The following is a 57,671-nucleotide window of genomic DNA, read 5'->3' on the forward strand; positions in this document are numbered from 1 at the left end:
AGGGAGTCATGGTACAGCATCATCCTTGGCAGCGTGAGCTGCGCAGAATTGTAGAATCGGGTCGTTATGGTCGCTTATGCTCCATAGAGACGAGTCTGTGTATTCCGGCAAAAGAAGGTCATGCGGACAATTACCGATCCCGATCGGAGCAAGGCGGGGGCTGCTTTTGGGATCTGGGTGTGTACTGGCTCCAATTGCTTCAGGCCGTCGTTGGATTGGAGCAGGCGGAATTCCACAGTCAATCGGATTTCGATGGCCCCCATGGCTGTGACTGGACATTTCGTGCACAAGCCCGTTACCCAAGCGGACTAGAGGCATCTGCCCTCTTCTCATTTGAGCGACCTTATCGCTGTGCTCATGTACTGACCTTTGATTCGGCAGTAGTCACCTTAAAGGATTGCTTTCGGGCGAATTTAGGCTTTTATAAAATGACACTCAAGACGGAAATAAAGAAGGATATCGCGGTGAATATAACAGATACGGCAGCACAGTCCTTGTTATCACAGACATCCTCGCATAGCAAAACGGTTTTTGAGCCCATGAACTATTATGTCAATCAGTTGGATGCCTTCTGCAGCATCATCCGGGGTGAAACGGAGCCCATTCCATTTCATGAGGCTGCTGAACGCGTCAGACTGCTGGCAGCTATTCATCAAGCAGCACGCTCAGGCGAGGCGATCTATGCCATATGAGTATGATTGTGGTTTTCAATCGGTGAAATTCGAGTAATACCAAATACAGAGTATCCAAGCAAAGAAAGGAGGGATTCGGCAGATGGATCAAAAGGATCAAGTCTTACTGGAGCGATTCGGCGAGCATCCGACACCCTTTTATTATTATGATGGGGACGCGCTGCATGCTCACGTCAGCTCGTTGCTGGCTCGGTTACATCCGGCCGTGCGTGTACATTACGCGCTCAAGGCTAATGGTAACGTAGCCTTGGCTGGGTTGCTACGCTCGTTAGGTTGCGGTGTGGAGATTGCCTCGGCTGGAGAAATGTTCGTCGCCATGGAGGCCGGGTATGCTGCGGAGGATGTGCTGTACGCTGGGCCGGGGAAAACAGTAGCCGAGCTGCGCGAGGCGATAGCCTGTGGGATCGGCTGCATCCATGTTGAATCGGTGAGAGAGCTACGTCTACTGGAGGACATTGCTGCCCAAACAGGTGTGTTTGTCAGAGCTGCGGTTCGAATCAATCCCGATAATGACCTGTCGGGAGCAACGATTAAAATGGGCGGTGTTCCGCGCCCTTTTGGCGTCGATGAAGGGCAGCTGGATCACTTTTTTAAGGTGCTGGAAGATTGCCCGCACGTATATTTTCAAGGCATTCAAGTGTATACAGGTACGCAAATGCTGAAAGCGGATCAGATTTTAGCTTCATTTGCAAATACCTTGCAGTTGGCAGAACGGGTGCAGAATCAGTATGGTGTGGCGATGCATACGGTCAATTTGGGCGGTGGGTTTGGTGTACCTTATTTTGCTCATGAACAGCCGCTCGATATGGATCATGTCATTGACGGACTCAATGCACTCGCGGAACAGACTCGATCCAGTATGCCCGGGGTTAGGCTGATCATTGAAAGCGGCAGGTATTTGGTCGCTCAATCAGGCATGTATGTCTGCCGGGCGTTGTATACCAAGGAATCCAAGGGAGAGAAGTTTGTCGTGGCTGATGGCGGCATGAATCACTACGTCTCAGCTACCTTTCGGGGACGCCGCTTAAGGGACAATTACCCGGTGCGAATTATGCGCAGACAAGTGGGAGAAGAGGTTTCCACGGCGCTGGAGACGGTAAGCATTGTCGGTCCGCTTTGTACACCCGAGGATTGTATTGTGAAAAAAGCGGAGCTGCCCCCGATTCGCGAAGGCGATTATATTGCTTTTCCGAACGCAGGAGCCTATGGATTAAGCTACAGCCCATTATATTTTTTGGGACATGCTACTCCAGCGGAACTGCTCGATTATCGCGGGGAAGTGCATGTCATTCGTGAACACGGTGATCGCACGGACCTGCTGCACCATCAGCGTATGATTGCGTTGCCTGAGGATGTGATGTAAGTATGTAAAAACGCCAAAGTCATAGGAGCCGATATCCATCGGACCTGTGATTTGGCGTTTTTTACATTTTCAGCATTGTAGTATTGACTTAACGTGATTGGGAGCTGCGTATTTCCTGACGGACAAGCTGCCATACCATAAAGATCAGCACAAGGGCTTGTGGGACAAATGTTTCCCAAGTTGGATACATTCCCAACCAGCTAATAGAAGGAAGCGAGGACGCAGTGTGTCCCGGCAGCTTGCCTGCCACCTGAAGGGAATGAATACTTTCGCCCAGAAATCGGAATACGAGATAGTAGATCAGTATAGTGGCGGTCAGGAAAAAGGCGCGAATTGGCAACCTTACACTGAACTTGATGATCGCTAAAGCAAGGACGACCAGTATAACCGTTGCCGAGCCAATACCGATCAGCAATTGCGAGGTTTCAATGGCCGGAGCCATACCGATATAAAAAATAGCTGTCTCGGCCCCTTCACGTAGAATCGCGAGCGCAGAAACCGCAAAGAGCGACCATAGGCTGCCCCGTGCTAGCGCATTGCCCACGCTGTTTTCCACAAAGCGGTTCCACGCAGCAGCATTGGATTTGCTATGCAGCCAGTTACCGACCGTTAGCATCAGCACAACAGCCACCAGCCCGGTGACACCTTCCAACAGCTCACGCATGCTGCCCGATGCAGCAGCTGCCACCAGCGAGGTGAACAGCACCGCCAGTATTCCGCTTAGCACCAGTCCTGTACCAGCTCCTGCCCATATCCATCGTCCAGCCACGGCTTCGCCGCTTTTCTTGACATACGCGAGCAGAGCTGCGAGCACGAGAATGGCCTCCAGACCCTCGCGCAGCAAAATCAGTGCGGCGTCCCATGCAGTATAAGAACGTTCCTCGGTCAACGGACGGAGCCTGTCCAGCATCTGATCAAGAGTCTGCAAGGCTTTATCCGTATTCGGTGGGGAAGACAGCAGATATCCAGAAGTCTCGGTCATTTGATTTTCAATCGCAGTGTAAGACGCCGGATCGGAAATTTGTACATGTCCTTCGACAGAAGGCCATATAGCGATAAACTGACCTACCTTGTCTGCGGCCTGCTCTGGCTGATTAGCTACAACATCTTGGCGTGCGGATTCGAGCAGGGTGACTGCATCGCCGAGGGAAGCTGTTGAACCATTCGCTGCTCCGGCAGCGGCATTGCCTGCATCTGCCCCTTGATCTGTGTTCACAAGTTTGCCCTGACTATAATCAGACAGCAGCGTCGTTAACTCCTGCATTTCCTTGAGAGCCTGTGCTTGACGTATGGGCTCTGCTTGCATAGAGATGCGAATGAGGCTGATTTTCGTTTCAAGTGAACTGTATACCGAAAAATGATCCAGACGAATCGGTGTCTCTACCTGATACCAGGCTTTAACGATTCGGTCGTAATCCACCCGCGCAGCAGCCCAATCGCCTTTTTGCATGGCAGCCAGACTGCCCTTCGCCATAGGAAGCAGTTTTTCCGCTGCTTTAGCTCCGGCGGGAGCCGGTTGATCTCCTTCGGCAGCAGTCACGAACTCATTGACCGAGCGCGCCAGCACGGATAACGCAGCTTTCGCTGAATCCCCGCCGCCACGGGCAAGCGCCTCTTCCGCATCGGTCAGAGCTTGATCTACAGCCGCGATGTGAGCTGAATCCCCGCCATTTGCTTTGGCGGCTTCCCATAAACCACGGAATTCCTTTAGGTCCTTGGAGGCTTCCGTCCATTGGTCTTGTCCCGCCTCCACCAGTGCTCCGCCGACCACTGGCATCAGCTGATCATTAGATTCAGCTTTAGCATTTGATTGTGCGAAAGCAGCGGACCTGGAGCCGGATATGAAGGGAGTTACTGTCAGCAGCAGAGCCGCCACCAGCACAAACACCCACCCCAAGCTTTTATTGCGCCGATTCATATAAATCCCCTTCCTTGCCTGCTGCTAAAATAACGTATCCCCGATGTAGCCGCCTTGCGACACACCTGGGAAGCAGGCGAACACCGCGCTGCCTTTGTGTACAATGTATTCGTTCAGCTTGTCATTACGTGCAAGCTTCTCCTGAATGTGAACGAACTGCTTGAACAGATCACGCTGGTAGCTGATGAACAGCAGTCCGGCATCGAGCTGTCCTGTTTGTTTGTCTAATCCGCTTGAATAGGAATAAGATCTCCGCAAAATATTAATGCTCCCGTTCCCATGAGCCAATGCCACATGAGAGGTAGGGGGCGTAAGCGGCTTGCCTTCAGGGCTTGTAGCCGCCAGATCCAGCTTGTCAAACTCTTTGCTTTTGCCCAGTGGGGCACCGCTGCTGCGATGGCGTCCAAAGGTATCCTCCTGGTCACCTAATGTTGAACGATCCCACACCTCTACTCGCATACGAATACGGCGTACAGCCATATAGCTGCCGTCGCCCATCCATGCTGGTCCGTCATTGGTCTGTGTCCACACCAGCCGATTCATCTCGTCTGCCTTGGACGTGTCCGGGTTTCCCGTGCCATCTTTGAAGCCGAGCAAATTGCGCGGTGTGCTGCCCGCAGGATCAGCTTGTGCCGTCCGCTGGAAACCTTCCTGCGTCCAACGGAGTACCGCCGTTCCTCTGGCGATACGCGCCAAATTACGCAGGGCATGGAAAGCTACCTGCAAGTCATTGGCACATACCTGCACTCCGATATCACCGCCGCACCATTGCTCATCCAGGGCGTCTCCCTGAAAACGAGGCAACTCACGGAACCCGGCAGGCTTGAGCCCTGCCAGGCCATACCGTCCATCAAAAAAGGAGGGGCCCACCCCAAAAGTGATCGTCGTCCGGGACGGAGATAATCCCGCTGCCTCGCCCGTATCGGAAGGAGGGAGGTTGATATTTTCATTATCGGTGCCAAGCAGCACACCAGAAGTCATTGTAGCACTTGCTTCCGTCCAGGCCTTGAAGAGATTCCGCACCTGTTCCTTGTCGGGGGTTGTTAGATCGAAAGCGGCGAAACAGATAAAATCTTGTGCCGGAGTTACAATTCCCGCCTGATGTTTGCCGTAAAAAGGAACTACATCTTTGGTATCTGCCTCCGTCAACATGCTTTCGAGGCGTTGACTGGCTGACAGCACAGCGCCCACGCCACCGCCGCCAAGCAGTAGACCTAATCCGCCTACCCCGGCCAGCTTCAATAGATCACGGCGTGATACGGATTTACCTTTTCCTGATCGCTCATCATCCGCTGGCTGAGCATCCTTTTCTGTCAGATCAGACTGTTCATTACGGGATTCCGCATACTGCGACTTTTCTTGTCCTTTTTGCCGCTTAAAGCCTTTCATATCATTACACTCCTAACAATTTCCCCATTTGGGACAACGGTTCTGCCAAAGCATCAAGGTTCTGGCTTAGCTTTTTAATTTCTTCCGGTTTCAGTTTGGTATACGATACATAGCCTTCGCCGTCTTTGAAAGGAGCCAGCTCCTGCTGTAAGGCTGTAAAGCGCTCACCAATTTGTTTTTCCAACGCCGCGTCTTTTTGGTTCAGATCTGTTTTCAAAATGTCATAAATCTTTTGAGCACCTTCTACATTGGCCGCAAAGTCGTACAAGTCTGTGTGAGAATAACGCTCTTCTTCACCCGTTACCTTCGAGGTAGATACTTCATTCAGCAACTCGACTGCACCTGTTACCATCAAGCTGGCATCAATGTTAACTGTTTCTACTTTGGCACGCAGCAGTTTGGCATCACTCAGCAGGCGGTCGGAAAACTCGTCCAATCCTTTGGTGGTGTTTTCTTCCCATAATGTTTTCTCAATACGGTGAAATCCGCGCCAATCCGCTGCATCCACATCACCGTCACGAGCGTCAATATTCGGGTCCAGATCGCCTAGTGCTTCCGCAATCGGTTCAATTCGTTCATAGTACATACGCGCTGGAGCATACAAAGCCTTGGCTTTATCCAGCTCGCCAGCTTTGACTGCGTTCGTGAATTCTTCCGTCTTTTTTACAAACGTATCACATTGCTCGGTTGCATAGGTACGGTAAGCCGCAACCGCTTGATCAAAATTGGGAGCAGTCGCCGCAGGAGTCGTGGTCTGTGTTGTTGCTCCTGTATCTTTGGATGTTGCAGCGGGCTGCTGATCCGCAGTTCCGGCTTGTCCGCAACCTGCAAACAGAATAGAAGAGACTAGCACTCCGGCCGGTACGGCATAACGTAGTTTCATAATCAATGAACACCCTTTCTGGCCAAACTGGCCTTGAACCATAGTCTGTAGCGCGATCTCTATAACGAATTATCATTTTTGATAATGATTATCAGTCGCATTTTTTCTTATCATAAGGCTGGCCTATATGCCTGTCAATACATATTTTAGACACAAAGTTCAACTCGTCATTAAAGCTACAAGTAAGGTGCCTATGCCCATTTTTATCCGCACATTGAACCATACCTGAGCACATGACATAAAATGTGTTGACTGTATCCCTTAACCTTGTTACACCACACAAAACCCGAGCAAGGAGGGGTGAAATTGACGAAGGGTAACGACCAGAAAAACAAGTTTTTGTTAACTCACCGTGAACGTGAAGTATTTGAACTGCTCGTGCAGGACAAAACAACGCGTGACATCGCCGGACAACTATTTATTAGTGAGAAGACGGTGCGTAACCATATTTCCAACGTAATGCAGAAACTGAACGTAAAAGGTCGTTCACAGGCGGTCGTAGAATTAATCAGGCTTGGCGAATTAAAAATCTGACCTCTCGTTCCTTGCGGGGTACAAAGTCTTCTCGATGATCCTTCAACAATGAAGGGTGGTCGGGAAGGCTTTTGTTTTGATCATGCTGAGGATATGATGAAAAAAACGATTAAACCGCTGAAATATGTGGGAATTTGTGTATAAGTGGTGTACTATATAGATAAGGAAGAAAATACCATGCGTTTTCCAATAAGTTATATGAATAATTGAGGTGGAAGCTGTACCACAAAGTTGTATTTAGATAGAAATGCATCTGGTGATAGTCTAAGAATGAAATACAAATTAGCATGACGACAGGATGGAAGTTGAATCGGGTTTTTGCTTAGGACTACCTGTGGTATATTCTTGATCGGAGGTGAACGATAAGACATATGACACCCAACCAACACTCAATGACTTACACGCTGAACAGCGGTATAAAGGGAACAGTCGACCTATCCAGTAAACAGGTGCAGGAATGGATTAAAGCATATCGAATTGGCAGTAAATTTGTAACAGTTGTGGGCAAACAATATTTTGGTTTAAACCCTGAGTTGGTAGCAGATTTCAAGGTACATAATGAATACTCGGAGCAGAGAGAACACATATCCATGATACAGCCTGTAATGGAACGTAAAGCTGTAGATCTGGACCCACTGGTAGAAGCGTATAGTCAGTATAAAACATTAATTCAGGTAGAATGTAAATGTGGTGCTTCCTACATAGAAGAATCACCTCATAAGAGAACCAAGTGGTCATGCAAGGAATGCAACAATATTGTGTTCCTGGATCGTAAAAAGGGCATGGTGGATACGAATACAGGCAAGGCCTGGTACATGACCAACAAATACTATGTAGAAAGACAAAGCAACTGACAGATTGTCAGTTGCTTTTCTAACAGACTCGCACGCGTCTTTATATGCTTTTCACCATATATTAAATCCATACTTGGAAATGCTACTATATCTTTTGCCAAATAATAAAATTGATGTTTTGTACGCTTTGTAGTACATTATCAAGTGTATTATAAGGAGGCTTCTCATGTACGGACATAGACAAGATGATACTTTATACATCATGACTTACACATTAAATAGTGGTATCAAGGGCACGGTGCCTTTGTCTAATCAACAGATACAGGAATGGCTTGAGTGTTACAGAATCGGCAAGAAATTTGTAACCGAGATTGGCAAAGAGTACTTTGGACTGCATGCGGAACTGGTGGCTGACTTTAAAGTGCACAATCAGTATTCAAGCTATCAGGAGGTCATTATCCCGATTCAACAGCCGGATACTGGCTTAAGAGAGCTGTCTCAAGCTTACAAATCAACAGAAACCTTAATTAAAGTAGATTGCAAATGTGGTACATCGTATGTAACAGAATCCCCCTTCAAGCGGACCAAGTGGTACTGCACCAAATGCCGGGAGATTGTTTTTCTCGACAACAAAAAGGGAATGGTTGATACTTCTAGAGGCAAGGCTCATTATATGACCAATAAGTATTTTGTGGAACGGGAAACAACTGGCGTATAAGCCGGTTGTTTTTTTGTTCATAAGGTTTGTATACGTTCTGATTTTTTAAAACCGATTGCGCTACAGTGAAAAAGGGGAAAGATAAACCTTAAAATAAACGATAGTCAGGTGGTGAACGTCATCCGGGAAAATCGTACGAATGGTGCAAGAAACCGCATCAGCACGAACAATGTGTACATAAACGAAACGCTTCATTTGGAACAAATCATAAGTGACCTGCGTGTGATGGGCTATGTTGCCTTTCATCATCAGCCGCAAATTGCAGGTGAGCCTTATGAGCTGGATGAGTTAAAAAAGCAATTACTGTTGTTTTTTCAACAGCACCATGTATTGTGGATTGAGCTTGATCCGCTAACGCAATATGTGGTGGTGAATAACATGGGGAAGGCCACCGTGCTGAAACTCATTGGCCGGAAAATAAATCCGCTACGTGATCGGAGAGCGAACGCTGCTTTGGCGGGGCAGCCACTGCATGAGTTGGATCGGGAGATAGAACGACTAAATCGGCTGGTTCACCTGTTGCGCTACACTCGTTTTCCTTAAGCGACGGCATTAACGAAAAAAAGCATTCACGAGCATGCGTAATCACATGCTGTGAATGCTTTTTGGTATGTTATTTTTTACCGCATAAGATGAGTAAATCTACGGTGACATACGGTAAATCTATTTCCTGCATTCGCTGCCAGTCTGCTTCCGTAGCTCCCCACGATAAGGGAGTCATATGGAGCAAAGGCTCCACAAGGTCGGCATTTAGCATAAAGCGATAGGTTACTCGTTCGGCGGATAGAAGATTAAAGCTATCTTTAAACCGGCTTAATATATTGTCATTTGAATAAGTTGGCTTTTTCTGTTCATACAAGCATCTCAATTCCTGAAGATAATATGGTTCGGGAATGACCTTTAGAATGCAGCCATCCTCCGAAAGAATCCTTTTAAATTCAGCATAATTGGAAGGGGATAAAATATTGAGTATACCGTCAAATTGTTGATTTGCAAATGGGCAATGAGCGAGATCAGCAACACACCAGAGGGCATGAGGATATGCTTTGGCTGCGGCCACAATACCTTCTTTAGACAGGTCCATACCTACGCTTGTAAGCTCGGTGATTCCCTTCCAGGTAAGCTTATCCTGAATGTGGCTCGAAGGGGAACCTTCCCCGCAACCTGCATCCAGCAAGTACATATGTGATTTTTGATCGTACAGGGGTTTCATAAACTTCATCATCGTGCAGCTTATGGCTTCATTTAAAGGATCAAAAAATCCGCTATTGCACATCATTCTTCTGGAGTTAAATAGTTGTTTATCATATTTGGTTTTATGGGATCGGGCGGATAAATGTAAATACCCGTGTTTTGAAAGATCATAGCAATGCTGATTCGTACATAGGAAGCTTTTACCTTCCACTATACGCATGGGTTGAGAACATACAGGACAACTAAAAAGATGTTGATGCTTCCTGATAAGGCTAGCCTTCATCTCGTGTTTATTCCATTTGGACATAGAAAAGCACCTCGTTCATTCGTATTGGGTGAATGAAAAAAGGCACAGCCAAATAAACCCAACCCATTTTTTGAAAAAATGATTGAGTTTTCATGAACTGTACCTCACATTACCGTAAACGAATGAACTGAATAATCATGTTGTGCAGCACTCCTCTAAAAAAATAGAAAGGGCTTTCGCCCTCTCTATTGTAACTTAGCCATTAGAAGTTGTCATATGCTTACACAGATTTCAAAAACTCCACAATCGTCAGCAGACCCTTGTCGAAATTCTCCAAATTAAAATGTTCGTTTGGTGCATGCAGGTTTTCATCTGGCAAGCCGAAGCCCATCAATACAACTGGAGCACTCAGCACACGGGAGAAGGTTTCCACGATCGGAATGGAGCCTCCATCCTTGGTAAAGAGGGCACGTACACCGTATACCTTCTCAAAGGCATCCGCTGCTGCTTGTAAGAACGCATGTGACGGGTCGATGTTAAAGGCGTTCGCTTTCTCACCTTGTTGAATATCCAGGGTAGCTCCTGCTTGAACGTGTGCGCGTAAATGGCGCTCGATTTTGTCCAGAATATCTTGCGGATTCTGATTAGCTACCAAGCGGCAAGTGATCTTAGCGTGAGCTTCCTTCGGAATGACCGTTTTCGTACCTTCACCCTGGAAGCCGCCATATACGCCGTTCAGCTCCAGTGTAGGACGAGCCCCAACACGCTCGACGAAGCTAAACCCTTCTTCGCCATAGAGCGAATCAAGTGCAAGATCTTGTTGCAGCTTGCTCTCATTGAAGCCTTGCTTCGCAAATTCTTCTCTCATCTCTGCCGATAATGGAGCAACATCGTTGTAAAATCCTTCGACGCTAACGCGGCCTTTGTCATCATGCAGGGTTGCCAACAGGGACACCAAAGCATGCAGGGCATTCGGCACGCCGCCACCGAAGGAGCCGGAATGAAGATCCGTGTTCGCCGTGTGAATGGCGACTTCCAGTGAGCACAGTCCGCGCAAACCTGTGCAAATCGCAGGCTTCCCTTTTTCGATCAGAGAGGTGTCAGACACCAGTACAGCATCAGCTGCTAGGCGTTCAGCGCCGGTGTGCAAAAACTCAAGCAGGTTCGGACTGGACACTTCTTCCTCGCCTTCAATGCAAAACTTGATGTTCAGCGGCAATTTGCCTTCCTGCTTCAAAATGGCCTCAACCGCCTTAATGTGCAAGAAAACTTGCCCCTTATCGTCTGTCGCTCCGCGCGCATACAATTTTCCATCGCGAATGGATGGCTCAAACGGTGGCGTTTCCCACAGGTGAAGCGGGTCCACAGGTTGCACATCATAGTGTCCATACACAAGGATGGTTGGTTTGCCAGGTGCATGCAAATGGTCTGCGTACACTAACGGATGGCCTTTGGTTGGAATAATTTCAACGTTTTCCAAGCCTGCAGCAGTCAGTTTGGCCGCCAGCCATTCGGCTGCTTGATTAATGTCTTTTTTGTGCTCCGATAATGCGGAGATACTCGGAATGGACAGCCATTCCTGTAGTTCGCCCAGTTGTTGTTCTCTGGCTTTTTCAAAATATTCAGTATAACTCATAAACTATGTATCCTCCTTTTAAATGTAAATCGTGTTTATATTGCGCTATCCTCCGAACCGAGGTTGTGGACGATATGTCTAGTTTACTACGTTTTATGCTGAACGAAAAATAGGGAGAAAAAAAAACGATTCTGCCCGGGTCTGTACAGACCTGAGTAGAATCGCCTTTCATCATGAATAGGATGTACTTATGCTCGGATGTCCAGATGACCCCCAAGATGCGGTTGTACGCTTTTTTCCATCATCTGTACCAAAGCCTGTCCTTGTTCACTGGCCTGATCCTTAGCCATACCCAATACCTTCACACTTACGGCTTGAGCCAAGCTGGCCTGACTCATACCTGTGGATAATGCTGCGATATCCATGTTCCATCCTCCTTCATTTTGAAAATTCGCTTTCTCTGTATTTATCGGTAGGAATGGTTATTTTGTTTCATCCAATTGGAATTGTGTCAGTAAATCTTGAAGCTGCTCTGCCAGACGGGTCAAATCTGCGGCAGACGAACCGATCTCTTCCATGGAGGCGAGCTGTTCCTCTGCGGCTGCGGACACGGTCTCTGTATGAGATGCTGCTTCTTCAGCGATGCGTGTAATTTCCTCCATGCTGCTAACGACTGCATTCGTTCCATTGGCAACTCCCGCGGTAGAAGCGGCCACGTTATCGAGCTGCTTCGCTGATTTGGCTACTGCTCTACGGATGCGCGAGAAGGAGCGACCGGATAGATCAATGGAATTGATACCTTCCGTTACGCGTTCCTTGGCAGATTCCATAGCGACCAGGGCTTCAGATACACCGCTCTGTATCCCTTGAATCTGTTCACGAATTTGCTGTGCGGAATAAGCTGAGTTTTCAGCCAGCTTGCGGACCTCTGTTGCTACGACAGCAAAACCTTTGCCATGCTCCCCAGCTCGCGCTGCTTCAATAGAAGCGTTCAGTGCGAGCAGATTAGTCTGGCTAGCAATTTCCGTAATGACGGTGACAATCGTCCCGATTCGTCCGGAACGGTCACTCAAAGCGCTGACAATCGTATCGAGCTCTTCCACGGTAGTGCGAATTCCATCGATGGAGATGACACTATTGCCGATATGCTCACTGCCTGCATCCGACGCCTGAATAGCTTGTGCGGAATAAGTGGTCATTTCTGCCATGGTGTCGGTCATAGCTGTAATGTCAGCAGACATGCCGCTAACTCGTTTCTGATTATCTTTAGCACTGTCTACCTGACGTTCGCTGCCGGCAGCCACATCTTGAATGGCTATGGTCACATGCTCGATGGCACGGGTCGTTTGTTCTGCACCTGCGGCAAGCTCTTGCGAGGATGCTGACAAATTACCTGTCATTGCTTGAATTTCTCTAATCATGTTACGTAGGTTATCCACCATTTGTTGGAAATATCTTGATAACTCGCCAATTTCATCTGTGCTGTTCGTAGCCACGTTAATCGATAGATTACCTTGGCTGATAGCATCCATAGAATTACGCAATCTATGGATGGGTTTAAGGATACTGTTGATCAGCCACATTGCGAGCACACCAATGATGATGGCTGCAATAACCAACACTACGATTGTCGTGAGAAGAATAGGTTGGGCGGAGGCACGGGTTTCTGATTTGTCCATCGTTCCGGCAATTTTCCAGCCTGTCAACTCATTGGTTTTGAAAATCAGATGTTTAGCTACACCAGCGGCATTGTAATCGAAGCTACCCTCCTTGGAGTCAAACAATTGAGGCGTTTTTTCTCCCATTTCGGTACTCCCGCTGACTTCTGTCGGGTGAGTAACGATACGTTTGGTACTATCAAATATCACAATATAGCCATTTTGTCCGATTCTTAGCTTTGTGATTTCTTTTAAATTATTCAAATTCAGAGAAAGACCGAGAACACCGCTGTTGTCGGGAAGTGTACGTGAAATATACACAACGGGGACCTTGGCCGTATTGAGCCCGACAGGGCTGATTACGGTTTGACCGGGTTTCTCCATGGCCTGTTTATACCACGGACGCTCCCGTGGATCGTTTGTGGAGCCTACGGCTTTGCCGATAATGAGTTTACCTTCGGGAGTGCCTACAAACATATCAACAACTTCCGCATGCATTTTCAAATACACTTGTAATCTTTTTAGAATGGCATCATCTGCTTCAGCACTGTTATCACTAGCTGTCAATGTTGTGGAGTAATATTCGAGATCGGCGAGTTTGGCTTGAATCGTTTGAGTAACTGCGCGATCAGATGCAGTAACGCTAGATGTCGCACTGTCCTGTAATTGGCGATCTGTCTGGTTATATGCTGCCTGATAAGAGAAAGAGCCCACAATGATACTAGGAACAAGCATGACCAGCAGGAATGCCGCTGTCAATTTCTTGCGTAGTGTTAATGTTTTCAGTCGTTTCAGTTGTTTCATCAAACCCCTGCTTTCTATCTATATATTCATTCTAAAGCTTATACCATATGTATTTACTATCGGTTTTTTCGAGCTGAATTGATAGATTTATTACTAATTTGTCCAATACGCCAAAGAATTGCTTGCATAGCATGGAGTATCATGCAACTTGGAGGGATAAGGTATGGGTTTTTTTCTGGATATGAGAAGCTCCACCAGTTCATCAAAAACAGGGGAGGGTCCCGATATTCAATTGGGTCCAGTACCAGAGCGATTCGGTATGATTACGCTGCGAACCTTTCTTGTGCCGAGTCCGATTGTGACTTTTAGTGGTTCGATTGGCTTGATCGGTGAGCTTGGTGATACGTATACGGTGGAAATCGTACGTGGAGCCGACTATGATCCGAACGAGGTAGTCTACCGCGCCGAGGGGGTATTAGGCGTGACAGGATCTAATGAAACGCAAGCTTTTAATGCACAGGATCTGTCCGCTCCCTGGGCCATACAAACGGTATATTCTTCTTATATTTCCGGTGTTTCGACTACTGTCCGCAATGGTCCGGAAGTATTCACGGGTATCGCTTCAACTCCGTTTTTGTAAAATATATCAGACAAGTATTCTCCGGTTCAGAGCTCGCTGCCTGTTCATGGTTTTCCTATGATTAGGCAGCTGCGCTTTAAGCCTAGCAGCCACAGCCTGGGGTAGACATTTGCCGCAGGCTTGTGGCTGTCTGTACTCCTTACAACACCGAGAACATAAATGATATGGTTGTTGTGATTACTTCATGGTGTGTACAACAGAGTTGATTTGCTTTTACGGGCTGCTAATTCTTTAAAATTTCTTGCAAATACTGAGTCAACTCGTCTGCCGCTTTGGTATGGGCGAGGAGTCCGGGATGGCTGCGAGATCCTATCGTTTCTTCTGTCGTGTTGGGCAGTTGGAATACGGACACACTGCGATCCCTCGTTTTTTTCTTGTACGCATCGACCGCCCGATAGATCGCTGACATCATCGGAGTACCAAGCATCCCATAGGCCCATACAATATGGGCAGTAGGATTGCAATTCCGAAGCTTGACAAGAAAGCGTTCGGTAGCGTTTTCAAAAGCTTGTACGTCTTCTTCATTAAATGTGCCATCCTCATTCAAACGTTGCTTATACACTTTCCCACTTACTGGGTCTGTCCATGCTGGAGAATAAAAGGCTCCACCGTCATTAGTCCCTAAGTTCACTACGACCACGTCCGGTTGCCAAGAGGTAAAATCATGATCGGCAAATGCTCCTAATGCTTCATTTCTCTCTCCGATGAGCACACCGCATATTTGCTCATAATATGCCGGTATGTTCCCATGTGGATTGTTATCCCAGCTTGTTAGCACACCCCATCCGCTTTGTGAGAATACTCGGTAATCCGCATTCAGTGCCTCGGCTGTTATGGCTGTATAATTGCGTAGAGCCGTGAACAGCATAGGAACCCAGTCGGTCTCCTCCTTCGCTCCAATCGTTCCTTCTCCCGAAGTAATGCTGTCCCCGACAAACTCTACTTTGAGGGGCTTATTAGGGACCGGCAGCAATTCTCCGTCAACCTTTAGGGCATGAATTTGCAACAAGCAGCGCGGGTCCGAGCTCATAGGCTGGGCATCCTTGACGAGACGGACATTTTTGACCGTGTCAGAGTTCAATCCTCTCAAAAGACAGATCCAATGCCGACCAGCGGTCACCATCAGACGACTCATCGGGACACCATTGATGACAATACTGATCCAGGGCTCATACACCTGATAATCGGCTTCTATTTCAATCCATAGCTCTGAGCCTTTCATATTTAATTCAATGCCGCTGCCTGTCCAAAATAGAGTAAGAGGTGTAAGTGTTGGCGTAGTTCGGCCATGAACCTTTACATGCTTTGCTTTTGCAAGTGGAAATGTCTTCAATCTCTTGTTATGCGACATATTCAACATCCTCCTCATAATCTCGAATGAATGCTAGTTTCTGTAATATTGTAAAAGAAGTGACAGGTAATCTCAAATCTATTTTTAAGTAAGTTTAGAACAGCAATGGATAGCAAAAAGCACCAGCAGGTTTCATTTTGCTGATGCTTTTTTTGATATACGGAGCCCCAATAACGAAGTTGATTCTTTTCAGACTATTACCTTTATTCTTTAATTCGCTTTGCCGAACATGACAATGTTAACCGCTTTGCCGAAGTCTATACCTACTTTGCCAGTTAATTCTGCTGTTTTTTGCGCCAACACCACTGCATTGACACCACAAGAGAATAGCGCAATATCAAAGTCATCTTTGTGGGTTGCGATCCATTCGAGTGTTTCTGGCATCTGTTCATATTGATGGAATGCGAGCGTGTGCGCGATATGCAGCCCATATGGCTCGGCTTCAAGAACAGGCTTTACTTCAGCAGCTGTCCGGGTGACCAGCAGAATGCGTCGATTTTTCAGCAAGTTCCAGAATGCGGGTGTCTCTGCCAAATATCGATTCAGGCAGGCATGGCAAGTCAGCGCAGGGGAAAGAGCATAGTGAGCAAAGACCTGATCGGTCAGCTCCCGCTTCATATAGGATGGTGCCTTAATAGACTCGTCATCATATGGCAAAATGCCTGCGACGCTGGCTTTGTTCACTGCCTCTGCCACTGCGTCTCGTAGTTCCGTATTGGGCAGAAATAGTCCCTTTTGGCCGAGATTGGCTTTGACCGCCCAGCGTTCCTGTAACACCTTTTCCATCGGCCAGACGGTGTCTTGAGCCAATACCAAATTTTCGCCATCTCCAATACGTATGAGTGAGAAGGGATGGTGCTGATCGAGTGCCAGCTTCAAACGTTTCAATACCTCGTCAATCTCCAGATACTTTGGATCCGTCATATCCTGTTTCCTCCCTGTCAGTCCTGCTTGTTCAACTTTTCAAATAGAGCAAAAAACTTCGTATTCTATCATATGTCGAAAGTTAAAAGGTTTTTGTATGAACGGCTATTCTTTTTCGATTCTACCTATTTTTGCGAGAGTTGTTGCATCTGTACGTGCCGTTTCAGGAGCGTCTTCATAACTTGAGAGAAGACGGATGAAAGGGAGGAAGATCAATGAAGCGCAAGATTGTGATTGAAATTAATTTTAATAACTATGGGATGAATCCCAACCGCCTGACACGTGAGTGGATCAGCGAGCGACTGGATATATTCAGAACCTTTACGCTGCGTAGTCTGCTCAATCAGACAAATACGGATTTTTTATCTGTCGTCAAGCTGGCGGGTGGATGCAGCGACATTGTGGAAGAGGAACTGGCCCAACGGGAGCCCATTCCTGAGCACATCCGTTTTGGTACGAGCATCGAAAGTAAACGTCGTATCAATGCGTACATCGAAGGAGCGGACGAACTGCTTATTGCTCGAATAGATTCCGACGATTTGTATCACCAATCCTTTGTACAACAGTTGCATGATTACAAGTTTCAACCGGATACGGTTGCGCTGGTAAATCAAATGGGTTACTTGTGGGATGCGGTTGAGGGGCAGATGGCACCTGTGTTTCACCACTCGCCTTCCTTTTATGTGTTCCGCTATCAAGTAGAGGAATTTCTGAATGATTACCGTGTCGTTATTCCTGGGAAAGGCACACACGGATATGTAACGGAGCTGCCGCATGAGGTGATTCCGCTTCGCAACTATGTGAATGTCATTCATGCCGCCAATACATCGGTGAAAAAGGTGCCGGCAAAGGATCGACTCTCAGAAAATGAAATGAACGCGGTGCTGGCTGAATTTTTGGGCACAGGCATTGCCAATTCGTAACCGTCAGGAGGAGATTATATTGTTCAAAGGAAAAAAACTGCTGGTGACCGGAGGAACGGGATCTTGGGGGCAACGCCTGACGGCTGAATTGCTGAAGGAGGAGCCGACAGAAATTCGTATTTTCTCACGCGGTGAATTTGCACAGATTGCCATGGAGCGGCAATTTCAGTCTGATCCCCGGCTAAATTTCATGATTGGAGATATTCGGGACCTTCAGGCATTACGGGAGGCTTGTCGCGGGGTAGATTATGTGTTCCATTTGGCAGCATTAAAACATGTCCCTGTGTGTGAGAAACAGCCGGAAGAGGCTTTCAAGACGAACGTACATGGTACGGAAAATGTGATTCGGGCCAGCATAGAGCAGGGAGTCGCCAAGGTCATTGATGTCTCTACAGACAAGGCGGTAGACCCGGTGAATGTATATGGGATGACGAAGGCGATTGGCGAAAGATTGATGATCCGCGCCAACGCCTTAAGTGAACGTACTCGCTTTGTGTGTATTCGCGGCGGCAACGTGCTCGGAACGAGTGGAAGTGTCGTGCCTCTGTTCAAGCGCCAGATCGCGGAAGGACAGGATTTAACGCTGACGAGCCCAGATATGACACGTTTCTTCCTCACGCTCGGAGAGGCGATTGGCTTACTGCTGAAGGCTTCTGTTACGGCGATTGGTGGAGAGATACTAGTCATGAAAATGAAGGGTTGCAATATTGCGGATTTGGCAGAAGTGATGAAAGAACAGGCGGGGCAGCCTAAGTTAAAAGTGAAGGAAATTGGTATACGTGGTGGGGAAAAGCTACATGAGGTGCTGATTTCGCCCTATGAGGTGCCGCACACGTATCGCTATGATGATCGTTATTTTGTTATTCTTCCCCAGCAAGCAGACAAGCGTTTGTTGAGTCAATATGGTGGATTGGAGCGGGTGAACTTCGAACAATATCGCTCGGACGATGAGTTAATGGATCGCGCTGGAATTGCTGAGTTACTGCAAGGTATGGAGTAACGATGAAAGAGGTGGGTATTTTGCAGCTTATGGAAAGAATCACAAAAGGAACGGTAAAGGTGGCAGTGATCGGCCTCGGTTATGTAGGGCTGCCCATGGCAGTGGAAATGGCAAAGGCCGGTTATGATGTATATGGCGTGGATTCCGACCCCGTCAAAGTAGCCAAGCTACTTCAAGGAAAGTCGTACATCATAGACATTGGCGATGATGCATTGAAAGGTCTGATCGGGCAGCAATTGCATCCAGTTACGGATATCAAGGTGCTGGAGCATGCGGATATCGTCGTGATTTGTGTGCCTACGCCGCTAACGGACGGACATCAACCAGATACGTCCTATATTGAGACAGCCATTGATCAGGCCATACCTCATTTGCGTAGACAAACGCTGTTGATTTTGGAAAGTACCACCTATCCGGGAACGACCGAAGAACTGATTCGGCCAGTAATAGAGCAGCGCAGGGGATGGACAGTGGGTCAGGATTTTTATGTGTGCTTTTCACCGGAACGTGTCGACCCGGGCAGCGTCCATTTTAACATTCGCAACACCCCTAAGGTGATCGGCGGTTGCACACCGGATTGTCTGGCAGCAGGAGCAGGTTTTTACGGGTCTTTTTTGGATCAGATTGTTCCGGTTAGCTCGACAACTGTGGCTGAAGCCGCCAAGCTGTTTGAGAATACGTTTCGCAGTGTCAACATTGGAATGGTCAATGAGCTGACAGCAGCTTGTGAGAAAATTGGCATCAATATATGGGAGGTACTGGATGCAGCGGCAACCAAGCCGTTCGGCTACATGCCTTTCTATCCAGGACCAGGCATTGGGGGACACTGTATCCCGGTTGATCCGCTATATTTGTCGTGGAAATCGGAGCAGCATGGTTTTCCGCTGGAATTCGTAGATCTGGCAGACCGCATGAATCGGCGTATGCCGCTGTATATCGCGGAGCGAATCGAATCCATGCTCGCTCAGGAAGGGAAAGCCATAAACAAGGCCAATATTATTCTGGCAGGTGTGGCCTACAAAAAGGACATTGATGATGTTCGCGAATCCCCGGCGCTTGTCTTGTTCGAGCATCTAACTAAAATGGGCGCTTCGGTTAGCTTCACCGACCCGTATGTATCGAGTTTTAAGCTGAACGGTGAAGAAATTCCATCTCGGACGGCAAATGCCCAGCTGTGGGAAAGTGCAGATATCGTAGTCATCACGACAGACCATTCTGTGGTGAACTATCAACAGTTGGTTGACCATGCTCCGCTGGTCTTCGACACACGTAATGCGACTGCACACTGCACAGGTGGACATGTCGTGATCTTGGGGCAACCCGGTGACGGAGGGGGCGCCGCTGTTGGCTAACCGTGATCAGGTAAACGAACGTTATTACGGGCAGATCAATTCGGAGGAATCCCATGAAGCCACCCGCAATCGAATTCATTGGATTTGCCGCCATGTACAGGGACGTACCGTGCTAGATGTTGGATGCAGTCAGGGCATCACGTCCATTTTGCTCGCGCGGGAAGGCTTTGAGGTAACGGCCATTGATTTGGAAGAGGGCAGCATTTCGTATGCAAAAAAAGAGCTTCGACAGGAATCTGCACCCGTCAGGAGACGAGTCCACTTTCAGTTAAAGGACATTTCACAATTTGAACGTCCTCCCGGCGGATTTGACACTATTATTTTAGGAGAGATTTTGGAACATTTTGCGCATCCCGACACTCTGCTGGCTCATGCTTACCGCCTGTTGAATAAAAAGGGGACGCTCGTCCTGTCTGTACCTTATGGATATCATCCGTTTCACGATCACAAACGGACTTACTATGCCGGAAGTCTCTCCCGTGTGCTGTACCCTTACTTTATAGAACAAACGCTGGAGGTACACCATAAATATTTGTGCTTTGCAGGTCGCAAGAAGCCGAAAGAGCTGCGTGAGGCCAAGCCAGGGACAGAGCAACTGAATGAATGGATGAAGCTGGATGAGGAGCAGTTTCGACGGGTAGAGCAGCAGCATGTTCGCAAAATGAATCAGCGAAAGGCTGCACTCGACAAGGCGGTACAGCGAATCCGGTATATGGAGCAACAACTATTTCCATTGGAGAGGGTTATGCGTCCCGAACAGATAGACAAGACGCAGACTGAAAGGAGAGGTGCATATACTGATGGCAAGTCTACCGGAAAAACAACGGAAGAATCAGCCAACGGTAAAGGGGATGACGTGAAGTCATGACTGAGCATCTAATGACCATCAGCTTGTGTATGATTGTAAAAAATGAGGAGCAGACACTGGCCCGGTGTCTGGATTCGGTCGCAGACCTGATGGATGAAATTATCATCGTGGACACGGGATCGACGGATCAGACAAAGACGATAGCAGCGCGCTATACGGATCGGATATATACGTTTGAATGGATGGATGATTTTGCCGCCGCTCGTAATGAATCGTTTGACAAGGCAACGTGTTCCTATATCATGTGGCTGGATGCGGATGATGTGCTATTGGAACCCGATCGTGAACGTCTGCGTTCCTTAAAGCAGCGATTGTCTAAGCATATCGACGCGGTGGTGATGCCACTTCACTTGGCAGAGGGTGAGCAGGGTGAACTGTTGTTCACCTCACGCCGTATACGCCTTGTGAAGCGGGATCAACAATACCGCTGGGAAGGGCGCCTGCATGAGGATCTGGTGATACCTCAGGGGCAAATCGTGCATGCGGATGTGGCAGTGACACATCGCCGAATGCAAGACCATACGCTCCGTAACCAGCGTATTCTCGCCCGGTGGATCAGCGAAAGCGGCAAGCTGGAAGGGCGTCTGCTGTATTTTCACGCCAATGAATGCTTTGACCGTAAGGAATATGCCGAGGCCGCAGAGGGCTTCGACCATCTGCTGGAGGAGCCGAGCGGCTACCAGGAGGATCGCATTACTGCTTGTGCGCGAGCGGCTGAATGCTATCTCCATCTCGGGAAGCCCGAACAACAGCTGGATCGTTTGTTACGCTCTTTTCGATACGGGGTACCGCAAGCAGACCTGTGCTGCATGATCGGGGACTGGTTTTTCACAAGAAATGAATGGAGTACTGCCGCATACTGGTATGAAAGAGCATTGGAGCAACAGCATCACCTTCCTGGTATGAGACCTGTCCCACTGCCATGCTACTCTTGGTTACCTCATGTACGACTCAGTCATTGCTACGCCCATGTAGGTAAGCTGGAAGCTTCATATGAGCACAACCAAGTCGCTTTACGTTATTTGCCAGATGACCCGCATTTGCTGGATAACGAACGCAAGCTCAGAGAGGCTATGCCCAAACTTTCACCCACAGCCCGGCCGTCAAAATAGCTCAAGCTGTTCCGGTCCTTGATCCGCTTCAGGTGGCTTGCGAGGTGGAAAAGGTCTAGGCTCCATGCCCAGCATGGTCATGAGTTGCTTGGCATTGGCAGCGGCGTCTCCACCTGAGTTGTTGTTGAATATAACGCATACCTCACGGCTTTGCTGCTCCAGTTCCAGCAATCTGTCTTTCCATTCGGTCAATTCTTGTTCATTGTACCGATACAGATAACGAACCTCCCGCCAATTAGGTGCCGAGCTTTGATTCCAGCCTGATATGTTCCGTCCGTGGAGACGTACGATGGTCAGGTTGCTGTCTGTAGCCAGCGGTACAATGGGAACTGACCCGGGGCCTGCCTGCGGCTCGTCGCATACGCTATGTATCCAGCCTTCTTCACGCATAAATGCTAGCGTTTGCTTCCGAAATTCTGGTGTGAACCAGCTTTGATGTCTGAATTCAAGTACGGATGGGACCTCTCCCATCCTATTTTTCGTGTCTCGCAATATGGCGACATTCTCACGTGTACAGTCGAACCAGGGTGGGTACTGAAACAGCACAGCTTTGAGCTTGCCCGCTTCGCGAAGAGGCAGTATGGATGCATGCAACGCTTCATACATCGCATCAATGGTTTTGAAGTAAGGCTGTTTGCCGCGGGTATGGCCGGTCATGCCTTGATAGGCCTTGACGAGAAATGAAAAGGAGTCTGGAGTTTCCGTCGGCCAGCGTGCCATACGATCCGTAGGCTGTACCGCATAAAAAGAACTATCCATCTCTATTACGGGAAAATGGCTTCCATAGACACTTAGTTTTTGGTTAGCTTTAGTGCCCGTTGGATACAAGTCATCGTGATCGCCCCAACCCGTCAGTCCAATTTGAATCATACTTTGCCGCTCCTTTCCTGCATGAAACCTCTCTAAAGGCATTCCCATGATTCATTTTAATGATAAAATGGGATAAATCACATGAAGTGGGTATGAAGTTCCTATGATTATTTAAGCTCAAATACGGTTATTGTAACATGCTCTCATGTCAGGAAGCTTGGTGCTTTTGCAAAATGCTTATTCGTAATGTTTTTGAGTTTCCAGTTTGAAAAAGCTAATATAGTATGTAATAGAGCGAAATGAGTTCATGGAGGAGAAACGATATGGCAGAATGGTACGAGCAAAGCTTTGGGGAAGATTATTTATTGGTATACAAGCATCGCGACTTTCAGGGAGCCTATCAGGAAGTGCAAAAAATGATCTCCTGGCTCAAATTACCGCAAGGTTCCAGCGTATTGGATTTATGCTGCGGGATGGGACGTCATTCGCTTGCGCTCGCCGATGCAGGGTATAAGGTGACGGGTGTGGACCTGTCCAATGTATTGCTGAGAGAGGCGCATGCGGCGGATTCCGAAGGGCGGGTAAGCTGGCATCAAGGGGATATGAGAGCGGTGCCGCTGGATGAAAGCTTTGATGCGGTGGTCAATTTGTTTACCTCCTTTGGTTATTTTGAGAAGGATGAGGAGCAGCTTAAGGTATTAAAGGAAATTTATCGGCTGTTGAAACCGGGAGGTCGTTTTATTATAGATTATTTGAACCCTTCCTACGTAGCTGCACATTTGGTACCGCATTCGTCCCGGGAGGATGAGGGAAATTGGATTGAGGAGCATCGGGTCATTGAAGATGGATTTGTGAAAAAGCAAATTGCCATCCGGTCAGCCGCATCTGTGACGACCACAGAAGCAGCCTCTGAGCTGGATGCCACTCGTGCTGACGCACAACCTGCGCGTGTGTACTATGAGCGAGTAAAGCTATATCCGTATGAAAAGTTCCGTGGATTGCTAGAACAAGCCGGGCTATCCGTAGAGCAGGTGCACGGAAGTTATGATGAAGATCAATATATAGAAGATGCTTCGCCCCGAATGATTTTTGTCGGTGTGCGGGCTTGAAACAGAAGGCCGGAGGGGAAGCCATGAAATTGCCAGAGCTTACGCCGTGTGAGCGAATAGATGGAGGCATTCAGGTCAAAATATCCATGTCCTTTCCGCTGCGCTGGGTGAATAGCTATGTGCTCAAGGGACAGCACGGTTTTACAATTGTAGACCCAGGTCCGCGCAATCTGGATACAGAGGCGGAATGGGCATATGTGTTCCAACAGCTGGGAATGTCCTTTGAGGATATTTCAGACATTGTGGTGACTCATCATCACCCCGATCATTATGGACTGGCGGGGTGGATGCAGCAGCAAGGTCAGGCTCGCGTACATATGTCAGCTCGCAGCCATCAGGAAGCGATGATGATGTGGGACGCTCCAGAATTGACGACCGCTATGGAGAAGAGGCTGCCTAGCTTTTTTGTCCAGCATGGCTTTCCTTTGGAACAGGTATCAGCCTTGGAATTACATATGCAGCAGGCTTATTTGCAAGTGAATCCGCAGCCTGAGATTACCTTCATTCCTACCGGAATAGACGCTCGTCTGGAATTAGGCGGACGCAGCTGGATGCCCGTAGAGACTGGAGGGCATGCGCCTGGACACGTGTCCTTATATGAGCCGAATAGCGAAGTTATTCTGTGCGGTGACGCAGTGCTGCCGCAGATTTCCCCTAATATCAGCCTGCTGCCGGGCAGTGACGCCCAGCCGCTGAAGTCTTATATAGATGGCTTGCAGTGCCTAGGTGAGCTAGAGGTGGCATGGACATATCCCGGGCATCGCAATCCGTTTGGGTATTTTCGCGAACGGACGCAAGCATTGCTGGCGCATCATGAAGAACGGCTGGACAAATTCTTGCAGCTCGTTCAACCGGAAGGCAGCACAGCTTATGAGCTGTGCATTGCCGTGTTCGGCGACAAGCTGGGGATTCACCAGCTAAGGTTTGCCATGTCTGAGACACTGGCCCACCTGGTGGAGCTGGTGCGCCGTGAACGAGCCTCTATGAGCGAGACGAGTCCCATCACTCGCTTTTATCCTCTTTGCTATCAATAATGGCGTGGAGTTAACGAGCGAGTATAGTGATATGACAATGCAACATGACAGAACAACATGAACGGCATGTATGCCGGGGAAGAGGCTTTTATGAATTTGCTGCTGCTGGGAGCTACCGGACGTGTGGGCCGTTTTATATTAGAATATGCGTTAGCGGATGGTCATACCGTAACCGTCCTAGTTCGTTCACCGGACAAGTTGGAGGATTTCGCATCCCAATACGGGACACAGCTGCAAATTGTACAAGGTAATGCCACCAACGCGGAGGACGTAGCACAAGCGCTGAAAGGCGGGCCAACAGTTGTGATCAGTGCGCTGAATACAGATGGAACCACCACCTTATCCGTTAGTGCAGGTCTGCTGATCCGGCTGATGCAGGAGCAGTCCATTCACCGACTCATAACGGTAGGAACGGCAGGGATTTTGCAAAGCCGGACCGAACCGAGTCTGTATCGGTACGAGTCCTCCGATACCCGGCGACGCAGCACCCGCGCGGCCGAGGAGCATCGGCGAGTGTACGAATTGCTGCGTGAATCGGCACTAGATTGGACAGTCGTATGTCCAACCTATTTGCCAGATGGCGGACGTACAGGTGTATATCGCGTGGAAAAAGATTTTCTGCCTGAAGACGGCTCACAAATTTCCACTGCGGATACAGCTGATTTTACCTATCGTCAATGGACAAGTTGCGATTTTATCCGCACAAGGGTGGGCATTGCCTATTGATCGTGGAACGCAAAACATAGCTTCATTTTTAACATCCAACCAGAGCGCAGTAAGTGTATCTACTTATGTTGCGCTCTTTTTTATTTGACAAACATTTAGGGATGGAATACTATGATTCTATAAGGAAACAGTGTTTCTGAGATGAATAAAGGAAGTGCATTGAACGATGTCTGAGCCATCGCAACCTTATAAAACCTATTCTGAGGTGAAGCTACAGCAGCAACAATTGCTCCGTAAAAATGTGATTGATGCGGCATGCATCCTTCTTGCAGAAGAAGGGCCTGAGGCAGTGACTGTACGGCGAGTTGCACAGAAATTAAGCTGTTCCACCAAGATCATTTACAGTATTTTTGGCAGTAAGGACGGTCTTGCCAATGAAATGTATCTGGATGGATGCCGGCTATTGGCTGAAACCTTTGAACAAGTACCTGTTACGAAAAACGTACTCGCTGATCTGGAAGCTTTATGCTGGGCATATTGGAAATTTGCGCGGCTTCATTCAGCCTATTACAAAATGATGTTTGGCGGGGCATTATCTGATTTTAAGCCGGATGAACAGAGCTTGGAGGGTACCACAACGGCATTATCGCGAATCTTACAAACCGTCATACATGCTATGGAGCAGGGAGCACTGAAAGAACAGGACCCACTGCTGGTTGTCCGAATGCTGTGGTCAGCTTTACACGGGGTGATACATCTACAATTTGCAGGTCATTTTTTGACTGTGGACATGGCCCAAGAGGTGTATGCATTTACACTGAAGAATACGCTCGATGTATGTAAACCCTCTTCATCTCCAGCGTAAATATGAAGTGTACTGAGGTCGTCATCGTGATGGCTTCAGTTCATTATAGAGTAGTGGTAACAGTGTTTCTCAAATAAAACGACGATACTATGGAGGTCATCATCATGTTTAGGTATGCAAACAAAACAGCACTCATCACAGGGGCTTCATCCGGGATTGGTGAGGCATTTGCCTATTCGCTCGCGGCTAAGCAATGTAATCTCATTTTGGTAGCGCGCAATGAAAAAAAGCTAAAAGCACTGGCGAAAGAACTCTCCGCTAAATATAACGTAAAAGCTACGGTGATTGCGCTCGATCTATCCTCATCGGGAGCTCCCCAAACATTGCATCAGGAGGTTCAAAATCAACAACTCAAGGTAGATCTTCTGATTAACAACGCCGGTTTTGCCACCTACGGGTACTTTGAGCAGGTTTCAGGAGAAAGACAGCATGAGGAAGTGATGCTCAATGTGGCTGCTTTAGTCGATATCACACATGCATTTATGCCTGATTTGTTGCGTAACCGGGATGGGGGACTCATCAATGTTTCATCCACCGCTGCATTTCAGCCTGATCCCTATATGGCCGTATATGGAGCAACCAAAGCATTCGTACTTTCGTTTAGCGAGGCGCTGTGGGCCGAAAATCGAAAACGAGGACTCAAAGTGCTCGCCCTCTGTCCAGGTGCAACCGAAACCTCATTTTTTGATGTGGTAGGCTCCAGTGAAGCCTCTGTAGGTTCCAGAGAAACACCCCAGACTGTCGTCAATAATGCCTTGAGAGCATTTGAAAAAGGGCGCAGTCATATGATATCGGGTCGACAAAACTATTGGGTAGCCCAAGTATCCCGATTTTTCTCTCGTCAATCCACACTTAACATTGTGGAACGTACACTACGACCTCAAAATTGATTGCAATTTAAGAATCAAGATAGCCTATACTTTAATCAGGATTACCGCTCAATAAGCTGAAATTTTATACGCCGGGTCTGATTGCTTCCAGCTCAATTGAACTAGAAGAAATCAGGCCCGGCGTTCCTATTTACATAGATCAAGCGTTCAGATGCTATCCCAGATCTCGCGAATATAATAAAATCCCATCTCGCTTCTCCCAGCCGTTAGCTGACCAGAAGCGTTGACCTCCTATATTATGCTCCATCACAAACAGATGACATTTATCAATGCCTTCCTTGAGTAAAGCGGATAACGCTTTATCTACCAGTCTGGGCGCAATCCCATGACCACGATGTTCTGTGGCTACACCCAGATGATACAGAAATCCTCTGCGACTATCATGGCCTGCTAAAATCGTGCCTATGATGTTTCCAGCGTACTCACAGACAAAGCTAAGGCCTTCATTTCGCTGCAAAAATCGTGCAATCCGCTCCGGTGAGTCGGCCTCACTCAATCCTAACCCGTCTAAGCCATTCCATAGTGCAATAGCTTGATCATAATCGTCAGCCTGCATCGTACGGAATGTATATCCATCAGTTACGCTTGCCATGTCTCTAGTTCTCCTCTTACCCTTGTATATATCTATTGTACGCCAACGCATTGTTTGCAATTAGCGTGTCATTGTTTACCGTGTTGTATTCGGTGCGCTTTCTTCTCCAAGCTCCTGTTCGCGCTCTGCCTGCTTGCGATGGGCGATACGACTGCTGGCCGAGGCTGCGATTGCACCCACAATATCGTCCAGAAACGTATGAATCGGTCCAAGGCTTTTATCGTTCAGGCGTTCCAGCACACCCGGTTTGAGCTTATCGACATAACCGTAATTGGTAAATCCAATACTGCCGTACACATTAACGATGGAGAAGGCTAGAATTTCATCCACTCCGTATAATCCCTCGTCATGCTCAATCATATCCTGCAATGGGGGAAGAAGAGCACCCTGTTCCGCAAGAATATCTAGCTGGATGCCCGTAAGCACGGCATTTTGAACCTCGCGCTTCATCAACACCTTGTCCACATTCTCTAAACATTCTTCCATCGTTAGGTTCGGGTAATATTTTTTCTGTAGAAGCATAACCAGTTCTGCGATTTCAGTCATACTTACACCACGCTTGTGCAGCCACTCACGGGTGGCATCGGCTACCTTTTTACTATTCAGGCTGTAAGGTACTTTTTTCTTGTCCATAAAGTTGAAGTTACCCTCCTCGTGTAGATCCTAATTTTCTACTGCAATTATGACCAGTGTGTCCAGTCTGCTAAAAAAGTAGTTATTTTTTACGCAGGGCTCGTATACATATTAGTACAATCTGTACAAAATTGTTAGGGAGGAACTTCATTTATGAACATAAAACACCCATGGCGTATGACCTCTGTAGCCGGGCTGCTATCCCTGCCCCTGTTGTTGTCCGGATGCAGCCTTTTCGGCAACGAAGCGGCGTCCATTGACCCTCCGCCGTCCACGACAGAGCAGTCCATGATTAAGGCTGTAACCGGAAAAGCACCTGCCACTACCGGGCAGTTGAGGGCTGTTTTTTTGCAAGATCATAACGGCTTGCTGGCCCCTGTATCTTTACCGATTGCTTCAGGCGATGTACAGGCAGATGCCAAGTCGGCGCTGGAAACACTGGTTGAGGGCGGGCCTTATGCCGGATTATTACCAGAAGGATTTAAAGGTGTACTGCCTCAGGGTACAGAAGTGAAAAGTGTGACAGTGGACAAGGATAACAAGCTGGCTGTTGTCGAATTTAACAAATCTTTCGCCAACTATAAGCCACAGGAAGAACGCAAATTAATGGAAAGCTTGACTTGGACCTTGACCGACCGTCCCGATATTAAAAGCGTGCAGATTTGGGTGGATGGTAAAAAGCTGAACGAAATGCCTGTTGGCGGCACACCACTGGACCATCCGCTCACGCGCGCAGTAGGGATTAATTTGGAGGTCGGTCATGGTGTGACCCCTCTGGATTCCAGTCCAGTCACCGTATATTTCTCTTCATCTTCGCCTGCTGGAGTACAATATTATGTACCTGTAACACGACTGGTCAGTCCGGAAAAAGATCGTGTCCAGTCCGCTCTACATCAATTAATTCAAGGTCCACAGACCAAGGATGGATTGCAGGAAGTGATGACAGGGGAGACGGCGCTGAAATCGGTAGAACGCTCCAAAGATAACGTCATTACGGTATCACTCTCGGATGATATGTTTGCCAAAGGGGAGGCCGTACCTGCTGAATTTTTGGAATCGGTCGTACTGACAGCAGCGGACAATTCGGATGATGCGGTCAAAACGAAGATTCGCATTGAACTGAATGGTGAGAAAAGCGTGATTGGACAAAATAATCAAAATTATGGAGAGCCTGTAGCCAAGCCGCAGCACATTAACGAAATTCCTCTTTAAGGACAGGGAATCGTCATTGGGGTGCTTTTGCCTGCACACTTTGGTAAAATAAACATATAAGAACAGGTTGCATACGACGTAGGAGGAAAAAGCATGAGTAGATCTAACGGACGAAACGGTGATGAGCTGCGCCCGATGAAATTGACAGCAGGAGTAAATAAATACGCGGAGGGCTCTGTTTTTATAGAGGTTGGCGAGACGAAAGTCATCTGTACGGCTACAGTGGAAGAGCGCGTTCCTCCCTTTATGAAGGGTCAAGGAAAAGGCTGGGTGACCGCCGAATATTCCATGCTTCCGCGGGCGACACATAGCCGCAATCAGCGTGAAGCTGCGCGCGGCAAGCTGACAGGCCGTACTATGGAAATTCAGCGTCTGATCGGAAGAGCGTTGCGTTCGGTTGTCAATTTGCAGGCGCTTGGTGAACGGACGATTACGTTGGACTGTGACGTCATTCAGGCGGACGGCGGGACGCGTACAACCTCCATTACCGGTTCTTTCGTAGCGTTGGCGATTGCAGTAAATAAAATTGCGATCCAGCACAAGTTGCCTGTTTTCCCTATTACGGATTTTCTGGCTTCCGTCAGCGTAGGGGTTGTTGGTGACAAGGCGCTGCTGGATCTGAATTATGAAGAGGATTCCAAGGCTAAGGTGGACATGAATCTCGTCATGACTGGCAGTGGAAAATACGTCGAGCTGCAAGGTACGGGGGAAGAAAGCCCATTTGACCGTCATGAATTGGATCAGCTGCTTAGCTTGGGTGAACAAGGGATTTTGCAAATGATCGAGCGCCAAAAAGAAGTACTCGGACCGATTGCCGATAAGATCGGTGCTGGACGTACAGGAGCTGGGGCCTAATGCGACTGGATGGTCCGGTTGTCATTGTCGCTACGAAGAATAAAGGGAAGGTGCGGGAATTTGCACATGCTTTTGCGCCGTTTGGCAAGGAAGTCAGAAGTATGTACGATTATCCCGACATTCCTGATGTCGTTGAGGATGGCACAACCTTTGCCGAAAATGCGTTAAAAAAAGCCAAAGCGGTGGGAGATGTGCTCGGATTGCCTGTGCTGGCCGATGATTCCGGTCTGTGCGTGGACTTGCTGGATGGTGCGCCGGGCGTATATTCGGCTCGTTATGCTGGAGAAGGTGCCAGCGATCACGAAAACAATATCAAGCTACTCGACGTTCTGGAATCGAAGCAGCTTGGTGATGATACCGGACAGCCTTTGCTAAGCCCGGCTCAATTTGTCTGTACCTTGATTCTGTATAATCCACAGACTGGGGAGACGTTGGAATCGACGGGCTCCGTGGAGGGCTGGATTACGACTGAAACCGCGGGCAGCGGTGGGTTTGGGTATGATCCGCTGTTCTATTTGCCAGAGTTTGAAAAGACAATGGCGGAGCTGACGTTGGAACAAAAGCAGGCTATCAGTCATCGGGGCATAGCCCTGCGTAATTTGGCAACAAAGCTGGGAAATCCGCAGGCATAGTTTGGTAGCAGGGCGAATAATATACCTGTCATATACGAAAAAAAGGCTATCCGTCAGTCATAGGCTGCGGATAGCCTTTTTTGGTACTTTCTGTTCCACGTATCGTATGCATCAAGAAAGATGGGCGGTTGCCACCTCGTACTTTACGACTTAAGCAGTTAGCACATTTTATCGAATAGCCACCTTGTAGGTGCGCAGCCAATTATCCACTTGCGTCAAGTAAGCAAATAACTGCGGACCCGACATCAGCTGGCCAAACCAAGGTAGATTGGTGGATGCCTCCGGTGAGGCGGCAATATCCCGTACCTTTTTCGCATCGATCAGCTTGAGCAGTGGGGAAGAGGAATCGTCCAGCAGTTGCAGCGCCTGCTTTTTCACAGCGGCAAGATAGGAGGGATTATGCGTTTTGGGATACGGGCTTTTTTTGCGATACAGCACATCATCCGGCAATACACCCTCCAACGCCTTGCGTAAAATACCTTTTTCACGTCCGCCTGTCATTTTGATGCTCCACGGAATGTTCCATACATATTGCACCAGCCGATGATCGCAATACGGCACCCGTACTTCGAGTCCCACCCCCATACTCATCCGATCCTTGCGATCCAGTAGGGTAGGCATAAAGCGGGTGATGTTCAAATAAGACATGACGCGCATTTGCGCAGCTTTTCCTGTTTCACCCTGTAGCTTCGGTACTTCTCCGACTGCTTCTGAGTAGCGGTCGTTCAAATACTCCAGCGGTTTGATCCAGTCCCGCACTTCTGGGGATAGCAGACTCGCTCTCATATCGGGAGCAACTGCCCACGGAAATGTGCCTGAGTTCAGCATATCCTCCCGATGGAACCATGGATATCCGCCAAACACTTCATCTGCTGCTTCACCAGAAATAGCAACCGTAGCGCCCTTTTTAATCTCCCGGCAAAAGAGATACAGTGACGAATCCACGTCCGCCATTCCGGGTAAATCCCGCGTTAGCGTGGAGTTGTTCAGAGCTGCTACAACTTCTGGTGTATCGAATTCAATCCAGTGATGATTTGTCCCTAATTCATCGACCATTCGCTGTATCCAGGGGGCATCAGCTCCGGGCTGAAACGCATGGGCTTTAAAATGCTTGTCGTTGTCCACATAATCGACCGAATACGTATGAACTTGTCCCTGCCCGGTACGTTTGTAATAATCGACGGCTAATGCGGACAGGGCGCTTGAATCCAGCCCGCCAGACAATAAGGTACATACCGGTACATCCGAAATAAGCTGCCGCTCCACGGTATCCATCAATAGCTCTCGTACCTTGAGTGCCGTTTCTTCGGTGTTATCCTCATGTGCAATGCTTTCGAGCTTCCAGTAGGCTTGGATGCGTACGCCGTCACGGCTGTAGGTTAGGGTATGTCCGGGACGCAATTCCTTCATCGATGAATAGACGCCGTGTCCGGGGGTGCGTGCAGGCCCAATGATAAAAATTTCTGCCAATCCCTCGGCGTCTACGGCGGCCTCAACGGCTGGATGCTGGAGCAATGCTTTGGGTTCGGAGCCAAATACGAATACATCTTCGGTTTGGCTATAAAATAACGGCTTCACTCCCAGTCGGTCTCGTGCCAGAAATACCTGCTCCCGCTCACTATCCCAGACCGCAAACGCAAAAATGCCGTTCAACCGATCTACACAATCCGGGCCCCATTCGATATAGGATTCGAGCAGTACCTCTGTGTCGCATTGTGTACGGAAAAAATGTCCGCGTTGTTGCAGCTCTTTTTTCAGCTCAGGCGCGTTATATATTTCCCCGTTATATACAATCGTATAAGTGATATCCTCAAGCTGCCGGATCATGGGCTGAGCGCCGTTTTCCGGGTCCATTACGCTTAGTCTTCGGTGTCCGAAGGCACACGGGTTGGATATCCAGGTACCCGCAGCATCCGGTCCGCGATCGGAGAGCGTTTGCGTCATATTTAGCAGCAACTCAGATTGATGCATCAAGTCTCCGTTCCACTGTATGAAACCTGTAATTCCGCACATGTCTATTCATCCTCTCTTTGTCGTGTTCATCCAGTGTTGGAATGAATCAAAAACTAAATCCCCAGTTCATCAGTATATATGCCGAAAAGAAGCATAAAATGTCTGTCCGTTCCGAAAACTACAGATGGGGCAACCCGTTTACTCGTGAGGAAGGAGGGAGACAATGTACTACATCAAGGATGCCAAAATACGCCGCTTCACTGAACTTGACGGAGTGCGCTGCGCTGAGGTAGAAGTGCGTCCCGGTGCCGCAGATGACCCGGAGCTGCTGGTTTATATCACAGCCACGAATCAGAAGGATGGTCTGCCTGACTATGACATGGTAAGGATCATCCGCAATGATGCTGATCTGGAGCTGGATTGGTACGACAATAATCTGCATTCGGCATTTGAGGAAGTGACCGACAAGGCTTTTACTGACTCTACGCACATTACCGCTGGTGAGGAACGGGAAAAATTCAAAAGGGAATTGCTTTCCTATGGGCAGCTTAGTACAGAGTTTGCCAAGGAGTTCGGGACATGAGGATATGGTGTACTATACCTCGGCTTTTGTTGATTTGGGCACCGGCGCCATCACCGGATCAGCGTGAAAGGAGGGGGAAATCATAGACGGCAAAGCGAAGTATAAGAAAAACAAAGGCAGCAGTTATATTCATAACAATGAGTTCGCGGAAGAAGTGCTGGAGAAAAACGTAAGACATGAAGTACGCAGAAGTCCTAAACGCTTTGGGAATAAATAAGCTACCAGTGAACTAAAGCAACTCATCAAAGTTGATCCCAAAGAAGCCTCCGTATTCGTCAAATTTGCGAATATGGGAGGCTTCTTTTAGAATTAGGCCGCTTCACGCAGCGTCATGATCCCTTTGTAGATGTTATAAACAAAAACGCCGAGATAGACCACTACAAATAGCAGTACAAATCCGATAACTGAACCTGCATGATTGGCAGTGATAATAAAATACACTAGCGGAATCGCCGCAATAATGGGGAAAATGTGCGATAAAATGGCTTTTTTCGCGTGTCCCTGAACATATTCATCCCGGACTGCGATCCACACAATGACCGGCACCAGAAAAGGTGCGAAAAAAATGCTGAAATAACAAAGTGAAGACAAAAGGCCTCTCACGGATCACCCCTCCTTTTTGGCATCGTTCTTTGTACATAATACCCCGTTAGCGTCCAAATGATTCCTTTTGCAGCCTGCTTTCCTGTATAATGAAAAAATGCTTTTGACAGTTGGTCAAAATGTGATATAATAATTAATGCACTGAATACATAAGGTTTTATTGATTGTCATCTTGTCCCAGTAGCTCAGCTGGATAGAGCAACGGCCTTCTAAGCCGTCGGTCGGGGGTTCGAATCCCTCCTGGGACGTATAGCAAAAGCTTCCTAATTCAATATTAGGAAGCTTTTTTGTGTTCCAGTGGGATGAGAACCCCTTGGGGGACGTCGGAGCTAAGCATCGTTAGCATAAACTTCGCAGTCTCGACCGTAGGGAGAGTATCCCTCCTGGGACGATAGCAAAAGCTTCCTACATGTAGGAAGCTTTTTTGTATCCCGGCAGTATGATTGATTCTGGTTCTATACTGTCGCCTTTTCCTTATGAGCAAAGAATTGCGGCAAATGTTCTTTGTGTTCTTCCAGCAATTCATCCAGCACGGTTTGGGCGATATCCCCGCTTGGAACGAGCGGATTCAGGGTGAAGGCTTGCAGTGCTGTCGCATAGTCACCAGTGACCGCCGCTTCAATGGTCAGCTCTTCCATCGACTTCATGACTTGCAGCAGGCCCCGTTGTGCTGGTGGGAATTTGCCAAAGTTTACAGGCTCTGCACCATGCGCGCGAATGACACTGGTTACTTCGATGGCGCTATCATAAGGGACATCATCAATCGCACCATTGTTACGTGTACTAACCACCATCAATGTGCCTTTGTTGTTATAAATGGAATTAATGATTTCACAGGCAGCATCGCTGTAATGTGCACCGCCGCGTTTGGATAATTCCTCTGGCTTGTAATCCAGATTCGGGTCTTTGTACAATTCAAACAAACTTTCTTCCAGACGTTTGACGACTTGGCCCCGAGTTCCTTCGTTTTTGGCCTCCTCTAATTCTTCCTTGAGCATGTTGTCGGTCATGTAGTAATACCGATGGTAAGGACAAGGCAGCATTTTCAATTGACGAACCTGATCATACAGGAAGCGCATGTTCTTAATATTTTCAACAACCTTCTCCGGTTTTGCACCAGGTGCGTACAATCCTTCGATGACTTGCTCTGTTAATTCTTCTCCGGTTTTGTCATAAACTTTGTGCCAATGAAGGTGGTTAATTCCTGCAAATTTAAAGAACAGCTCTTCTTCCGATTTGTCCAGTACAGCCGATGCACTCTTGATCGCGCCGATGGGAACATTACATAATCCGATGACTTTATCCCACTTACCATAACGAAGTACCGCTTCGGTGACCATACCCGCAGGGTTGGTGAAGTTAATCAACCATGCATTCGGACACAGTTCTTTCATATCTTCAACGATACTGAGGATAACGGGTATGGTACGAAAAGCTTTGAACATCCCGCCAGCCCCATTAGTTTCTTGACCGATCATGCCGTGTTTTAACGGAATACTTTCGTCCTTAATCCGGGCTTCCAGCAAGCCTACCCGAAATTGTGTTGTGACAAAATCGGCATCCTTCAAGGCTTCCCGACGATCCAGTGTCAAATGTACTTCACAATCAATGCCTGCGGCCTTCACCATCCGTTGGGCCATGGCCCCCACGATCTCCAGCTTTTCGCGTCCTGCCTCAATATCTACCAGCCATAATTCCCGGATGGGAAGCTCTGCATAACGTTTGATAAAACCTTCTACTAATTCTGGTGTATAGCTGGAGCCTCCGCCAATAGTTGCGATCTTTATGCCTTTTTTCATGGTTAGTGCCTCCTGAGTATGTTTTTTAAAACCGCTTTCTTAAGCTCAAATTCACTGTAATCCCTGTAATGCATTACAGGTCAAGCGCTTTTAAAAAACTTATTTGGGGAAGGTGACAATTATAGGGCGGGGCCACGAAACATGCTAAACACGAACATGCTAAAATAGAAAGAACGAGGTGAGAAATGTGGCAAATATTCATGAAATTGCAAAGCTGGCGGGTGTATCCTCGGCAACGGTGTCTCGTGTCATTAATAACCATCCGTACGTAAGTGAACCGACAAGGCAGCGTGTACAGGAGGTCATAGACCGACTGGATTATGTACCTAATTTGAATGCGGTTTCATTAAAAAAGGGCATGACCAAGCTCATAGGAATTATTTCAATTTCTTTTAATGATTCATTGGGTTCATTTGTGCGTGGATTTACAACCTATGCCCAGGAGCATGGTTTTAATATGGCACTATTTATTACGAATGGAGAGAAGGAGCGGGAGCTTGAAGCACTGGAAATGTTGCGGAGAAAGCAACTGGACGCCTTGGTCTGTATGATTCGCGTCAATGAGTGGAGTGTGATTGAGCACTACACCAAATATGGTCCAATTGTGACATGGCAGCGTGTAAACATTGAGGCCATCCCGTCTGTATTTATGGACCAGTATCAGGGGTACATGCTTGCGCTGGAGCATCTGTATGCCAGAGGCTATCGCAGCATTGTGAATGTATATGGGAATATGAGGGGATTGAATACGAAGGAGCGCATACGGGCTTATCATGATTTTTGCAAAAAACATGATTTGAACGCTGATGCTTTCTCGCATTTTTATGGCTTAAATTCAATAGAAGCGGGTGAACAAATTGCTCACTGGTGGGGCGAACAATCCAACAAGCCGGATGCCTTCGCTTGTTCTACCGATTATTTGGCTGCAGGGCTGTTGACCGAAGCACGTAGGCTCGGTGTTTCTATCCCGAGTAATGTTGCAGTGGTGGGCTTTGATAACACCGAAATTTCGCATTTGCTTGATTTAACCACCATTCATTACCCGATTGACAAGCAAGCGGAAAATGCATTCATTATGATTCGAAATGCCCTAGAGGGGCTTCATGAAGAATTACATCCCTTGGAATTCAAGTTAGTAGAGCGAGCGACCACCTAATATCCTGGTTATTCTTTTTTATCCGGTGCTGAGCTATTCAAGTCACATAATTGAGGTGATATTTTATGCAATATAGGTTAACTGATACTCACTTTGGCACGCTCTATCATATTTCGGTACCAGAAGATTTCGAATCTTTTGATCATAATAAAGCACTAACTCCGGGTGAGGGAGGCGACTTCTTTTTTGAAGAGTTCCTTAATCCAGTACTAAAATTAATAAATGAAAATAAAAAGTAAAAAATAAAAAAGGACTCCATAACAGCATAAATCCCCAGGAGTCCCTTCTTTACACAATACTCTAATTCAAACGAATTTCTAATAATTCCATTTCGAAAATTAAGTCAAAAAAACATGTATAGATCGTAAGTAGAATTAATGATTTAAAATAGGTATTTCTCCAAGCAGATTCTTCAAGTTAATGGAATCCCACGGCATATGTTCGGTTATACCTAACCCAACTACATCAGTTTCTTCAGATAGTTCTTTAATCAGATGAAGTAGTTGAGGTATTTGCATTGTTCCCGCAGGAGAAAGATTATAGGGAGCTTCAGGGTTGGCGAATAATAAAGAACGAAATGCTTTTGGATCAAGTACATCTAAATCAAGGTGAATCGCCAGGTGCTTGATGCCGCTTTCTTTAATCCACTCTTTTATTGATTCGGTACTGGTCGTTAACTCTTGGGTCCCAGCAGTTCGAATCCCTAATCTTTGAATTACTTCAGTATCTGTTTCTGTAGTGGTAACACCTAACCTTTGAAATGTCTCTGAAAATGCTTTTGTTTCTTCTTCTGTAGGAGCTGCTAATCCAGCGATAAAGACATTTTCAGGTTTAAGAGGAATTTTCACATGTTTTGCGAACTCCTCATCTCCTTCTCCCAAAAGGTTCCCAAGCGGTAATGTATGTCCGTTATCATAGCCTACATATCTAACTAAATCACTGTGAGCATCAATCCAAATTAATCCTAATTCTCCGCCGTATCGTTCGTTTAAATAGGCAAATGGGGCTTGCTCGACTAAGCAGTCACCACCAAACATTACTATGCGATCTGGCTTATGAGCGTCAATGATATGTTGAGCAGCCTCTAATTGTTCAAGTAGCTGTTTTCTCCCATACATACCGTTCTCGTTGGCAAGCGGAGTTCCATCATAAGCTTGAACTGGAACATGAATAAGGGGTTGATCATTGTCTGGGGCTAGCCAAGCCAGCAGTTCAGCTCCAAAAGAGTAGTTAGGATTGTTTCCTCCTTGCCATTGCGGCATTAACAGGCGTATTGTTTTAGTCATATTTTCTCTCCTTTACTTCAAATTACGGTTAGTATAAACTGAACGCAAATAAAAACGTAGTACGCACTAATTTGATAGGTACTACCCGAAAGGATAGTGTGAATATGAGTATGGCTGAATTTAAAGGTAAAGTTAAAAACATTCAAGATACACCTTTTGGTTATACAGTGTCAGTTATTGGTGGTAAATGGAAAATGGTTATTATTTATCTTCTGGCCGAAAACCAAGTGGTTCGCTTTAATGATCTGAAAAGACAAATCGGAGCTATTACATATAAAACATTGAGTTCACAGCTAAAAGAATTGGAAGCGGATGGTCTGGTGAATCGGAAAGAGTACCCCCAAGTTCCACCTAAAGTTGAGTACAGTCTTACAGAAAAAGCGGAAACACTATTGCCTGTTTTGGAAGGGTTATGTGAATGGGGAACCAAAAATCAATATAATTAAGTTTCGTTTTTTAATTGCTTTCGAATGTTATAGGAATATTAGAAAAGACGATTGACATATATTTATAGTTAATCAGGTATTCAACGAGCTCAAGTGCACTGGGGATAGGAAGCTTAAAAATCAGTATCTTTTGGGGGGGATATTTTTGACTATGGCGATTATTTTATTTATAGCGTACAACACAGAGCCTCATCTCTACTTTATTAGTGTAAATGAGGCTCTTGCGTGAACTATTAAAGGCACTTTATAGCTTTTGGGACATCCCCGGATGTTTGATGCTTAGCACTACCTTTTTCTTTAGTTCCTCTGCAGCAGCTCGAATCTGTTTTGCCTGCGTCACAGCCGAAATCACCGCTACACCATCGGCACCCGCACCTACCACTTCCTCCACACGGTCTATCGTAATGCCACCGATCCCGACGATGGGCAGATCAATTCCCGCTTTGCGCATCTCATGCAAAATGGCTGGACCCTGCACCGCATGAGCATCATCCTTTGAGATGGTGGGATAGATGGGGCCGACGCCGAGGTAGTCCGCACCTTGCAGAATGGCTCGACGAGCTTCCTCAATCGTATGGGCGGAGACGCCAAGGATTCGGTTTCCGATCCGCGTACGCACAGAATCAGCCGATTCATCGTCCTGACCGATGTGAACACCGTCGGCGTTGAGCTCAAGAGCCAGCTCCACATCGTCATTGACGATAAAGGGGATACCAGCGTGGTGGCACAGATCTTGTAGCTGACGCGCAAGTTCAAACATAGGAACCCCTGTTAACGCGCTACGGCCCTTTTCCCGGAACTGGATCATGGTTGTGCCGCCAGCAAGAGCCTCCTGCACGACCCGACTTGGTTCCGCGAGGCAGTTCACGCTTCCAACAACCAGATACATCTGTAAATGCCGCCGCATGATCTCAGGTAATATTCGACCGCTCATTGGAGTATCTCCTGACGACGGCGGTAGGCCCAATGATTGGTTGGACCGTGTCCCTGGCCCAGATACAATGTATCCTCAATCGCCGCCTGAATGAAGGCTCTTCCATTGACAATAGCTTCCGGTACAGACACGCCTTTCCCTAATTCAGCGGTAATCGCTGCTGAGAACGTACATCCTGTTCCGTGTGTGTGGACAGTTCGCACCCGCTTGCCGCCCAGCTCTGTGAAGGCTGTTCCGTCAAAGAGCAGGTCAATGACCTGACCGCTGTTTTCGCTCTCCTCATCGTGGCCGCCCTTGATCACAACGAATTTGGGACCCCGGCTGCTAATATGTCTCGCAGCTTCGCGGCGTCCTTCCATCGTACGAATGCTTATCCCGGTTAAGGCCTCCGCTTCCGGGATATTTGGTGTGACGACCAGTGCCAAGGGGAGCAGGTCGTCGTTCAAAGCTTGCACCGCTTCTGGTTGCAGCAGCTTTGCACCCCCTTTGGCAATCATTACAGGATCGACGACAACCTTTTCCCAGCCGAACTTTCGGATCTGCTCGGCCACAAGACGGATGATGCCTGCATCAAATAGCATGCCAGTCTTTAGGGCGTCGACTCCAAGATCTGATCCTACAGCTTCGATCTGTTGCGCTGTTGCTTCCTGTGGCAGCGGATATACACCGTGAACTCCCAAAGTATTTTGTACCGTTATGGCCGTAATAGCTGACATGCCGTATACGCCAAGCTCCTGAAAGGTTTTGAGATCGGCTTGAATTCCAGCCCCGCCGCCACTGTCTGAACCGGCAATCGTCAGCGCTCTCGGTACATGCACGTCTCTCATCGCGCACCACCTGTTGTAGTTGTTCCAGCTTCACGGATCGTGACATGCCCCTCTAGCGAACCAGTATGTAGTTTGGCAAGCTCGTCGAGAAAGGCAATCTGGAAGCTGCCCGGCCCCAGCTTTGCGGTATGCGCTGCGGCTCGAGAAGCTGCTGCACCGTAAAATGCCAAACCTGTTGTGCCTGCGAGCAGCAGGTTGGGTTCAACTGCTGCAAACGCACCCAACACAGAGGTCAGCAGGCAGCCTGTTCCGGTTACCTTCGTAAGCAGCGCGTCTCCGCCCCTAATCAATCGTACTTCAACCCCATCGGTGATGACGTCCTCTTTTCCAGTGATGACAACCATGGTATGGAGCGTTTGCGCAGCCCGAACTGCCAGATCGACATTACTGCTGTCAGCACTGTCGCCTGCATCTACCCCCTTAATCTTTCGGGCTTCTCCGATAAGATTGCCGATTTCGGCTGCATTACCCCGTACTAGTGAGATGTTAACCTCGTTTAGAATTCGCAGTGCTGACTCGGTTCTAAAACTAGTTGCTCCCGCACCGACTGGATCTAACAGAACTGGAATACCGTGAGCATTCGCCGATTGTCCAGCAAGGATCATGGCATCCACTAGCTCACGGTTTAGCGTACCGATATTTAACACGACGGCGCCCGCTATTTTGGCCATATCTGCTACTTCCTCGGGTGCATAAGCCATCACCGGGGAAGCCCCTAGTGCATATAGGCCGTTGGCTGTAAAGTTGGTGACCACCACATTGGTTATATTATGAACGAGGGGGTTGCTGTTTTGTACCTTTGTCAGGAGCGCCGAATAACTTTGTTCCCATATATTCATCATGTTTATCCTCTCTCATCTATACTGATTATTCCAAGACCGTAGCGTGCATTTGGACGGGCCATTGCTCCTGCTTATAAGCCATATCCCAGAACATATATTCCAGCTGGCAGCTTAGCATAAAATGCTCAATCATCCGCTCTCGCTCGGCAGCCGTGGCGACTTTCGCCCAAGCATCCACACGCTCTCGATATTTGAAGGTTACATCTTCAATCTGGTTGCCATAGAAGCAAATCCACTCATAGAACGGATGAGACTCGTCCGGTCTTACCTCATCCATTAGCCTGCGTCCAATTTCAAGATATGTCCATGGACATGGTAGCAGCACGGCCATGATTTCCCCAAGACTACCCTCATGTGCGACGGTCAGCATATGGCGGATATAATGATGAGCGGACGGAGCGAGTGGATATCCCTGCATCTCTTCATAGGTGACACCTGCGATAGCACAAAAATTTTGATGCGGATGAACCTCGCTGTTGAGAATAAAAGAGATCTGTTCGTTAAATACAGCCATATCCTCCCGGCTCGTGCTTTTGGAGATCGCGATGCCGTAAATCCGCATGTAGGCGTTCAAATATTCAAAGTCTTGTTTTACATAGTGAATCAGCTGTTCCCTTGTTAAATTTCCTTCAGCAATACCTCTCACAAAGGGATGCTCATAAATGGCTTGAAAAATGCCATCCGCCTGCTGACGGAGCTCTTGCGAAAAACTCATTTCCCCACCTCCAACAAAAATGGAGAACAAGAAGTCCCGTAAGATACAATTCTCGGAACAATGCCAAAAAGCCGCCCCGAAAACTGGAGCGGCTTCAACATAGGTTCAATGCGCAAAAACGCCTGAAACCCTATATGGAAGGCTCCACTTTCCTACGCTAGTACGAACTAGATCAGGTTCAAAGGGTCCAAGATTCATTCTTGTCTCAGCCATAATGGCTCCCCTAGTGGACTTTCCTATTCTTTTGACTAATACTGTACATTCGTTCCTATGTTATGTCAAACTGCTTATGCCTAGTGAAGGATTAGTGAGGGTGTTGGATTACACTTTCCACGGCTTTGACCCTCACATATTCCGGTTTCCACATTGCATCCCGAATGGCTTGCTCAATATCTGGAAGGTGTGCCTGAGCTACCTGATCCTGAATTGCGGCCTTTGCTACCGCAACCGCAACCGCAAACGAAACATCACGTAATTTTCGAATATGGGGCAGCAGTGCGCCGCCAAGTTCATTCGAATCTACGGCGTTGGCAACGGCATCAGCTGCTGCGGTAAACATGGAAGGGGTGATTCGTTTGGCCTTGACCACAATTGCGCCTAGACCCAGTCCCGGGAAAACAAAGGCATTGTTCGCCTGACCAATTTCAAATTTCGTACCGTTATAGGTGACGGGCTCAAAGGGACTTCCCGTAGCAATCAATGCTTTGCCATCAGTCCATCGTATCAAATCCTCGGGTACCGCTTCAGCCAGATTGGTAGGATTGGACATGGGCATAATGATCGGGCGTTCCACATGCTTTGCCATTTCCTTGATAATCTCTTCAGAAAAGGCACCCGCCACACCGGAAGTACCAATCAAGATTGTAGGTTTTACCTGACGGATGACCTCCAGCAACGGTATTTTGCCGTCTTCCGATCGGGCCCATGAGCTGATTTCTTCCTTTTTACGCACATATGGTTTCTGATAATCGAGTACATCTTCCATATCGTCCGTTAATAGCCCGCGATAATCAAAGGCCCAAAACGACCTGAAAGAATCTTCTGCAGGAAGCCCGTCCTCGATCATAGCGCTCTGTATTTGGTCGGCGTTACCGATTCCTGCTGCCCCTGGACCAAAGACAAGTATTTTTTGTTCACGTAGCGGAATTTTGGTGACACCTACCGCCGAAACAATCGCAGCTAATGTGACTGCTCCTGTGCCCTGGATGTCATCATTGAAGGTGAGAATGTTTTGACCGTATTTCCCTATAATGTGGCGTGCGTTCACGCTGCCCACATCCTCCCAATGCAAAAGCGCTTTCGGGAATTGTGTTAACGTTTTGCTGATAAAGGTATCAATAAATTGATGATAGGCTTCTCCGCGAACTCGTTTATGGCGGTTTCCGATGTATAGCGGATCATTCAGCAGCTTCTCGTTATTCGTGCCGACATCCAGTACAATGGGCAGCACCCGCCCGGGATGAATACCTGCCGCAGCTGTATATACAGCAAGTTTGCCAATAGCAATGTTAATTCCCCCGACCCCCCAGTCACCAATTCCCAAAATACTTTCTGAATCCGTCACGACGATCAGGTCAACATCCTCACTACGCAAGCCGGAATTATAGAACGCCTGTCCGATACCGTTCGGATGATCTATCGATAAATATACGCCCCCGGGACGGTTGTACTCATGGCTGTATTCTTGAATGGCGGTTCCTACAGTCGGTGTGTAGACTACGGGCAGCATTTCACTCAAATGGTCGGTTAGCAGCCGATAGTAAAGCACGACATTCCGGTTATGAAGATCGTTAAGTGAAGCATTTTTACGCAGCATGGTGGGTTGTGCCAGGAATTGCTGATATGCCCGAACGCTCTGTTTTTCCAATGAAAGGACAGTGGGAGGAAGAATTCCTTCCAAGCCCAGTTCTTTGCGTTCTTCTTCTGTAAATGCCACCCCTTTGTTCAAAAGAGGGTTTGCTAGGACGTCCTTTCCTCGTAAGGGAGTAGATAATGACCCATCACGATTGACATGAAATGCTTCCATAAAAATACCTTCTTTCCCTATATTTTGATAATTATTCATGATGAAAATGACATGTTGTCCATAGTATGGACGTACAAATTGGTTTTATTCGCCTATCAATCTATGACAAAATGACCATATGTGTATCTTTTTATTAATCCTATAGAACTAATTTTGTTTTCGGATTCACCTTGTAATTCGTATAGTAATAGTCCTAATGAATCGGGTCTAAATGCTCTGTTTTTATCAAATATGAAAATTAGTTTTTCTTCTCTTGAATGCTTATATATCAAGGTATGTGAGCTATTATGTTAAGAAAATATGAAGTATTTGGACATTAATTTAATCTTACTAAGCAAACATTTTTAATTCTTTTTCAACAAAATAGAATTATTCGGAGGAAAAGGAGAGGTTTGTGTGCAGGGACCTATAGCCATTTTTAGCGATAACAACAGGGCTATTGATTATCCCAATGTGATTTGTTTTTACCAATATATACAGTGCGAGGACACGGAGGAAGCTTCAGTCTACGAGGGCGCAAGTTGCTGCCTGATAGATTATAGGGAGCCGGGGCAAGCCGTGCGGAAAGCTAATCAGATCCGTAGCCAATTTCCGCAAATGCCATTGCTATTGGTGACGGATGTAACCTTTCCGTTCAGTGATCAGCATATGGTGCAGATTATCGGAGTAGGCCGATTGCGTCTGCTATTTTGGCAAGCCAATGATACCGAAGAAATACTTTCTGAAATACAAAGCTTGCTCTATCCCGAGTATTCGACTAAAAGCCAACATGTTGCATTCATCTTGTCTGTGTATAACGAAGAGAAACGTTTTGTTCATGTCAAAACCTTTGCTGAGCGACTGCAAGCCTTTATCCGCAGCCATATTATAGAGGGTTCGATTTATCTCATTGATGATGGTAGCCACGATGGCACGAATGCCTTGATTAAAGCGCTGGAGGCAGCAACGGACTTGTCCGTGAACCGGATTAACCAGAACTTGAGTCCACTGCTTCAAACAAGGGAATTGGGACGCAATACGCGCAAGGCAGGGACGTATCTGGAAGGAATGCGGACCATCGGTGCGGATTACTACGTATTTGTGGACGCGGACGATTCCTTTTTTATTGAGGATATTGCCAGAATGATCAATGTTGTTCAACAGGGCTACTATGATGTTGTGATTGGAACCAAAGATATGACCGCCGAGAATCGTTCTTTATTGCGATCTATCGTCAGCTTTGGCAAACGGGTCGTCTCTCGCCCCTTTTTACCAACCGGTGTAGTAGATTCCCAGACGGGTCTTAAAGTGATGAGCTCGGTTGCCGTGAAGCGGATGTTTCCACATTTGAAGGAACAACTCGGACTAGCGCTGGATCTGGAGATGATGTTCATTGCCAAGCGACTTCAGCTCCGTGTGCTGCAACTACCCGTCAAATGTATTGACCGAGATGGCTCGCACATTCATGTCTGGAAGGATTCCATTCGTTTTTTGCGCTCTATCATTGAGATTTGGCGACTGGATCGGCGGGTGAGATAACCACGTGAACAACCGATTGCGTTCGTTGATGTTTCCCCTCTTTAATGTGCTGCTTAACGGATTCAATTTTTTCTTCCACATTGCAGCGAGCTGGTACCTTACCGGACAAGCCTATGGTCAGGCGAACGCGCTGTTGGCCCTCTTTGCACTGTTGTCCGTATTGGGCTTATCCATCCAGCTGTTAACCGCCAAGCTGGTGTCCAAGGCTGACAAGAAGCTTCCGCTACGCAGCTTACCGCTCGGTTCTCTGTTACTAAAAGCACCTCTAGTGCTAACTTTGCTTGCCATGATCTTTTCACTTTCCTTTCATCCGTTGCTGCGTTCGCTATTGGGCGTTGAGTCCGGCCCGCTGTTCATGCTGTATGCCTTGATCGGATTGCATATTCTGGTGAGTTCGTGCCGTGGAGATTTACAGGGGAGGGAACGCATGCTGGCGCTCAATGTGAACTATTACATTGAGGTATTAGGGAAGCTATGCCTGTTTTTTGTCCTGGCTGCCCTGGGGTTAAGGTTGGAAGCCTTACTATTAGCGAGCTGTGGGGGAATGCTGCTGTCGTTGCTTCACGGCTGGATCGTTTCGGCCCGAGGCTTGTCCCTATTGACATATAGAGGAGAACATATCCCTGCTGGGTTATGGAAGTCACTAGGTCAGGATTTCACCGACAGCCTTATGACGAATTTATTCATTCTGTTTTGTATATCCATCGACATGTTGTATGTACAGCACTACTTTCCTGAGCAGGCCAGCAGCTATGCCATTGCGCTGAAGTACAGCCAGTTGGTCTATTACGTTTCGTACAGCTTGATTTCTGCCTTTATTCCAAAGATCGGTGCGCAGGGGCATGACCGCCAGGCTTTGGGCAAGTTAATTGTAATCTATGCTGGATTAATGGCTGTAGCGGCGCTGTGTGTATATGTGGGCACAACTTATATATTCCCACCCTCTATTCCCATATTATTTGGAGCCTCTTACCAGGCGGCTGAGGCCTATATTCCATGGGGAGGCTGGGTGTATTGGCTTTTTTCCATCGTGCTATTTTTTGTGCATGTGCACGTATTAGTGGGCAGACGCACCTTTATGTTCAGTCTGATGGCGGGAGCCGCAGCTTTATTAGTAGCCTTTCATATGGCTCACACAGACCCGATCGATTTTTTGTTGTCAGAGTTCATTGTGTACGGAGCTATGTCTCTCTACTTTGTGATAGATGCCTATATGTATTTGTTCAAAATAAAGATAAGGGGAGGAATCACCCCATGAATACCATACTAGAGCAGGACGATAAGACCGTAGTTCTATTGCTTTCCTGGCGTGACATTCGTTCTCCGAAAAGCGGGGGAGCAGAAATTTTCACCCATGAAATGCTGAAACGCTCACAGCAAGGTCGGTTTCAGTTCATTCATTTCTCACCTCAATTTGAGGGGATGCCTGAGCATGAAGTCATTGACGGTGTTACGTATATTCGAAAAGGAAACATATACAGTGTTATTTATTATGCGATGCGCTATTACCGTCGTCATCGGCAGCAGATTGACTATGTAATTAATCAAGCGAATACGCATCAGTTCTTTACCCGATTTTGGGTGGAGGCATCCAAGCGAATTTTTTTCATACATCAGCTAACAAGGGAAATATGGTATGAAAATGCCAGGTTCCCGCTAAATATGATTGGATTTCATATGGAGCCCCTCATGCTTAAGCTGGCACGGAGGGATCGGACGCTCACCGTATCCCCGTCTACCCGGTATGATCTGCTTAAGCTGGGCTTTCATCCGGATCGTGTTCATCTTTTACCGGAAGGCATTGAGTTTGATCATTGGCCGCGTGAACAATTTTTGACGAAGGAGTCTAACCCAACCTTCATGTATGCCGGACGCTTTGTTAAATATAAGGGCATTGATCTGGTCGTTGAAGCCTTTGGGCGGCTCAAGGAAAAGTTCCCCCAGGCTATGTTATGGATTGCCGGAAAAACCGATAAAACCTATGTGACAGAACAATTATTGCCGATTATAGAACGGTATGGATTGACATACGGAGAACCGGATGAACAGGGACAATCACAAGCCGATATTACCTTTTATGGATTTGTTTCAGCAGAGTATAAGCTGGAGCTGATGAGCCGTGCCCATGCGCTCGTATTCCCTTCCCTGCGTGAAGGCTGGGGATTGACGATTACCGAAGCGGCAGCGGTTGGAACTCCCAGCATTGTGAGCAATTCTCCTGGTCTGGTGGATGCGACGGATTTCGGAAAAAGCGGATATTTATGCTTTCACGGCGATATCCGAGGATTGTCTGAACAAATGGAAAGAGCGGCAGAGGGTGGCGAAGATTACATGGCCATCCGTGAGCGAGCGTACCAATATGCGCTAAGATTTCATTTTGATCATACAGCTGCCGCATTTGAGCAGTTGATGGAGAATTGGACAGAGGAGGCGGAACAGAGTGGACAAAGTGGTCATTCTCTTCTCCACGTACAACAATGAACGTACAATAGAGCCTTGTTTGCGAAGCTGTATGGGGCAAAATTACAGGGATCTGCATATTGTAATTGCCGATGATGGCTCCAGTGATCGGACGGTTGAGACGATTCGTATGCTGTCCGCAGGGAGCTCAGTACCCGTAACCGTATTAGAGCTTCCTCATGGAGAGCGGGGAGTTGCTAGAGTCAAAGCGGTTGAGGAAGCGAAGCGCTTAGGTGCCGAATACATATTTGTATTGGATTCCGATATGATTTTAGCCGAACATCTAATTCAGCAAAGCATCGACTTTTTTGACGATTATCAAGATATTGGCGCCTTGGTTATTCCAGAGGAGGCATATTCGGAAGCAAATAATTTTTTTTCCAAAGTGAAAGTTTTCGAGCGGAATGTCATTAACAACGCGGGAGAGACCTTGGGAAAACGCTCCATTGAAGCAGCACGCTTCTGGCGAATGAGCGCTTACGAATCAACAGGCGGATTTAATGCGGAGCAAATTGCTTTTGAAGAAATACAGCCAACCTTACGCTATATAGAGTCTGGCGGAGTCATTCGCCGGGCGGTTTTTACACGGGTATATCATGATGAAAAACAGGTATATTTGCAGGATGTATTACGTAAAAAAGCCTACTACTTCTCGGTGATGGATCGTACGATGTCATCTGAGGAGGGCGGATTGCGAAAGGCACTGGAACGTTGGTACTTCTTCCGTCCGGTGTTGTATACATGGGGAAATGTGAAAAACTACATCCGCCATCCGCTGCTAACGGGGGGGATGTTGTGGATGTACACCTGCCTGACTGTGATTGGGGTAGCCGCCGTGTTAAAGGGCGGCACCCGTCACTCAGGCGATCTCGCTAAGGCGGATAAGGCGTAACGATGAATGTCCGAGGGTTAGTGTATCCAACGAGTACAGGTCGGGATCGGAAGATTCCGGCTCCTCATACGGTAGATATAATGAATGCGGAGTTAACTGAATACCTTCACCATCAGGATGACGCAGTGAGCAGCCGACAGGATACAGCTCAGCAAGTGCAATGTGTACGGCGGTTACGATATCTTGTTCATTCAGCAGTACATACGGTCGGTACGGAGCATTCAAAATACTGTTTATAAATACCGACAAGTCAGTTGCCACGTTCTGGTCTGCATGAAGACTTGTTCGATTGAGTCGAGCCTGATCAAGCGCCTCATACAGTATCTTTTTAAGCGTATCATCATCCAGCTCCAGCGGTTTCGTCAAAAAACGGAACACGCCGACTTGATTAATGGCCGATAAAATGGACTGCGTATGCAGGTGACCAGACAAAATGATGCGTACAATGTGCGGATAATCCTTCTTAATCATACGAAGGAACGTAATTCCGTCCAAACCAGGCATAAGCAGATCGGAGACGACCACATCAATCGGGTGCTTTTCCAGCACTTGCAGGGCTTCTTTAGGCGTGTGAGCGGTATGTAAGGTGAATGTTTCTTGCGTCAATGTCCGTTCTAGCAGGGACAGCACCATAGGACTGTCGTCAACAAATAGAATGTTTTGGGGTGTCATAAGAACTGCGCAACTCCAATCAGGAAGTAAGAAATGAGGAACTACATGTATAATATCAGCGTTTTGGCATTTTTAAAAGATGTCAGTACAGAACGGGCGTTGCGTCTTTTTTGTGAACGATTTGATTCGGTTGAACACGCGCTCTGGGAAAAAGGAATGCGTCTGCTTCACCAGTATCATGCTGCGCGACATACAGGGGTGACTCTGGCCGTCTCCAGTGCACTTCAGCATATGGACGATCGTCATGATATTTACGTTGTTGATCTGCGAGCATACAGCGAGGAAGATTTGGATCGTCTATATATAGCCAAAACATGCGAGTTGATCCTGCTGACAGACGGGGCAACGGAAACCGCTGCGAGGTTTGCCGCACTCCAGCGCCGCACTCCCCGGTTGCTGTGCGCACGGCTACCGCTGGTCAGCTACGAGCTGGAATGCCTGATGCAAGCGATTTTGAGCCGTCTTGAACAAAATGGAGGGGCCAGGTCATGAAGCAATGGGCTTTGTTGAAACCAAGTTGGCAAAAGCTGATCCTGTACCTGATGGTTTTGTGTGTGACAGTGTTCTTGGCCGCTGTGCTACAATGGTTCGTCATGCGGCAATTCAGCGGTCACTTGGCGGAAATTCAGAACGAGCAGCTCCAGGATGAGGTACAGGAACTGTCTGGCAGCATAACGGAGCATTATGCCGCATGGCAAGCTGAGCTAAAAGAGCTGTCGTCCAGTCTGGGCAGAGAGATGCTGAATCAGGGAACACGTCAATATGCTGAGGGGTTTAAGCGTGAGAGCGGGTCTTTTTATGTGCTGGATGAACAGTATCATGTGATGGTCGGACGTGACAATCGTGAGATGAGGAATGCGGTCCAGCAGATTAAATGGCTGCAAAATGGTTGTGCGGTCAGCTCTTTTGTGACTGAGGATCATCAGCCTGCCCAGTACATAGCGTGCAGGATTCAAGGGGCGCAGACGGGCGGTTTTATGGTGCGTACAGTTGACGCTGAAATACTTAGTGGAATTGTTAAAAGTAAGCCGGTGAATCAGCATGAGACTTTATTTTATAACGGTCAATTCAAGATCGTAGCTTCCCGAAGTACTTCGGATATCAACCGGACGGACATCACGAGTGTAACCCGTAGGCTGCTGGAGGGCAATACGGGTATCGTTGAAGATCGTGGAGAGAAATACGGAATAGGATTCAGCCGCATTGGGGAAGAGGCCCTTTACATATCGGTTAAGGATATCAGTCAGGACACCCCCCAGCGAATTAGCTCCTTTCGCAAACAGTTGTGGATGGTGATGGCTCTAATACTCATTATTTTGTGGGCCATGCTCATACAGTTCCGCAAACGGATTGTGAAAGATGCCATCGTGAACAATCAAGTGCGTGACCAGCGGCGGGATGAAGATATGCGACAGCAGCAGGACACGTATTATTTGCCGTTAATGCAGACGATTGAGCAACAGCTGCAAGAGCTGCAAGAACAGACTAGCCGTCTCACAGGCGGCGATGATTTAAAGCTGTTGGGATTTTATCAAGATCTAGCCAACCGCTTTGAAGTGTCTTCCAGTCAGGGAAAAGGAGCATCTCATGAGGAACTGGAGTATTTCCGCGAGCTGAATGAAAATTTCATTCAGGGTCGTCTCAGACAGGAATCCTCACTAGGAGAATTACTGACAGGCGTCCGTAGTTTGCGTGATGAGCTGGAAGAGAAAATGCATGATAATAGCGGAATTAGCTTCACCGATATGAATGAGGTATTGTCCGAATCGCTGAAATGGGCGAACCGTTCGCTGAATATGAAGCACATTCAAGTGATCTTGCGGCAAGAGCCAGTTCCATCCATTGCAGCACAAGCACCCATGCTGTACAAAACAATTCAGGGGCTGCTGGAAAATGCAGTGCAGGCCATGAACCAAGATGGAGAGCAGCTGGAGGATCAGGAACGGAGCCGAACGGGTCTGCGGTCCAAGCGGCAATCTCATATGCTTAAGGTTAGCTCACGGCTGGAAGAAGCTGAAATTATGATTATCATTGAAGACACAGGCGGCGGGATTGATGACAAGATGCGTTGGAGCTATTTCCAGCCGGACTATTCCCAAAACGCACAGGAGCATACGTTCAGCCTGTATCACATGGATGCATATCTGAAGACTATAGGTGGTCGCTTAAAGCTGCGTAACACTGATCAGGGATTGCAGGCCATCGTTCATTTGAGAAGATAGATAGGCCCAAGATAACCAACAGATACAAGAGGTTCAAGAGAGGGGGACAAGCATGAAAAAGTGGATATTTCGCTACCGCTACGATATGGCGGCAATCCTATTGATGCTGGCTGCGATTGTCGCATATCTTGCCCCCATCTATGGATTAGGACAAATCGTATTCAGTGACATTGCCTTTGGAGCCACCTCTCATCGGTATCTGGAGGAAATAACCGGGGTATGGAACGAACGATGGTCTACCTCGACCTTGTTCAATGCTCCACGTATCCTATACATCTTGCCCTTCTATGGACTTTCACTATTATTTGACGAAAGCGGCCCGGTCTTGCTCAAGTCGTTTATCACAGGCTTGTTATTTGTCTCGGCATTTTCGATGTATGCCTTTGCCAAGCGACTGGTCAGCGTGTATTATTCACCAAGTTTTACGAAAACCCGTATTTTTGCCATCATGGTTGGTTCGTTGTTTTACGCACTGAATCCGTGGGTTATTTTTCGCATCCAGCATATTTATTTGCTCTGTGGGTATAGTTTGTTTCCGTTAATGCTGCGATTCTTTTTCAGTGCGGTGGACCCCAAGTTTCAAATTCAACAAATTAAAAACTATCATCCCCATAAGTTGTATCAGCGGAACTGGATTGACCTGTTCCTGCTGGCTGCAGTATTCACTGTTAGTGCTGCGGCCATTCATTATTTTTTCTTCGGGATGATTTATTTGGGATTGTTCACCATGTTGCTCCTGCTCAAACTGACCTGGACTCATCGTAAAGCCGGGCGCGCCTATTTACAGCCCTTATACAGTAATTTTTTGCGTAAAGGCATGATTTTTGGTGTGTTTTTCGGACTGCTTAGTTTTTACTGGTTGTCCCTGTATGTAGGTAGCATGTTGATGGACGCTCAAGCGTCTCAGCATAATATCAACGTCGTGGATACGTTGTCTCTGTTCAGCCGTAATAGCAGTTTATATAATGTGGGTTATTTACTGAGCTATTGGTGGCCAATGTTTTCCTTTTCCTCACTGCCTGCGATGTTTTATGTAGGTGGGGGATTCTTATTGCTATTGATCGGATACGCGATGGTGACACGTTCACATAAAAATCCGATCATTCTGATCTTCTCGCTCCTTACGCTGTTATTTATGGTTGCAGCGACTGGAACGACATTTCCGTCCATTGCCAAGTGGTTTGTTATTTTGGTTACGAAAACCCCTGTGATTGGTTCGGTTTTCCGTGATCCTAACAAATTTATTGGACTGCTTTCCCTTAATTTCGGTGTGTTGCTGACCTTTGGCGTCATTCAATGTATGGAATGGTTTGGATCATCGCCGCTACAGCGTGTGTATAAAAAGCTGGCGGTTGTTATCGTCGTTTTGTGCCTGGGCGTATATTTTGCTCCCTTGCGTACCCAGTTCATTGAGGGGTACTACAAGCCGGTACAAGTGCCGAAGGCTTATAGTCAAATGGCTGAAAAGCTGACTGACCCAGATCGTTTTGACAGCAAGGCACTGTATTTTCCGATTGCTGATAATATGATTCAAAGCTATAACGGAATAGCGACGCCCAAATGGAATAAAGGCAAGACGGCCACCGAGAAGGCAACCGGAGATTTTCAGGTATACTCTTCTCCTAAAAATACGATCTTTCATCATGAAGGCAATGATCCCGGTATCACATACTATATGAATTTTCTGCAGTATGTTATGGACAACGGACTAAGCTCGCGATTAGGCTGGCTGTTCTCTACCTTTGGGGTCAACCAGTTGGTCTACCATGATGAATATGAAGGACAGGAGAAGCGGCAGGATTTCCACCTGTCTCAGCTGGAAGGTCAGACCGGGTTGAAACGTACGTATAAGAACGATTTGTTTTCCATATTCAATCTTGATCAGACACCGCCCTATATGAATATTCTTGCAAGTAAAATTGTGACACCTTACGGATTTAGCCGACTGGAGAGCTACAGTCATCTGCCTGGTTTTGATTTCAGCCGCTTTGGCGTGCTGTTCAGCGCGTTAAAGCCTGAGTTAAACACCATTCAGACGGTCAACAAGGGGGATTATGTGGAGGCAGCCTCCTTTAATGACTTGCTGTTGTCCCAGCTCCCGGCAGAGGATTACTTGCGGCCTTTTGATGCCATTGAGGATGGTAATGCATTTTTGAAATGGTCAAAAACTTTTGCATCAACCAACGATTGGTTGTGGTATTTATCCTCCCAAAATATACGGAACTTCCCGTTTGATATGGAGATGGATGCAGGGATTGCGGTCACCTTCGCCAGTAAGAAGCTGGATGTGGCACCCTATCAGATGAGCAGTATTGAAGGCAAAACGGTGCTTGATTTTGACTCTATGCTGAGAACGGAAACCTTTTTCAAGCCTGATAATCCACAGTTGTTCAGTGTGCAGGCTAACCCCCGAGAGGAATCGAACGACGTGCCGACTCTGCATGGTGAGATTATGAAGGGAGATCCGAGTAATATATGGCAGGTTGCTAGATCGGGATTGCTAGAAGCCAAGGAAAATAACCCATATCAGTTCCACATCACCGTTTCTGGTCGTGGGACGAACAAAATGCATGTAAAAATGAGGTTTTATGATAAGCAAATGCGTGAGCTGGGGGTTAGCTATGTTGTGGCGCCTTCAGAGGGATATAATTTTGACAGTGTAAAATTTTACGGGGAATACGTCTCGCCGCCTGGCAGCTATTGGATGCGAATGGATTTGTTAACCCTCCAGCGTCCGCAGCAAAAAAATTACTGGTGGATTCACGATATTCAGCTGCGTGATTTGGGGAAATACAGCAAGCCCAACACGTTTACGATGCATAAAAAGATAGACCAGCCTCAAACCTCGCATGTATATGCAAGAGTGTTCATGAATAAGGCAGGCGGGAAAATACAAGTCACACTGCCAGATGGAGTGGCTAACATCAAGACCCGTGATGAGGGATTAAACCAATTTCAATGGGTTGATTTGGGAGAACATGTTTTTCCAAAGGGAGATAACCCAATCACGGTTAATAACCTGCAAGGCTTTAATGCGGTCAATCAATTTGCGATTGTTCCTGTGGATCAACTGGATCGGTTATCTTTTCCGGTGGAGCAGGCATTGAAGCGGGGCAAGCTCTTTTTCACCTTGGAGGCAGAGAACGATTTTAATGCTCAAGGGAATGTGCAGACGGAACGTGCTTTACCTAGACTTAGTATGGGTCGGGGAATCAGTTACCAAAAAGGGACGTTAAGCAGAGAAGTGGAAGTCGCCAAAACGGGAACCTATGCCACAGCTATTTTGGCTAATTTACCTGCCGGATATGAAGGATCGTTAACTATGAAATGGAAGAATGAAGAGACTGGAGAGGTGCTGACCAGAACGATTCGTACGGAGGACTCTTATAAGCGATTACCCGCTACCTCTTTATCCGAAAAGCAGGTTATTGAAACGGTGCCCAACCAAGATAGCTTTGCCAAGAAAAGCATACAAATTCCCGGTCTGCTGAACGACTATGGCCGAGTCGAATTTAAAAATCTGTTCTTAACCAAGGGAAAATATCGCTTAACCCTTGTACTGGACAGTCAGGTGCCGTCATTGAGCCATTTTGCAGATATTCATCGAATGGGCGGGCAGGAAGTGATCGTGATGCCTGGGCAGGACACGAAGGAATCATTGAGCACGGATGTTGGTTGTGTAGCAGATATTCGACCTGGCCAGACGGATCTATCCATCAAGGACACAGAACTGTCCATCCGTTACGCACCTAGCTATTCTTGTGATTGGAATATTTATGCGTCCAAAAAAATGAAGGCGGAACCGCTGCAAGAGTATGCCGTGCAGTTGGATGCACGGTCAGAACAAATTGGAAGCCGGCACATGAAGGTCATTTTCTTAAATAAAGCGTCCCAGGTTCTTCAAACCTCCTATATTGATGAGGTGGAGGAGAGAGATAAGGAGCAATGGAATCATTATGACCAGATTGTAAAGGCTCCGGCAGGAACCACCATGATGCAGTTTCAGATTTTAGCGCATGCGCACAAGAAGCAGACGGGCTTATTTCAAATGAAGCAATATTCCATCATCCCTTATCAAGCGATGATTACAGTGGATCAATTTACGCTGTTTGAGGGAACGGATATGGATACCTTTTTTATGGCACCACACGCTGCGGAAAGCATTCAGGCTACTCGTGAAAATTCCATGGAACGTAGTTTTACGCTATATAATCCAATGCATCAGCAGGTGCTGATCCGGGAGACAGAATCACCCAATCCACTATGGGAGTTCAGGCTGGGTAACGAAAATCAGCGAGCGCGTCTGTCTGTGAATGGAGTAACTACCGGATTCATAACGAATGGCAGCGGAAACGGTAAGGTTGTCGTTATTCTGGCTTCAGCCTACCGTTTTGGCTGGGTATTGTTTGTCATAGGGATCCTGGGCGGAGCAGCTTGTTTTCTTCCATATCGGCGATGGAATAAGCGGAAAATTCCATAAGAAGCAAGCTGCCCGGAGGGAAACAGGCGCCACAATATGGCTACATCTCGTATTTGTAGCCTCTGCCCCAAACGGTACGGATATGCTGAGGATTTTTAGGATCACGCTCAATTTTTTTGCGGAGGCTGGAGATATGTACGTCGATGGTACGGTCCAGATAAGCGCCATCTCCGCCTTTGACCCGATCCATCAGCTCGCTACGGGTAAAGACTTTCCCTGGATTGCTGGACATCTCTTTTATAATAGAAAATTCGATGTGAGTAACTTCGATTTCCTGGTCATCGACCAACAGGCTATGACGGTAATCATTCACCCAAACTCTTACCTTTTTAAGCTTTTGGGTTATCGTTCGTGATTCAGTGAGCATGTTGCTACCACTGCGGCGCAGCAAGGCTTTGATGCGGGCATTTAGCTCCCTCAGACTGAAAGGTTTGCATAAAAAGTCATCCGCTCCGTCATCCAAAGCCTTTATTCTTATATTCAGCAGGGTGTTATTAGAGATGACGAGCATAGGAACCGTGGTGAATTGACGGATGTGACTGATTAGCTCAGATTCGACTTTACCGGAAAACATTAGAGCGGTCACAATAATGTCCGGCTTAAAGTGCATTAATGTAGGAATTGCGAGTTTACAATCATAGATTAGTTCGGTATGATAGCCTTCCTCCTGAAGATGAAGAGCAATCATATCAGCCAAACTTTTTTGATCTTCAAGGATGAGTATTTTTATAGGCATGACTGACATCTCCTGTACGGACAAAGATACCATTAACATGGCATAACTATGTATGTTCTACGATGATACATACTTATGTATTCGGCAAAAGCACGAAAAGCAAACAGTCCAATAATGTAAGAAAATATGAATTTAGAGGAAGAAGGTTGCATCTTTGCGAATGATTTTATTATCCGGAGGCTCGGGTAAACGTCTATGGCCCTTATCCAATGTGAACCGTCCGAAGCAGTTTCTTTCCATCCTACGTCATGACGAGCGGCCGGAAAGCATGCTGCAACGGATATGGAGGCAGTTGGATGAGGCGAATTTGGCAGATCAAGCCTATTTTTCTACGAGTGGAACT

Annotated in this window: 55 protein-coding genes, 1 tRNA gene, 1 pseudogene and 1 riboswitch (2 of these 58 running past the window's edge); of the genes and pseudogenes, 33 read left to right on the top strand and 24 right to left on the bottom strand. The window is 47.3% G+C overall.

Annotated features, from left to right (window positions below):
• Both G7035_RS14025 and G7035_RS14030 read left to right on the top strand, forming a co-directional pair.
• Positions 1 to 692, top strand: partial view of a Gfo/Idh/MocA family protein gene (locus G7035_RS14025; protein ID WP_019688464.1) — the 3' portion only. 397 nt of this gene lie to the left of the window's left edge; 692 of the gene's 1,089 nt are visible here — the last part of the coding sequence; the start codon falls outside the window, past its left edge; it ends in the stop codon at positions 690 to 692.
• Between the two features lie 82 nt (positions 693 to 774).
• A complete protein-coding gene (locus tag G7035_RS14030; RefSeq protein WP_019688463.1) occupies positions 775 to 2,055 on the top strand; it encodes a type III PLP-dependent enzyme in 1,281 nt (426 codons plus the stop codon).
• An 88-nt stretch (positions 2,056 to 2,143) separates the two neighbouring features.
• Here G7035_RS14030 and G7035_RS14035 read toward each other — a convergent pair whose 3' ends face one another.
• Genes G7035_RS14035 through efeO form a run of 3 tightly spaced genes read right to left on the bottom strand, consistent with a single transcriptional unit; the run spans position 2,144 to position 6,245 of the window.
• Complete coding sequence (locus tag G7035_RS14035) at positions 2,144 to 3,973, bottom strand: FTR1 family iron permease (RefSeq protein ID WP_019688462.1); 1,830 nt, start codon at positions 3,971 to 3,973, stop codon at positions 2,144 to 2,146.
• Positions 3,974 to 3,997: 24 nt separating this feature from the next.
• Positions 3,998 to 5,362: an iron uptake transporter deferrochelatase/peroxidase subunit gene (gene efeB / locus G7035_RS14040; RefSeq protein WP_019688461.1), complete on the bottom strand. Its 1,365-nt coding sequence runs from the start codon at positions 5,360 to 5,362 to the stop codon at positions 3,998 to 4,000.
• Between the two features lie 4 nt (positions 5,363 to 5,366).
• Positions 5,367 to 6,245, bottom strand: a complete 879-nt coding sequence (efeO, locus tag G7035_RS14045) for an iron uptake system protein EfeO (RefSeq protein ID WP_016818509.1) — start codon at positions 6,243 to 6,245, stop codon at positions 5,367 to 5,369.
• 306 nt (positions 6,246 to 6,551) lie between these two features.
• On the opposite strand from efeO, the gene G7035_RS14050 reads away from it, so the two are divergent.
• From G7035_RS14050 to G7035_RS14065, 4 genes are all read left to right on the top strand, one after another.
• Entirely contained in the window at positions 6,552 to 6,779 is a 228-nt protein-coding gene (locus G7035_RS14050) for a helix-turn-helix domain-containing protein (RefSeq protein ID WP_013372773.1), read from the top strand.
• 371 nt (positions 6,780 to 7,150) lie between these two features.
• Positions 7,151 to 7,633, top strand: coding sequence for a hypothetical protein (locus G7035_RS14055; RefSeq protein WP_016818510.1), 483 nt, complete (start codon positions 7,151 to 7,153; stop codon positions 7,631 to 7,633).
• A 166-nt stretch (positions 7,634 to 7,799) separates the two neighbouring features.
• A complete protein-coding gene (locus G7035_RS14060; protein WP_013372771.1) occupies positions 7,800 to 8,291 on the top strand; it encodes a hypothetical protein in 492 nt (163 codons plus the stop codon).
• Between the two features lie 108 nt (positions 8,292 to 8,399).
• Entirely contained in the window at positions 8,400 to 8,834 is a 435-nt protein-coding gene (locus tag G7035_RS14065) for a hypothetical protein (protein WP_016818511.1), read from the top strand.
• Positions 8,835 to 8,904: 70 nt separating this feature from the next.
• On the opposite strand, the gene G7035_RS14070 is transcribed toward G7035_RS14065, so the two are convergent.
• The 5 genes and pseudogenes from G7035_RS14070 to G7035_RS14085 all read right to left on the bottom strand — a co-directional run bounded on the left by G7035_RS14070 (position 8,905) and on the right by G7035_RS14085 (position 13,770).
• Positions 8,905 to 9,516, bottom strand: coding sequence for a methyltransferase domain-containing protein (locus G7035_RS14070; RefSeq protein ID WP_230877781.1), 612 nt, complete (start codon positions 9,514 to 9,516; stop codon positions 8,905 to 8,907).
• Positions 9,517 to 9,672: 156 nt separating this feature from the next.
• A pseudogene (locus tag G7035_RS27825) lies at positions 9,673 to 9,792 on the bottom strand (rRNA (guanine-N1)-methyltransferase); the annotation flags it as partial.
• Positions 9,793 to 10,012: 220 nt separating this feature from the next.
• Positions 10,013 to 11,368 (bottom strand): dipeptidase, encoded by a 1,356-nt coding sequence (locus G7035_RS14075; protein WP_017427362.1) that lies wholly within the window; start codon positions 11,366 to 11,368, stop codon positions 10,013 to 10,015.
• A gap of 188 nt (positions 11,369 to 11,556) precedes the next feature.
• Positions 11,557 to 11,733, bottom strand: a complete 177-nt coding sequence (locus G7035_RS14080) for a YjfB family protein (RefSeq protein ID WP_016818514.1) — start codon at positions 11,731 to 11,733, stop codon at positions 11,557 to 11,559.
• Positions 11,734 to 11,790: 57 nt separating this feature from the next.
• Positions 11,791 to 13,770, bottom strand: coding sequence for a methyl-accepting chemotaxis protein (locus G7035_RS14085; protein WP_019688459.1), 1,980 nt, complete (start codon positions 13,768 to 13,770; stop codon positions 11,791 to 11,793).
• A gap of 163 nt (positions 13,771 to 13,933) precedes the next feature.
• Between G7035_RS14085 and G7035_RS14090 the strand changes: the two genes are divergently transcribed.
• On the top strand, positions 13,934 to 14,350 hold the full coding sequence (locus G7035_RS14090) for a hypothetical protein (protein WP_019688458.1): 417 nt from the start codon (positions 13,934 to 13,936) through the stop codon (positions 14,348 to 14,350).
• A 223-nt stretch (positions 14,351 to 14,573) separates the two neighbouring features.
• Here the strand turns inward: G7035_RS14090 and G7035_RS14095 are convergent, their stop codons facing one another.
• Complete coding sequence (locus tag G7035_RS14095) at positions 14,574 to 15,701, bottom strand: SGNH/GDSL hydrolase family protein (RefSeq protein WP_019688457.1); 1,128 nt, start codon at positions 15,699 to 15,701, stop codon at positions 14,574 to 14,576.
• A 210-nt stretch (positions 15,702 to 15,911) separates the two neighbouring features.
• Positions 15,912 to 16,625, bottom strand: coding sequence for a GT-D fold domain-containing glycosyltransferase (locus G7035_RS14100; RefSeq protein ID WP_016818518.1), 714 nt, complete (start codon positions 16,623 to 16,625; stop codon positions 15,912 to 15,914).
• Between the two features lie 215 nt (positions 16,626 to 16,840).
• On the opposite strand from G7035_RS14100, the gene G7035_RS14105 reads away from it, so the two are divergent.
• From G7035_RS14105 to G7035_RS14125, 5 genes are read left to right on the top strand one after another with little or no spacing between them, the layout of a single operon-like run.
• Positions 16,841 to 17,548, top strand: a complete 708-nt coding sequence (locus tag G7035_RS14105; protein WP_016818519.1) for a glycosyltransferase family A protein — start codon at positions 16,841 to 16,843, stop codon at positions 17,546 to 17,548.
• A gap of 19 nt (positions 17,549 to 17,567) precedes the next feature.
• Positions 17,568 to 18,548, top strand: coding sequence for a polysaccharide biosynthesis protein (locus G7035_RS14110; RefSeq protein ID WP_016818520.1), 981 nt, complete (start codon positions 17,568 to 17,570; stop codon positions 18,546 to 18,548).
• Positions 18,549 to 18,550: 2 nt separating this feature from the next.
• Positions 18,551 to 19,900, top strand: coding sequence for a nucleotide sugar dehydrogenase (locus G7035_RS14115; RefSeq protein ID WP_016818521.1), 1,350 nt, complete (start codon positions 18,551 to 18,553; stop codon positions 19,898 to 19,900).
• Positions 19,893 to 20,768 (top strand): class I SAM-dependent methyltransferase, encoded by an 876-nt coding sequence (locus G7035_RS14120; RefSeq protein WP_019688456.1) that lies wholly within the window; start codon positions 19,893 to 19,895, stop codon positions 20,766 to 20,768. Before G7035_RS14115 ends, G7035_RS14120 begins: the two co-directional genes overlap by 8 nt.
• A complete protein-coding gene (locus G7035_RS14125) occupies positions 20,765 to 21,880 on the top strand; it encodes a tetratricopeptide repeat-containing glycosyltransferase family 2 protein (RefSeq protein WP_019688455.1) in 1,116 nt (371 codons plus the stop codon). The genes G7035_RS14120 and G7035_RS14125 overlap by 4 nt, the downstream gene beginning before the upstream one ends.
• Here the strand turns inward: G7035_RS14125 and G7035_RS14130 are convergent.
• On the bottom strand, positions 21,872 to 22,750 hold the full coding sequence (locus G7035_RS14130) for a DUF72 domain-containing protein (RefSeq protein WP_019688454.1): 879 nt from the start codon (positions 22,748 to 22,750) through the stop codon (positions 21,872 to 21,874). The genes G7035_RS14125 and G7035_RS14130 overlap by 9 nt on opposite strands.
• A 263-nt stretch (positions 22,751 to 23,013) precedes the next feature.
• On the opposite strand from G7035_RS14130, the gene G7035_RS14135 reads away from it, so the two are divergent.
• From G7035_RS14135 to G7035_RS14155, 5 genes are all read left to right on the top strand, one after another.
• Positions 23,014 to 23,799, top strand: a complete 786-nt coding sequence (locus tag G7035_RS14135; RefSeq protein WP_019688453.1) for a class I SAM-dependent methyltransferase — start codon at positions 23,014 to 23,016, stop codon at positions 23,797 to 23,799.
• Between the two features lie 23 nt (positions 23,800 to 23,822).
• A complete protein-coding gene (locus G7035_RS14140; protein ID WP_019688452.1) occupies positions 23,823 to 24,833 on the top strand; it encodes an MBL fold metallo-hydrolase in 1,011 nt (336 codons plus the stop codon).
• A 90-nt stretch (positions 24,834 to 24,923) separates the two neighbouring features.
• Positions 24,924 to 25,559, top strand: coding sequence for an NAD(P)-dependent oxidoreductase (locus G7035_RS14145; protein WP_016818527.1), 636 nt, complete (start codon positions 24,924 to 24,926; stop codon positions 25,557 to 25,559).
• A gap of 166 nt (positions 25,560 to 25,725) precedes the next feature.
• The gene (locus tag G7035_RS14150) at positions 25,726 to 26,364 is read left to right on the top strand and encodes a TetR/AcrR family transcriptional regulator (RefSeq protein WP_016818528.1); all 639 of its coding nucleotides are present in this window, start codon (positions 25,726 to 25,728) and stop codon (positions 26,362 to 26,364) included.
• 104 nt (positions 26,365 to 26,468) lie between these two features.
• Positions 26,469 to 27,254: an SDR family NAD(P)-dependent oxidoreductase gene (locus G7035_RS14155; RefSeq protein WP_016818529.1), complete on the top strand. Its 786-nt coding sequence runs from the start codon at positions 26,469 to 26,471 to the stop codon at positions 27,252 to 27,254.
• A 154-nt stretch (positions 27,255 to 27,408) separates the two neighbouring features.
• On the opposite strand, the gene G7035_RS14160 is transcribed toward G7035_RS14155, so the two are convergent.
• Positions 27,409 to 27,846 carry a GNAT family N-acetyltransferase gene (locus G7035_RS14160; RefSeq protein ID WP_019688451.1) on the bottom strand — a complete coding sequence of 146 codons (438 nt, stop codon included), beginning with the start codon at positions 27,844 to 27,846 and terminating at the stop codon, positions 27,409 to 27,411.
• Positions 27,847 to 27,921: 75 nt separating this feature from the next.
• A complete protein-coding gene (locus G7035_RS14165) occupies positions 27,922 to 28,479 on the bottom strand; it encodes a phosphatidylglycerophosphatase A family protein (protein ID WP_019688450.1) in 558 nt (185 codons plus the stop codon).
• Positions 28,480 to 28,632: 153 nt separating this feature from the next.
• Between G7035_RS14165 and G7035_RS14170 the strand changes: the two genes are divergently transcribed.
• The 3 genes from G7035_RS14170 (at position 28,633) to G7035_RS14180 (ending at position 31,178) form a co-directional block, all read left to right on the top strand.
• On the top strand, positions 28,633 to 29,691 hold the full coding sequence (locus G7035_RS14170; protein ID WP_016818532.1) for a GerMN domain-containing protein: 1,059 nt from the start codon (positions 28,633 to 28,635) through the stop codon (positions 29,689 to 29,691).
• A 93-nt stretch (positions 29,692 to 29,784) separates the two neighbouring features.
• Positions 29,785 to 30,546: a ribonuclease PH gene (gene rph / locus G7035_RS14175; RefSeq protein ID WP_016818533.1), complete on the top strand. Its 762-nt coding sequence runs from the start codon at positions 29,785 to 29,787 to the stop codon at positions 30,544 to 30,546.
• Complete coding sequence (locus G7035_RS14180) at positions 30,546 to 31,178, top strand: XTP/dITP diphosphatase (protein WP_013372746.1); 633 nt, start codon at positions 30,546 to 30,548, stop codon at positions 31,176 to 31,178. Before rph ends, G7035_RS14180 begins: the two co-directional genes overlap by 1 nt.
• Before the next feature lie 168 nt (positions 31,179 to 31,346).
• Here G7035_RS14180 and asnB read toward each other — a convergent pair whose 3' ends face one another.
• Complete coding sequence (gene asnB / locus G7035_RS14185) at positions 31,347 to 33,191, bottom strand: asparagine synthase (glutamine-hydrolyzing) (RefSeq protein WP_019688449.1); 1,845 nt, start codon at positions 33,189 to 33,191, stop codon at positions 31,347 to 31,349.
• A gap of 163 nt (positions 33,192 to 33,354) precedes the next feature.
• On the opposite strand from asnB, the gene G7035_RS14190 reads away from it, so the two are divergent.
• Positions 33,355 to 33,714, top strand: coding sequence for a hypothetical protein (locus tag G7035_RS14190; protein WP_019688448.1), 360 nt, complete (start codon positions 33,355 to 33,357; stop codon positions 33,712 to 33,714).
• Positions 33,715 to 34,023: 309 nt separating this feature from the next.
• Here the strand turns inward: G7035_RS14190 and G7035_RS14195 are convergent, their stop codons facing one another.
• Positions 34,024 to 34,317: a magnetosome magnetite crystal formation protein family gene (locus G7035_RS14195; RefSeq protein ID WP_016324668.1), complete on the bottom strand. Its 294-nt coding sequence runs from the start codon at positions 34,315 to 34,317 to the stop codon at positions 34,024 to 34,026.
• 174 nt (positions 34,318 to 34,491) lie between these two features.
• Between G7035_RS14195 and G7035_RS14200 the strand changes: the two genes are divergently transcribed.
• Positions 34,492 to 34,565: transfer RNA gene (locus G7035_RS14200), tRNA-Arg, on the top strand.
• 207 nt (positions 34,566 to 34,772) lie between these two features.
• Here G7035_RS14200 and G7035_RS14205 read toward each other — a convergent pair.
• Positions 34,773 to 36,116: a 6-phospho-beta-glucosidase gene (locus G7035_RS14205; RefSeq protein ID WP_019688447.1), complete on the bottom strand. Its 1,344-nt coding sequence runs from the start codon at positions 36,114 to 36,116 to the stop codon at positions 34,773 to 34,775.
• A gap of 187 nt (positions 36,117 to 36,303) precedes the next feature.
• Between G7035_RS14205 and G7035_RS14210 the strand changes: the two genes are divergently transcribed.
• Together G7035_RS14210 and G7035_RS14215 are read left to right on the top strand one after the other, a co-directional pair.
• Positions 36,304 to 37,272 carry a LacI family DNA-binding transcriptional regulator gene (locus tag G7035_RS14210; RefSeq protein WP_019688446.1) on the top strand — a complete coding sequence of 323 codons (969 nt, stop codon included), beginning with the start codon at positions 36,304 to 36,306 and terminating at the stop codon, positions 37,270 to 37,272.
• Positions 37,273 to 37,337: 65 nt separating this feature from the next.
• Complete coding sequence (locus tag G7035_RS14215; protein ID WP_019688445.1) at positions 37,338 to 37,511, top strand: hypothetical protein; 174 nt, start codon at positions 37,338 to 37,340, stop codon at positions 37,509 to 37,511.
• A gap of 135 nt (positions 37,512 to 37,646) precedes the next feature.
• Here the strand turns inward: G7035_RS14215 and G7035_RS14220 are convergent, their stop codons facing one another.
• Positions 37,647 to 38,558 (bottom strand): arginase family protein, encoded by a 912-nt coding sequence (locus G7035_RS14220; RefSeq protein ID WP_019688444.1) that lies wholly within the window; start codon positions 38,556 to 38,558, stop codon positions 37,647 to 37,649.
• Positions 38,559 to 38,662: 104 nt separating this feature from the next.
• Here G7035_RS14220 and G7035_RS14225 point away from each other — a divergent pair, with 104 nt between their 5' ends.
• Positions 38,663 to 39,004 carry a winged helix-turn-helix transcriptional regulator gene (locus tag G7035_RS14225; protein WP_019688443.1) on the top strand — a complete coding sequence of 114 codons (342 nt, stop codon included), beginning with the start codon at positions 38,663 to 38,665 and terminating at the stop codon, positions 39,002 to 39,004.
• A gap of 244 nt (positions 39,005 to 39,248) precedes the next feature.
• Here G7035_RS14225 and thiE read toward each other — a convergent pair whose 3' ends face one another.
• The 5 genes from thiE to G7035_RS14250 all read right to left on the bottom strand — a co-directional run bounded on the left by thiE (position 39,249) and on the right by G7035_RS14250 (position 44,348).
• Positions 39,249 to 39,938: a thiamine phosphate synthase gene (gene thiE, locus G7035_RS14230; protein WP_019688442.1), complete on the bottom strand. Its 690-nt coding sequence runs from the start codon at positions 39,936 to 39,938 to the stop codon at positions 39,249 to 39,251.
• Positions 39,935 to 40,765 (bottom strand): bifunctional hydroxymethylpyrimidine kinase/phosphomethylpyrimidine kinase, encoded by an 831-nt coding sequence (gene thiD, locus G7035_RS14235; protein ID WP_019688441.1) that lies wholly within the window; start codon positions 40,763 to 40,765, stop codon positions 39,935 to 39,937. Before thiD ends, thiE begins: the two co-directional genes overlap by 4 nt.
• Complete coding sequence (gene thiM, locus G7035_RS14240) at positions 40,762 to 41,607, bottom strand: hydroxyethylthiazole kinase (protein ID WP_019688440.1); 846 nt, start codon at positions 41,605 to 41,607, stop codon at positions 40,762 to 40,764. Before thiM ends, thiD begins: the two co-directional genes overlap by 4 nt.
• Positions 41,608 to 41,632: 25 nt before the next feature.
• Positions 41,633 to 42,322: a thiaminase II gene (gene tenA / locus G7035_RS14245; RefSeq protein ID WP_016818592.1), complete on the bottom strand. Its 690-nt coding sequence runs from the start codon at positions 42,320 to 42,322 to the stop codon at positions 41,633 to 41,635.
• Positions 42,323 to 42,454: 132 nt separating this feature from the next.
• A riboswitch (TPP riboswitch) is annotated at positions 42,455 to 42,557 on the bottom strand.
• A gap of 69 nt (positions 42,558 to 42,626) precedes the next feature.
• Positions 42,627 to 44,348 carry an NAD-dependent malic enzyme gene (locus tag G7035_RS14250; protein WP_019688439.1) on the bottom strand — a complete coding sequence of 574 codons (1,722 nt, stop codon included), beginning with the start codon at positions 44,346 to 44,348 and terminating at the stop codon, positions 42,627 to 42,629.
• A gap of 396 nt (positions 44,349 to 44,744) precedes the next feature.
• On the opposite strand from G7035_RS14250, the gene G7035_RS14255 reads away from it, so the two are divergent.
• Genes G7035_RS14255 through G7035_RS14270 form a run of 4 tightly spaced genes read left to right on the top strand, consistent with a single transcriptional unit; the run spans position 44,745 to position 49,218 of the window.
• On the top strand, positions 44,745 to 45,866 hold the full coding sequence (locus G7035_RS14255) for a glycosyltransferase (RefSeq protein ID WP_016818594.1): 1,122 nt from the start codon (positions 44,745 to 44,747) through the stop codon (positions 45,864 to 45,866).
• A gap of 4 nt (positions 45,867 to 45,870) precedes the next feature.
• Positions 45,871 to 47,124 carry a polysaccharide biosynthesis protein gene (locus G7035_RS14260; RefSeq protein ID WP_019688438.1) on the top strand — a complete coding sequence of 418 codons (1,254 nt, stop codon included), beginning with the start codon at positions 45,871 to 45,873 and terminating at the stop codon, positions 47,122 to 47,124.
• The gene (locus G7035_RS14265) at positions 47,121 to 48,347 is read left to right on the top strand and encodes a glycosyltransferase family 4 protein (RefSeq protein WP_016818596.1); all 1,227 of its coding nucleotides are present in this window, start codon (positions 47,121 to 47,123) and stop codon (positions 48,345 to 48,347) included. The genes G7035_RS14260 and G7035_RS14265 overlap by 4 nt, the downstream gene beginning before the upstream one ends.
• A complete protein-coding gene (locus G7035_RS14270) occupies positions 48,307 to 49,218 on the top strand; it encodes a glycosyltransferase family 2 protein (RefSeq protein WP_019688437.1) in 912 nt (303 codons plus the stop codon). Before G7035_RS14265 ends, G7035_RS14270 begins: the two co-directional genes overlap by 41 nt.
• Here the strand turns inward: G7035_RS14270 and G7035_RS14275 are convergent.
• Positions 49,186 to 49,890: a response regulator gene (locus G7035_RS14275; protein ID WP_019688436.1), complete on the bottom strand. Its 705-nt coding sequence runs from the start codon at positions 49,888 to 49,890 to the stop codon at positions 49,186 to 49,188. The two genes, G7035_RS14270 and G7035_RS14275, sit on opposite strands and share 33 nt — an antisense overlap.
• A gap of 45 nt (positions 49,891 to 49,935) precedes the next feature.
• On the opposite strand from G7035_RS14275, the gene G7035_RS14280 reads away from it, so the two are divergent.
• From G7035_RS14280 to G7035_RS14290, 3 genes are read left to right on the top strand one after another with little or no spacing between them, the layout of a single operon-like run.
• A complete protein-coding gene (locus G7035_RS14280) occupies positions 49,936 to 50,382 on the top strand; it encodes a hypothetical protein (protein ID WP_016818599.1) in 447 nt (148 codons plus the stop codon).
• Entirely contained in the window at positions 50,379 to 52,112 is a 1,734-nt protein-coding gene (locus G7035_RS14285; RefSeq protein ID WP_019688435.1) for an ATP-binding protein, read from the top strand. Before G7035_RS14280 ends, G7035_RS14285 begins: the two co-directional genes overlap by 4 nt.
• Positions 52,113 to 52,164: 52 nt before the next feature.
• A complete protein-coding gene (locus G7035_RS14290; protein ID WP_019688434.1) occupies positions 52,165 to 56,592 on the top strand; it encodes a hypothetical protein in 4,428 nt (1,475 codons plus the stop codon).
• 40 nt (positions 56,593 to 56,632) lie between these two features.
• Here the strand turns inward: G7035_RS14290 and G7035_RS14295 are convergent, their stop codons facing one another.
• Complete coding sequence (locus G7035_RS14295) at positions 56,633 to 57,328, bottom strand: response regulator transcription factor (protein ID WP_016818602.1); 696 nt, start codon at positions 57,326 to 57,328, stop codon at positions 56,633 to 56,635.
• Between the two features lie 160 nt (positions 57,329 to 57,488).
• On the opposite strand from G7035_RS14295, the gene G7035_RS14300 reads away from it, so the two are divergent.
• Positions 57,489 to 57,671: the 5' portion of a sugar phosphate nucleotidyltransferase gene (locus G7035_RS14300; RefSeq protein ID WP_019688433.1), read on the top strand. 1,173 nt of this gene lie beyond the right edge of the window; 183 of the gene's 1,356 nt are visible here — the first part of the coding sequence; the start codon lies at positions 57,489 to 57,491; its stop codon lies beyond the right edge, outside the window.

Source organism: Paenibacillus polymyxa (genome assembly GCF_015710975.1).
In the GTDB taxonomy this organism is placed as follows: Bacteria; Bacillota; Bacilli; order Paenibacillales; family Paenibacillaceae; genus Paenibacillus; species Paenibacillus polymyxa.

What these genes read in the sequence shown, in the direction of transcription:
- G7035_RS14170 (WP_016818532.1), top strand. Translation starts at nt 28,633, where the DNA reads ATGAACATAAAACACCCATGGCGTATGACCTCTGTAGCCGGGCTGCTA.
- G7035_RS14145 (WP_016818527.1), top strand. Translation starts at nt 24,924, where the DNA reads ATGAATTTGCTGCTGCTGGGAGCTACCGGACGTGTGGGCCGTTTTATA.
- thiD (WP_019688441.1), bottom strand. Translation starts at nt 40,765, where the DNA reads ATGAGAGACGTGCATGTACCGAGAGCGCTGACGATTGCCGGTTCAGAC.
- G7035_RS14275 (WP_019688436.1), bottom strand. Translation starts at nt 49,890, where the DNA reads ATGACACCCCAAAACATTCTATTTGTTGACGACAGTCCTATGGTGCTG.
- G7035_RS14115 (WP_016818521.1), top strand. Translation starts at nt 18,551, where the DNA reads ATGAAAGAGGTGGGTATTTTGCAGCTTATGGAAAGAATCACAAAAGGA.
- G7035_RS14250 (WP_019688439.1), bottom strand. Translation starts at nt 44,348, where the DNA reads ATGGAAGCATTTCATGTCAATCGTGATGGGTCATTATCTACTCCCTTA.
- asnB (WP_019688449.1), bottom strand. Translation starts at nt 33,191, where the DNA reads ATGTGCGGAATTACAGGTTTCATACAGTGGAACGGAGACTTGATGCAT.
- G7035_RS14060 (WP_013372771.1), top strand. Translation starts at nt 7,800, where the DNA reads ATGTACGGACATAGACAAGATGATACTTTATACATCATGACTTACACA.
- G7035_RS14205 (WP_019688447.1), bottom strand. Translation starts at nt 36,116, where the DNA reads ATGAAAAAAGGCATAAAGATCGCAACTATTGGCGGAGGCTCCAGCTAT.
- G7035_RS14220 (WP_019688444.1), bottom strand. Translation starts at nt 38,558, where the DNA reads ATGACTAAAACAATACGCCTGTTAATGCCGCAATGGCAAGGAGGAAAC.
- G7035_RS14190 (WP_019688448.1), top strand. Translation starts at nt 33,355, where the DNA reads ATGTACTACATCAAGGATGCCAAAATACGCCGCTTCACTGAACTTGAC.
- G7035_RS14055 (WP_016818510.1), top strand. Translation starts at nt 7,151, where the DNA reads ATGACACCCAACCAACACTCAATGACTTACACGCTGAACAGCGGTATA.
- G7035_RS14090 (WP_019688458.1), top strand. Translation starts at nt 13,934, where the DNA reads ATGGGTTTTTTTCTGGATATGAGAAGCTCCACCAGTTCATCAAAAACA.
- G7035_RS14160 (WP_019688451.1), bottom strand. Translation starts at nt 27,846, where the DNA reads ATGGCAAGCGTAACTGATGGATATACATTCCGTACGATGCAGGCTGAC.
- tenA (WP_016818592.1), bottom strand. Translation starts at nt 42,322, where the DNA reads ATGAGTTTTTCGCAAGAGCTCCGTCAGCAGGCGGATGGCATTTTTCAA.
- thiM (WP_019688440.1), bottom strand. Translation starts at nt 41,607, where the DNA reads ATGATGAATATATGGGAACAAAGTTATTCGGCGCTCCTGACAAAGGTA.
- G7035_RS14155 (WP_016818529.1), top strand. Translation starts at nt 26,469, where the DNA reads ATGTTTAGGTATGCAAACAAAACAGCACTCATCACAGGGGCTTCATCC.
- G7035_RS14100 (WP_016818518.1), bottom strand. Translation starts at nt 16,625, where the DNA reads ATGACGGATCCAAAGTATCTGGAGATTGACGAGGTATTGAAACGTTTG.
- rph (WP_016818533.1), top strand. Translation starts at nt 29,785, where the DNA reads ATGAGTAGATCTAACGGACGAAACGGTGATGAGCTGCGCCCGATGAAA.
- G7035_RS14075 (WP_017427362.1), bottom strand. Translation starts at nt 11,368, where the DNA reads ATGAGTTATACTGAATATTTTGAAAAAGCCAGAGAACAACAACTGGGC.
- G7035_RS14165 (WP_019688450.1), bottom strand. Translation starts at nt 28,479, where the DNA reads ATGGACAAGAAAAAAGTACCTTACAGCCTGAATAGTAAAAAGGTAGCC.
- G7035_RS14130 (WP_019688454.1), bottom strand. Translation starts at nt 22,750, where the DNA reads ATGATTCAAATTGGACTGACGGGTTGGGGCGATCACGATGACTTGTAT.
- G7035_RS14035 (WP_019688462.1), bottom strand. Translation starts at nt 3,973, where the DNA reads ATGAATCGGCGCAATAAAAGCTTGGGGTGGGTGTTTGTGCTGGTGGCG.
- G7035_RS14180 (WP_013372746.1), top strand. Translation starts at nt 30,546, where the DNA reads ATGCGACTGGATGGTCCGGTTGTCATTGTCGCTACGAAGAATAAAGGG.
- G7035_RS14225 (WP_019688443.1), top strand. Translation starts at nt 38,663, where the DNA reads ATGAGTATGGCTGAATTTAAAGGTAAAGTTAAAAACATTCAAGATACA.
- G7035_RS14080 (WP_016818514.1), bottom strand. Translation starts at nt 11,733, where the DNA reads ATGGATATCGCAGCATTATCCACAGGTATGAGTCAGGCCAGCTTGGCT.
- G7035_RS14085 (WP_019688459.1), bottom strand. Translation starts at nt 13,770, where the DNA reads ATGAAACAACTGAAACGACTGAAAACATTAACACTACGCAAGAAATTG.
- G7035_RS14140 (WP_019688452.1), top strand. Translation starts at nt 23,823, where the DNA reads ATGAAATTGCCAGAGCTTACGCCGTGTGAGCGAATAGATGGAGGCATT.
- G7035_RS14125 (WP_019688455.1), top strand. Translation starts at nt 20,765, where the DNA reads ATGACTGAGCATCTAATGACCATCAGCTTGTGTATGATTGTAAAAAAT.
- G7035_RS14290 (WP_019688434.1), top strand. Translation starts at nt 52,165, where the DNA reads ATGAAAAAGTGGATATTTCGCTACCGCTACGATATGGCGGCAATCCTA.
- G7035_RS14295 (WP_016818602.1), bottom strand. Translation starts at nt 57,328, where the DNA reads ATGCCTATAAAAATACTCATCCTTGAAGATCAAAAAAGTTTGGCTGAT.
- G7035_RS14265 (WP_016818596.1), top strand. Translation starts at nt 47,121, where the DNA reads ATGAATACCATACTAGAGCAGGACGATAAGACCGTAGTTCTATTGCTT.
- G7035_RS14285 (WP_019688435.1), top strand. Translation starts at nt 50,379, where the DNA reads ATGAAGCAATGGGCTTTGTTGAAACCAAGTTGGCAAAAGCTGATCCTG.
- G7035_RS14150 (WP_016818528.1), top strand. Translation starts at nt 25,726, where the DNA reads ATGTCTGAGCCATCGCAACCTTATAAAACCTATTCTGAGGTGAAGCTA.
- efeB (WP_019688461.1), bottom strand. Translation starts at nt 5,362, where the DNA reads ATGAAAGGCTTTAAGCGGCAAAAAGGACAAGAAAAGTCGCAGTATGCG.
- efeO (WP_016818509.1), bottom strand. Translation starts at nt 6,245, where the DNA reads ATGAAACTACGTTATGCCGTACCGGCCGGAGTGCTAGTCTCTTCTATT.
- thiE (WP_019688442.1), bottom strand. Translation starts at nt 39,938, where the DNA reads ATGAGCGGTCGAATATTACCTGAGATCATGCGGCGGCATTTACAGATG.
- G7035_RS14070 (WP_230877781.1), bottom strand. Translation starts at nt 9,516, where the DNA reads ATGATGAAGTTTATGAAACCCCTGTACGATCAAAAATCACATATGTAC.
- G7035_RS14030 (WP_019688463.1), top strand. Translation starts at nt 775, where the DNA reads ATGGATCAAAAGGATCAAGTCTTACTGGAGCGATTCGGCGAGCATCCG.
- G7035_RS14105 (WP_016818519.1), top strand. Translation starts at nt 16,841, where the DNA reads ATGAAGCGCAAGATTGTGATTGAAATTAATTTTAATAACTATGGGATG.
- G7035_RS14095 (WP_019688457.1), bottom strand. Translation starts at nt 15,701, where the DNA reads ATGTCGCATAACAAGAGATTGAAGACATTTCCACTTGCAAAAGCAAAG.
- G7035_RS14280 (WP_016818599.1), top strand. Translation starts at nt 49,936, where the DNA reads ATGTATAATATCAGCGTTTTGGCATTTTTAAAAGATGTCAGTACAGAA.
- G7035_RS14215 (WP_019688445.1), top strand. Translation starts at nt 37,338, where the DNA reads ATGCAATATAGGTTAACTGATACTCACTTTGGCACGCTCTATCATATT.
- G7035_RS14135 (WP_019688453.1), top strand. Translation starts at nt 23,014, where the DNA reads ATGGCAGAATGGTACGAGCAAAGCTTTGGGGAAGATTATTTATTGGTA.